Raw genomic sequence first — 57,671 nt, 5'->3', positions numbered from 1 at the left:
GGCATCATCAGCGCCATCATGCTCGGCCTGGGCCGCGCCCTCGGCGAAACCATGGCCGTTGCCCTGGTGCTGTCCTCCGGCGCACTGACCGCCAGCCTGATCCAGTCCGGCAACCAGACCATCGCCGCCGAAATCGCACTGAACTTTCCCGAAGCCAGCGGGCTCAAGGTCAGCACCCTCATCGCCGCAGGCCTGGTCCTGTTCGTGATCACCCTGGGCGTGAACATGATCGCCCGCTGGATCATTACCCGGCACAAAGAATTCTCGGGAGCCAACTAAATGACCTCCACCCTGACCCCGGTCCGCAAGCGCTCGGCCCTCACCAAAGGCCAGCTGCCCAAGTACGCACCGTACGTGGTCCTTGCGCTCGCCCTGATCGCCGGCGCCGCCATCCTCGCCCTGATCGGCTTCAACGCGTTCGGCTGGGGCATCGTCTCCGCCATCCTGTTCGCCGCCGGCCTGGTGGGCTGGAGCGCCGCCGTCGAAGGTTCCCGGAAAGCCAAGGACAAGCTGGCCACCTGCCTGGTGGTGGGCTCCTTCCTGATCGCGCTTCTTCCGCTGATCTCGGTCATCTGGACCGTCCTGGCCAACGGCATTCCCGGCATCATTACCCCCGGATTCCTGGGCAGCTCCATGAACGGCGTCACCGGCGTCTACGACAACAAGGCCGTGGAGGAAGGCGCCCCCGTACTGGGCGGCATCTACCACGCGCTGCTCGGCACTGTGCAGATCACCCTCCTGGCCACTGTCATCTCGGTGCCCGTGGGCCTGCTCACCGCCATCTACCTGGTGGAGTACGGCCACGATGGCCGCCTGGCACGGGCCATCACCTTCTTCGTGGACGTGATGACCGGCATCCCGTCCATCGTGGCCGGCCTGTTCGCCGCAGCCTTCTTCTTCGCCGTGGTGGGACCGGGCACCAAGACCGGTGCCGTGGCCGCCGTCGCGCTTTCCGTCCTCATGATTCCCGTGGTGGTGCGATCCAGCGAGGAAATGCTGAAGATCGTGCCCAATGAGCTGCGCGAGGCGGCCTACGCCCTGGGCGTGCGCAAGTGGCGCACCATCCTGAAGGTGGTCATCCCGACGGCGATCTCCGGCATCGCGTCCGGCGTCACCCTCGCGATTGCCCGGGTGATCGGCGAAACCGCGCCGATCCTGGTCACCGCAGGGTTTGCCACGAGCATCAACGGCAACGTCTTCGGCGGCTGGATGGCGTCCCTGCCCACGTTCATTTACACGCAGATCCTGAATCCGACGTCGCCGGCGAACCCGGACCCGTCCTCGCAACGGGCCTGGGGCGCTGCCCTGGTGCTGATCATCCTGGTGATGCTCCTGAACCTCGGCGCCCGGCTCATCGCCAGGCTGTTCGCCCCCAAGACCGGCCGCTAGGCCGCCTAAACTTAATCCGTACCCCAGCAAGTGAAGGAACATCATGTCTAAGCGCATCGACGTCAAAGACCTGAACGTCTACTACGGCAATTTCCTCGCCGTGGAAGACGTCAGCATCAACATCGAAGCCAAGTCCGTCACGGCGTTCATCGGCCCTTCCGGCTGTGGAAAGTCCACGTTCCTGCGGACACTGAACCGTATGCACGAGGTCCTCCCCGGCGCCCGGGTGGAGGGCGAAGTCCTGCTCGACGGGGACAATCTCTACGGCCCCGGAGTTGACCCCGTGACTGTCCGTTCGCAGATCGGCATGGTCTTCCAGCGGCCCAACCCGTTCCCCACCATGTCCATCCGCGACAACGTGCTGGCCGGCGTGAAGCTGAACAACCAGAAGATCTCCAAGGGCGAGGCCGATGCCCTGGTGGAGCGCTCGCTGCAGGGCGCCAACCTCTGGAACGAGGTCAAGGACCGGCTGGAGAAGCCCGGCTCCGGGCTCTCCGGCGGGCAGCAGCAGCGCCTCTGCATCGCACGTGCCATCGCCGTGGAACCGCAGGTGATCCTGATGGACGAGCCGTGCTCGGCCCTGGACCCCATCTCCACGCTGGCCGTCGAGGACCTCATCAATGAGCTCAAGGACCAGTACACCGTGGTGATCGTGACCCACAACATGCAGCAGGCCGCCCGCGTCTCGGACCGGACCGCGTTCTTCAACATCGCCGGCACGGGCAAGCCGGGCAAGCTGATTGAATTCGCGGACACCACCACCATCTTCAACAACCCGGGCCAGAAGGCCACGGAGGACTACGTTTCCGGCCGCTTCGGATAAATCCATGAGCTGTTTAGGGAAGCCCCGGACCTGGAGAATGGTCCGGGGCTTCCTGCTGGTCTGGGCCCAGCTGGCAGATTTCAAAGTCGACTGCGCAGAATGTCCAAAGCCGTCTGCACAGCCCGGCCCGTTGCTCCACAGGCTGTCTTGTATCGCTAGCGATATGGCACCTAGGTTATGAGACACGTCTGATTGGGCTTGTGGCGCGACTTTGGCCGGTCGCGTAAGGGGAACTTTGACCGGACAGCTCCAGACACTGCTGGAGCAAGGCCCAGCAGTTCTGCTGCCTGCGGGATTTGAGGACTTAGGGTGAGGCCATGGCTATGACGAGAATCGCTATCGATAGATCGACGATCGAACCTTGGGTGGCAGTGGCTCAGTCATCGCGATTGTTAGCCGACATGCTCTCCCAGATCGGTGAGCCCCTAAGCCCGTCCAACTTTGAAGTGATCAACGCCCACTACCCGCCCGAACGGTCCTCCGACTGGTGCCGAGAGTTTCTAACTGCAGGAATCGAGCACATGACGCTCTGGGCGGATCACGTGGCCCCTCTCCTGTTCCATGAAGAGGCACAGGTAACTCATACTTTTCGCCCCGTTCAAACCTTGTCACGTGCGGCAATCGAATCTGCATCGCAGGCTGTATGGATGATGAACGGTGACTCAGCACGTGAGTGCGCCCGCCGCCACGTTTGCCTTTTACTCGATGACCTCGACGAGCAGCGTAAAGCTGCAGTCGGTGACGAACGGAAGACACGTCTAAAACGCGCCCGCCAAGTTGTTCTGGACAGGCTTGAGCCATTCATCAGCGAACGGGACATCGGACGGTTCCCGGGATACATGAATATTGTGAAAGACGCAGCTGCGACAGTTGCAGCCAAGGGGTCTGGCGAGGCTGATCTGGTTGATCCTGAGGTGGTCGAACGCCTGTGGCGGGCTTCAGCGGGTTCGGCTCATGGCAAGAGGTGGCCAGCATTGGAGTTGCAAATCGTCAACCCCAGAAAGGAGATCTCACCTGGTCTTTTCGAAACTGATAGGGCTCCTGATCCCATAGCCATTACGAAGATCCTTAAACTGGCAGACGCAGTGCTTACCTACGGCGTCCTGCGATTCGCCGACTACTCAGGCTACGAACCGCAGCTGACGGAGATAATACGCGCAGCCCAGGAGAGACTGGCTTCAGTCATTCCACGACGCTCCGACTTGTAGTCCTCTTGCCTGGCCCTCACGGATGGGAACCTTTACCGAACGGACCCTCAACGGGACAGTCGTAGAGGGCCCTGTTTTAGGAGAACACCAGGTTCAAGGTCAGCAATAGAATCCCGGTGGAGAAGAGCAAAACGCGAAAACCAGTTCCGAGGGACTCCATGGCCTTTATCTGCCGTGGCGCTTCATTTACCTCGAAATCCTAGGGATTTGAGGCACACAGGTTATGAGACAAGCCAGGCCAAACGGGAGAAGGCATTGGCGGCCTGCAAGGGTGCGCCTGCTTCTTGCCGGCGTCGACTCCCAACTTTTGAGGTGTCCCGATAGACGTCAGAGGTCGGCCGTCCGTGGGGCCCGTTTTAGCGTGCTCCTTGTTCGAGGTCGGTTAGTTCTGCTTCCAGTTGCTGGGTCAGGTTCCGTAGGCGGCGGAGGTGCTCTTGGGACACGCGCCCGGGCTGGCTGGTGACTTGTGCGTCGACGTCAAAGACGGTGTTGGGGCTGTGCCAGACGTTGAACCATTCGAGTCCATGGCCGAGGGCGTCCCGGGTGACGCCTTGGAGCAGGAGCAGCGGTTCCCGGGTGTTGATGTTCAGTTTCCGTGCCAGGTCAGGATCTGAGGACACGGCCTGCACTTGGCGGGGTCCCCCGGCGGGGTGGTAACCGTGGTCGCGCATCAGGCTGAGGAGTGAGGCGTTTTCGAGCAGTTCCACGGTGAAGTGCGGGAAGAAGTCGCGCGGGACCCAGTTACGCATGAAGGCAACGGGAAGATCGTCGAGGTAGCGGACGCGCTCGATTTTCCAGGTGTTGGTGGTGCCGAGGGCCTCGATGCCCGTCTGGGGCGGCTCGGAAGGTTCCACGCTGAGGACATGGGTGCGCAGGCGCTGGCCGTGCGCGGCGGCTTGTTCATCCAGTCCGCCGGCGCGCTGGACGTGCCGGCGGAGGACAGGCGTTGCGGCCACTACGCTGCCGCGGCCGCGCTGGCGGCGGATCAGGCCGAGGTCGGCAAGGCCTGACAGGGCCTGGCGCACGACGCTGCGGGAGACCCCGAACTGCCTTTGCAGTTCCTCTTCCGTGGGCAGGGAAGAGCCTGGGGACAGTGCAAGGTCCACGATTTGCCGGTGCAGGATATCCCGGATTTGTGCATGAAGGGGGCCTCCTTCTTGCCGGTTCAGACCACCGCTGCGTTCGGCCGGCTCCGCGCCTGGTTCTGCTGGTTCCAAACTCATGCTAACTCCTCTGCCGCTGTGCAAATCTTAGCCCTCCCGCTGCTTCACTAGCGGTCGGAGTGTTCTAGTCCGATCTTGACGTGACCTACACCACCCATTATTGTACGTATCAAAGGTACGTACAACTTCGCACCAGTGGATCACAGAAGATGCCGTGGACCCAAGTGCGAGTCAGCTGCTTGAGCCCGCATCGGCGCGTGAGCGAAGTGAAAGTACCTACAGGTGACAGTCGGATACGTGAGTTTCACAACCCCTCGAATTGGAGAATCCATGCGCGACCCGCGCTCGGTGCGTTGCACCTACTACTTAGAGTCTGAGATTGAGCCTGAGAAGGCCGCCGCCATCATGGCGGGCGAGCAGTCCAGCGGCACGTTCCTGCCGGTCCCCGGCGAATCCGCCCGGATCCGGGAACGGCACGCCGCCCGGATATCGGATGTTCAGGAGCTCGGTTTTTGCCGGCCTTCCCTGCCCTCACGTACCAACCCGGAAAAAGTCCGCGCCGCCATCGTGACTGTCGATTTCCCGATGGAGAACGTCGGAACCGACTTGGCCACCCTGCAGACTGCCATCGCCGGCAATCTTTTCGAGCTGGGTGATCTGTATGCCTGCCGGCTCCAGGACATTCAGTTGCCCGGGGACTTTATCGCCGCCCACCCCGGGCCGGCCTTCGGCATCGACGGGACGCGCAAACTCATCAGCGACGTTCAGGGCGTGATGGTCGGCACCATCGTCAAGCCCAATGTCGGACTCTCGGAAGAAGAGTTCCGGCTCGTGGTCCGGGATCTGGCGATGGCGTCCATTGACCTGATCAAAGACGACGAGCTCATGACTGATCCGGCGTACCTGCCTCTGGAGCGCCGGATCGCGGTCGCCACCGAGGAAATCCGCGCCGCCGAGCAGGTCACAGGCCACTGCACCATGTATGCCTTCAACATCACCGGTGATCTCGCCGGACTGCGCAATCGCCATGACCTGGTCGTGAAGGCCGGCGGAACCTGCGTGATGCTGAACATCCCGGTGATGGGCCTGCCCGCCCTGGCCCTGCTGCGCAGCTTCGCCGAGGTCCCGATCCACGGCCACCGCGCCGGCCTCGCCGCCTCGATGCGGTCCAAGGCCCTGGGCATGGACTACCGGGTCTGGCAGCAGATGGCCCGCCTTGCCGGCGCCGACCACCTGCACGCTTCCGGGCTCGGCAGCAAGTTCTACGAACTCGATGAAGAAGTCGCGGCCAATATCCGCTGCCTCCTCGAACCCCTCGGACAGACCATCACGCCACTTCCGGTGTTGTCCTCCGGGCAGAACGTCACCACGCCCGGCCCCACCTTCGACGCGGTTGGTTCCACCGACCTGATGATGCTGGCCGGCGGCGGGGTTGCCGCCCACCCGGACGGTCCCGGGGCCGGGGTGCGGAGCCTGCGCCAGGCGTGGGAAGCGGCCGTGGACGGGGTGCCGCTGCAGACTGCAGCCACCACGCAGGCGGAAACTGGAGATGACGCCCTGTTGCATGCAGTCCAGACTTTCGGGAAAGGTGCCTGACATGCCAGCTTTTGGTTTCGTCGCGGACGACCTCACCGGAGCCGCCGACGTCCTGGCCCAGTCCCACCGCTACGGTCTGGAAGCTGCGCTGGTCATCGGGGACGCGCCCCTGCCCACGGACACCGACGTTGTCGGGTTCGCAGGACCGGCCCGCTCCCTGTCGGGAACAGCGTTCGACAACCTGGTGGCCCGTGACCTTGCCGGGATCGCTGCCCTGAATCTTGAGGTGCTGCTGTACAAGGTCTGCTCCACGTTCGACAGCTCCACCACTGTGGGAAGCATCGGCCGCGGGATCCAGTTGCTCCATGAGCAGTTTCCCCTGCACGGCCCCATTCCCGTGGTGCCGGCCCAGCCGGGGTTCGGCCGGTACACCTCCTTCAGCAACCACTACGCCACCCACGCCGGTAAAATTTACCGGCTGGACCGCCACCCGGTCATGTCCGGGCACCCGTCCACCCCCATGTCCGAGGCGGACCTCCGCGAGGTCCTGGCCGAACAGCTCGGCGGCACCCAAATGCCCGGAGCCATCCACCTGCCCGCCTACCAGGACGGCACCTTCAAGGACTCCTGGGCAGACCGGCGCCGGGACCCCGGGGAACAGGCCTTCGTCGTCGACGCCGTGGACGAACACCAGATGGACGCCATCGCAGAAGCCCTCACCCGGGAAGAACACGGCCACGGCCCATCCATCGTCGTCGGATCCGGCGGCATCATGGCAGCCCTGGCACGCTCCATCTCAGACCAGACTCCCCGCGTCCCCGGACCGCAGCGCCCGACCGGCCCGGTGCTGGCCGTCAGCGCATCAGCGTCCAGCACCACAGCGGAACAGATCAACGACGCCATCACCACTGGCTGGGAGGACGTTCCCGTGCCCGCCGAACTGCTGCAGCACGACGACGCCGCCCTCGTGGCCGCCCTCGACGAACGCGTTTCCGCTGCCCTCCGGGCAGGCAGGAACGTCGTCGTGCACACCACCCGCGGATCGACGGACCCCCGCTACGGCGCCGGCCAACCAGTGGACGCCGGCTACGTCGGCACGCTCATCGGAGGCATCGCCGCCCGCATGGCCACAGCCGGCCTCACCCGCGACATCGCCGTCTGCGGCGGAGACACCTCCAGCCACGCACTCATCGCCATGGGCGTACGCCAACTCCGGGTGTCCGACCAGTTCGTCACAGCCGGCCCGATTCTGCAGGCCGACGCCGCTTCCGCCGTCGGCGGGTGCAGGCTGCTGCTCAAGGGCGGACAGGTCGGCCCCACCGACATCCTGCGCCGCTTCGCCGGCCAAGTCCCCAGCTGATACCTCAACACAATCCTCCACGCTTCACCGGAACCAATGAAAGGCGGCCCCCATGCGGGCAGTAGTTAAGAACGCAGCAGAGCGAGGCGTTAAGTACGTAACCGACGCCGGCGACCCCAAGGCAACAGAAGGCGCAGTCGTCATCGAAGTAGGAGCCGCGTCCCTGTGCGGCACCGACCGGGAACTCTACGAATGGACCCCGTCGGCGCAGGCGTTCAACCTCAACCTCCCGGTCATTCTCGGCCACGAGGGCGCAGGCACCATCGTCGAGGTCGGCCCCGGCGTCACCGGGCTCAGCGTGGGCGACCAGGTGGCCCTCGAAAGCCACCTGACCTGCGGACAATGCTTCCCCTGCCGCACAGGCGACGCCCACACCTGCGAACGCACCGGAATCCTGGGCATGCACATCGACGGTGTCTTCGCCGAATACGCGGCCGTGCCGCAGGACATCTGCGTCAAGCTCCCCACCGGCCTGTCGCTCGAGTCCGGTGCCCTGCTCGAAGCCGCAGGCGTCGCGGTCCACGCCATCCAGCGCGCCAACTACTCGGTTGCAGGCCGGGCCGTACTCGTCAGCGGCGCAGGCCCAGTCGGCCTCGTCGTCGTGAACCTGGCACTGCTCATGGGCGCCTCCCACGTCATCGCTGTCGACCCCAACCCCTACCGGCGCGCCCAAGCCGAAAAGCTCGGAGCGACAGCCCTGCACCCCAACGACGGCATCATCGAACGCTGCCGCGAACTCACCGGCCGCCGCGGCGGCTTCGACGTCGCCTTCGAATGCTCAGGAGCGCCCGGCACGCTGGCAACACTCTTCGAAGCCGTCCGTCGCGAAGCCACCGTCATCACCGTCGGCCACCCCAGCCGCCCCGCCGAAGTCGACATCGCCGCCTACATCAACAAAAAAGGCATCACCCTGCGCGGCATCTTCGGCCGCCGGCTCTGGGAAACCTGGGAACAAAGCCTGCTGCTGCTCGACTCCGGAAAACTGGAACTCGACTGGCTCATCACCCACCGCAAAAAACTCAGCGAAATCGACGAAGCCGTCGAACTTCTCACCGGCGACGCCTGCAAAGTCCTGCTCATCCCCGGCCTCGGCTAACCCAACCCACCAACGGAACTGACGGCCCGACCCGTGCAGTTCTACACCACCCAGCTATCCACAGGAGAAATCAATGTCGATTCCCATCAAGAAAGCCCTGGAAAAAGTCCCCGGCGGCATGATGCTGGTGCCCCTTGGCATCGGCGCCGTCATCCACACCCTGGCCCCGGACGCCGGAAAATTCTTCGGCTCCTTCACCGGCGCCTTCTTCACGGGCCTGGCACCCCTCCTGGCCGTGTTCTTCGTCTGCCTCGGCGCAACACTCGAAATCAAATCAACGCCCTACATCCTCAAAAAGGGCGGCGTGCTGCTCGGCTCCAAAATCCTCTTCGCCGTCCTCATCGGCGTCATCGCCGGACGCTTCCTCGGCGAAGCCCCCATCGAAACCGGAATCCTCGCCGGCCTCTCAACCCTGGCACTCGTCGCCGCCCTGAACGACACCAACGGCGGGCTCTACATCTCCCTCATGGGACAGTTCGGCCGCAAACGCGACGCAGGAGCCTACTCCATCCTCTCCCTGGAATCCGGACCCTTCCTGACCATGGTCACCCTCGGCATCGCCGGCCTCGCCGCCTTCCCCTGGCAGGCACTCGTCGGCGCCATCCTCCCGCTGGCACTGGGCATGCTCCTCGGAAACCTGGACAAGAACATGCGGCATCTCCTGGCCCCACTGGTACCCGCGATGGTGCCATTCCTGGGCCTGGCCCTCGGCCTGACCATCAACCTCAACGCCGTCATCGAAGCAGGACTGCTCGGCATCGCCCTCGGCCTGTTCGTGGTCTTCGCCGGCGGCGCAGTGCTGCTGCTCGCCGACAAACTCACCGGCGGCGACGGCGTCGCCGGCCTCGCCGCAGCAACCACAGCCGGCAACGCCGCCCTCGTCCCCGCCATCATCGCCACAGCCAACCCCGTCTACGCCCCTGCCGCCGAACACGCCACAGTGCTCGTGGCAGCCTCGGTAGTCGTCTCCGCAGTGCTCTGCCCAATCGTCACCTCGGCATGGGCACGCCGGGTGCAGAACAAAGAGGAACCAGCGGACACACAAGACAACACCGCCGAGCAGGAGGCGCTAGCCCCCAAGCATGCGAGTAGTACCCCAGAACTGACCTAGCGGTACTAAAGGGAACGGGTGGGGCGTGCACATCGGTGCCCGCCCCACCCTTTCCTCATATACCCGAACGCGGAGGACGAACGCGTCGATAAACAGGAAGGAACACCATGAATGCAGACACTCAGCTAGTGAAAGTCCCATCCCCCGGCCCGCAAAGTCGCCTACTCAGCTATCACAACTGGATTCACCTGAACCCGGGCGACAGAGCGATAGTCAAACGAACCGGATGTGCACCCGAACTTGGCACGGTGGATCATGTCGGCGAAGACGCCTCATACTTTTGGGTCTGGATTGACGGCCAAGGCAGAACTCTGATCTTCCACGGAGACGGATCGGTCATTCACAAACTCCTCCACTAGCCTCAGCCGACATAACTAAAGAAGAGACATAGGCGTCTCGAAACCCTTGAGATACGAGACGCCTCGTCATCACGACTTTGGACCGGTTCGGGCGATCCACCCAAAGCATGCTTGCCTTCGCCGGCGAACTCCGCAGCAGGGGCGCCGGCCTGCGCGTCCTGAACTTGGGCGGAGGCGACGTCGATACAGCATCACCGATGGGCTCTAGGTTGTTCACGATCATGGCCGCCCTTGCGCAGATGGAACACGAGATCAAACGCGAACGCGTCACGGACTCCATTTAGCAAGCGACGAGAGGCTGGTCTGGACCTTCGCGGCGTGGGACCGTCGACTGTACCAGAACGGCCCTTTCGGGCCCTCTGAACGGCGCCCTTGCAGCAATAGATGCGGTGTTTAGGCGTTGCTAGGACCCCGCCAGCGGCGACAGGGCCAGCGCCAGGACAAACGCGCCGGCGGCCGTCGCGGCCGGTGTCAGCACCCAGAGGCCCAGGATCCGGATGACCAGCTTCCTGTTGGTCACTGAGAAGTGCTGGTTCTCGCCCGCGCCGAGCACGCCGGCGGTCACCGTGTGCGTGGTGGACACTGGCCAGTGCAGGCCGATGGCGCCGACAAAGAGCATCAGCGCGCTGAAGATCTGCGCCACGGACCCGCGCAGGGGGTCAATCCGGGTGATCTTGTAGCCGATGGTGTGCGAGATCCGCCAGCCGCCGAAGAGCGTTCCGGCGGTGAGCATCACGGCGGAGAGCAGCGCCACCCACGCGGGGATAGTGCCGCCGTCGGAATAGCCGCTGGCCAGCAGGGCGAGCAGCAGCACCGCGCTGACGCGCTGGCCGTCCTGCAGGCCGTGGCCGAACGCAACGGCGCCGGCGGCGATGGACTGGCTGCGGCGGAAGCGTGTGTTGATGACGTTGGGCTGGGCATAGCGTGCCGCCCAGGTGGCCGGGTAGACCAGGAGGAAGGCTCCGCTGTAGGCAACAAGCGGAGAGAGCAGCAGGGGCAGGACCACCTGGAAAAGGAGCGACTGGTCCACGCCCCCCACCCCGCCGCCGCCCACGGCGAGGCTTGCCAGTCCGGCGCCGGCCAGGCCGCCCACGAGCGCATGAGTGGAGGAGGACGGGATGCCGCGCCACCACATCAGGATGCCCCAGGCGCAGGCGCTCGCGAGCCCAGCCACCAGGATGCCAAGGCCATTGGCCCCGCCGGGCAGGGTGATCCAGTGCTGGCTCACAGCCACAGCCAGGCTGGCGCTGAGCAGGGCGCCGAGAAAGTTGAAGAAGGCGGCCAGCAGGACGGCGACACTGGGCGTGAGCGCACGCGTGCGGACCGCCAGGGCAACCGAGGTGGAGACGTCACGGAAACCGTTGAGGAAGGCAAACGCCGCAGTCAGCAGGACCACCGCGGCGAAGATGGCTGCCGTCACCTCAGGATTCCTTGACGATGATGCTGCCCACCTGGGTGGCGATGCGCCGCATGTCCTTGGTGACTTCCACGAGCTGGTTGGCGATGTCCCGGTTGCGGGAGTACTGCGCCCACTTCATGTCGGAGATCATGTCCGCCACCCAGACGCGGTGTGTGCGTTCGGCCCGCTTGGCCAGCCGCAGGATCTCGATCCAGTAGTCCTCAAGGTCATCAAGGTTGTTCAGCCGGCGCATGGCGTCCACCGTCAGCTCGGCCTGCCGGCTGATGATCTCCAGCTGGTCCGCCGCGCGCTTCGGCAGTCGCTCCAGCTTGTACAGGGCCACCAGTTCCGCAGCGGCGTCGAGCTTCTCGATGGCCTCGTTGAGGTAGCGGGACAGCGCGTACATGTCCTCGCGGGGGAGCGGGTTCACAAAGCTGGTGCGCATGTGGGTGAGCAGGGCGAAGTGCAGCTCGGCGGACTTGGCCTCGTGGTTGTGCATGTCCTCCACGAGCTTGCCGTGCTCGGCGGCGGGGACGCCCAGGATCTCCGCAAGGGTGGCGCTGGCCAGGACAATCTGGCGTGCCATCTCTGAAAGGAGGTTCAGCCCGGCGGGCTCCTGGGGAAAAAGGCGCAGCTTCACGTGGTTACCGGTCTCCGGAAAAATGTACTGGGATGGGCAGCCGGCTTTGTGACTTGACCGCAGCCCGCAACTGACCATTACTCTACCGGGCGGGCGAGGGCGCCTGAAAAAGGGCAGAAAAATGGTGCCGAACCGGATACGCCTCTCGGCGGTAGGCCGCTCTAGGCGGCTAAATGTTGAAGCCCGGGGGTTTCGCGGTTCGACACCAGTTTCAGTGTTCTACGTTGGCTGGCCCAAGTCAACATTGACAGATCGGGCCTGCTGGGTCAGTCCAGCTCGCCCAGGCGCCACGCATTGGCCGCATGCTCGAGGTCCTCGGCGGTCTTGACCAGCTGGTGGGAGTTGCGCGTGAGCTTGCTCGCGTGGGCCTCGTTGCCGAGTTCGGCACCGTCGGCGATGGTCGCCTGGCCAAGCGCCACCACGCGGCAGAACGCGGCAGAACGTTCCAGCGCGACGTCGAACTCGCCGTCGAACGCCCCCGAAAGGATGGCATCCGCCATGGTCCGCATCTCGTCTGCTCCCGGCGGTTCTGCGGCGCCGGCCACCACGTGGGAAACCTGCGCGGTGTCCTTTCCGGCGCGGAAGTAGACCGAAATCCGCTCGGGGTCCTGGACGGTGGCGGCGCGCAGCGCGTACAGCCGCCAGAGGGCGCCGGGCAGGGAACGCGCCGGGCTCTCGGCCCACATCTCAGCGATGGCTTCCAGGCCCTGTTCGTCCGCCAGCTTGACCAGCCGTTCGGTGATGACGGGGTCGTCGCTGTCGCGCCCGTGCCGCACCAGTGCCTGGGCGGCGAGGTGCGCGGCTTCGGAGACGCGCGCGGGGTCGGCGCCACCTGCAAACGGCTCAAAGTCGATGGGGGCGAAAGGCTTGGGCTTGTGATGCCGGTTGGCTCCGCCGTAGTGACTGGGTCCTGTTTGCTCGCTCATGCCCCCACGCTACTCCTGTGCCCAAAGGGAATCGAGTGCGTTGCACATGGCCTCCGGGCCGTCGGCGGACCGGAAAGCCGGGGCCGGAAGCGGCGTCGTCGGCGTACGACGGCGGCGCGCGGCAGTGTGCCGGAGCAGCCCCAGGTCTGGGGTACAGTATTAACGTTCAGAAATGGACTGGGCTGATCGGCTCTTTTGACGGTCAGCTGGGGCCTTTAGCTCAGTTGGTAGAGCATCGGACTTTTAATCCGTGGGTCGTGGGTTCGATCCCCACAGGGCCCACTCTTCCACCGAAGAGTGGCAGTCCCCGGCATCCTGGAAACAGGGTGCCGGGGACTTTTCTTTGCCAGCCTGAATCAGGCTTCGTGCTCCGCCCGGAACACGGCCACGAGGGCATTTGCGTGGCCATGGCCCATCCCGTGCTCGCGCTTCAGCCAGTTCACCTGCTCCAGGTGCTTCATGCCCCTGACCTCGCCCAGGGCGGACATCCAGTGCTCGATCGGCTGCCCGTACTTGGCTTCGATGGACGGGAAGTAGGATCTCGGGCCTTTCACCGGTTCGCTCATGGGGACATTCCAGCATCGAAGTCCCGGGGCTGGCAGCGGGCACAATGGGTACATGTCAAAAAGCAGCAACGGGCGGCTGCCGCGCCTTGAGGACGTGGCCGAGCTCGCAGGCGTCTCGCACCAGACGGTCTCCCGCGTCATCAACAACCACCCGAACGTCAGCAAGGCCACGCGGGAAAAGGTTGAGGCTGCCATCGCCGAACTGGGGTACCGGCGTAACACTGCGGCCCGCAGCCTGGTGACCCGGCGCTCGCAGACCATCGGCGTGCTGGGCAGCGAACTGTCGCAGTACGGCCCGGCCAACACGCTGCTGGGTGTGGAGCAGGCCGCCCGGGATGCCGGCTATTTCGTCAGCATCGCCGCCCTCCGTTCCGTCAGCCGCGACGCCATCTTCGACGCGCTGAGGCACTTCACGGACCAGTCGGTGGACGGCATCGCCGTGCTGGTTCCGCACTCCGAGACCCTGCGGATCCTCGAGGAATTCAACCCCGGGGTCCCCGTTGTTGCCGTCGGATCCCTGGGTGACGAGGCCGTGAGCGGCGCCATGGTGGACCAGAAGCGCGGCGCCGAGCTCGCCGTCGGGCATCTCATCGAACTGGGTCACCGCCGGATTGGACACGTGGCGGGCCCCTCCGACTGGATTGACGGCACCCTCCGTGCCGAGGGGTGGCGCACCGCCCTGGAAGATGCCGGTCTGCCGCAGGATCTGCTGCTCGAGGGCGACTGGAGCGCCGGCAGCGGCTACGAGATTGGCCGCCGGCTCGCCGCCGAGCGCACGGCCACGGCGCTCTTCGTGGGCAACGACCAGATGGCGCTGGGCATCCTGCGGGCCTTCAACGAGGCCGGGGTCCGCGTTCCCGACGACGTCTCCGTGGTGGGTTTCGACGACCAGCCGGAATCGGGGTACTTCACGCCGCCGCTCACCACCGTGCGCCAGGACTTCGAGGAACTCGGCCGCCGCTGCATGGACATCATGCTCAAGGAGATTGAGGCCGGGGCGGCGGTCAGTTCGACCGTGGTCACCCCGGAGTTGGTCCGCCGAGAGAGCGTAGCCGCCCCGCCGGCCGGCTAGCTGCTTCATCCCGTAGGTCCCGCGAAGGGTAGGCCAAGGCTTACGTCCACAATCCACTATTTGGCAAGCTTCCCTGTAACCCGTCGGGCGGCTGCGTCCGGCGAAAAGCTTGTGGCGCGGGTGCCATGGCTTCGCTCGCTGACCTGCGCCAGCTGCTCTCCGACGTGTTGGGCCGGGAGGATGTCCCTTCCGTGAGTTCGTCCGTCTACGCCGAGACCTTCAAGCGAAGCACAGTGCTGTACCGGGATGGAGTTCCGGAGGAACCCCTGAACGCAGCCCCGTCCCCCGACGACTAATCAGCTGCTCCTGCGCCTGGATGGCGAACCGCCCACTCTTGACTTCCATGTTGTTAGCGCTCACAATTGTCAACAGGCCGCGAAGTGGCGGCAGCTAATTGGAGGAACTTCTTATGGACGTCACAGTGGACGGCAGCGAGCAGTACGTCATCGGCGTGGACTACGGGACGCTTTCCGGCCGGGCCGTGGTGGTTCGGGTGCGGGACGGCAAGGAACTCGGAAGCGGCGTCTTTGACTACCCGCACGCCGTGGTCACCGATGCGCTGCCGGCAGACACGGCGGGCGACGGCGCCGCCCGGCTTCCTGGCGAATGGGCGCTCCAGGTGCCCAACGACTACCGCGACGTCCTCCGCAACGCAGTCCCCGCCGCAATCGCGGACGCCGGGATCGACCCGGCGGCCGTCGTCGGCATTGCCACCGACTTCACCGCCTGCACCATGGTGCCGGTCAAGGCGGACGGAACCCCGCTGAACGAGCTGGACGGCTTCGCCAACCGGCCGCACGCCTACGTGAAGCTGTGGCGCCACCACGCCGCGCAGCCGCAGGCGGACCGGATCAACGAGCTCGCCGCCGAACGCGGCGAGGCCTGGCTGCCGCGCTACGGCGGCCTGATCTCCTCCGAATGGGAGTTCGCCAAGGGCCTGCAGCTCCTGGAAGAGGACCCGGACGCCTACGCCGCGATGGACCACTGGGTCGAAGCCGCCGACTGGATCGTCTGGCAGCTCTGCGGGCAGTACGTCCGCAATGCCTGCACCGCCGGCTACAAGGGCATCTACCAGGACGGCCGCTACCCGTCCGAGGACTTCCTGGCCGCGCTGAACCCTGACTTCAAGGACTTCGTCAGCGCCAAACTGGAACACACTATCGGCCGGCTCGGCGACGCCGCCGGTTACCTCACCGCCGAGGCCGCCGAATGGACCGGCCTGCCGGAGGGCATCGCCGTCGCCGTGGGCAACGTGGACGCCCACGTCACCGCGCCCGCCGCCCGCGCAGTGGAACCCGGCCAGCTCGTCGCCATCATGGGCACCTCCACCTGCCACGTGATGAACGGCACCGAACTCCACGAAGTCCCCGGCATGTGCGGCGTGGTGGACGGCGGCATCGTCGACGGCCTGTGGGGCTATGAGGCCGGACAGTCCGGCGTGGGCGACATCTTCGGCTGGTTCACCAAGAACGGCGTCCCGCCGGAATACCACCAGGCCGCTGCCGCAAAGGGCCTGGGCATCCACGAATACCTCACCGAACTCGCCTCCCGCCAAGCCATTGGCGAGCACGGGCTCATTGCACTGGACTGGCACTCCGGCAACCGCTCGGTGCTGGTGGACCACGAACTTTCCGGCGTGGTGGTGGGCCAGACACTCGCCACGAAGCCCGAAGACACCTACAGGGCGTTGCTGGAAGCCACGGCCTTCGGCACCCGCACCATCGTGGACGCCTTCCGCGATTCGGGCGTCCCGGTGAAGGAGTTCATCGTGGCCGGCGGGCTCCTGAAGAACAAGCTCCTGATGCAGATCTACTCGGACATCACAGGCCTGCAGCTCTCCACTATCGGTTCCACCCAGGGCCCGGCGCTGGGCTCAGCCATCCACGCCGCGGTCGCCGCCGGCAAATACGCGGACATCCGTGAGGCCGCGGCCGCCATGGGGTCCGAGCCCGGCGACGTCTACGCGCCCATCCCGGAAAACGTTGCCGCCTACGAGGAACTGTTCCAGGAATACCGCACCCTGCACGACTACTTCGGCCGCGGCGCCAACGACGTGATGCACCGGCTCAAGGCCATCCAGCGCCGGTCCGCCGGAGTGCAGCCCGCAGCGTCCAGCGCCGCAGCAGCGCCCGCCGCCCCCGCAACCGTTGGAGCCTCCGCATGAGCACCGCCACCGTAAATACTCTGGAAACCATCGCCCGGATCCGCGCTGAGGTCTGCGCCCTGCACGCCGAACTGACCCGCTACCAGCTCGTGGTGTGGACCGCCGGCAACGTCTCCGCCCGCGTTCCCGGCCGCGACCTGCTGGTCATCAAACCGTCCGGCATCTCCTATGACGACCTGACGCCTGAACAGATGGTGGTCACAGACCTCTACGGGGTGCCCGTGGACGGTGACGCGGACGGTGAGTGGGGCAACCCGCCGCTGTCGCCGTCGTCGGACACCGCCGCGCACGCCTATGTCTACCGGAACATGCCCGACGTCGGCGGGGTGGTGCACACGCACTCCACCTACGCCACGGCCTGGGCTGCCCGGGGCGAGTCCATTCCGTGCGTCCTGACCATGATGGGCGACGAATTCGGCGGCTCCATCCCGGTGGGCCCGTTCGCCCTGATCGGCGACGACTCGATCGGGCAGGGGATCGTGGAGACGCTGAAGAACTCCAACTCGCCCGCGGTCCTGATGCAGAACCACGGCCCGTTCACCATCGGCAAGGACGCCCGGTCCGCGGTGAAGGCCGCCGTGATGTGCGAGGAAGTGGCGCGCACCGTCCACATTTCGCGCCAGCTGGGCGAACCGATCGCCATCGACCAGGGCCACATCGACTCCCTCTACAACCGCTACCAGAACGTCTACGGCCAGTAACATCCGGCCGAACCCGCCGCCGTCGTCCCGTCCCGAAAACTTTCCCAGGAGATTCCATGAGCACCGCAGCAAACACTTCCCTCGACGGCTACGAGGTCTGGTTCCTCACCGGCAGCCAGCACCTCTACGGCGAGGACGTCCTCAAGCAGGTCGCAGCCCAGTCCCAGGAGATCGCCAACCAGCTCAACGCCTCCTCGGCCGTCCCGGTCAAGATTGTCTGGAAGCCGGTCCTGACCGACTCCGACGCCATCCGCCGCACCGCGCTGGAAGCGAACTCGGACGACTCCGTCATCGGCGTCACCGCCTGGATGCACACGTTCTCCCCGGCCAAGATGTGGATCAACGGGCTGGACCTGCTCCGCAAGCCGCTCCTGCACCTGCACACCCAGGCCCACCGGGACCTGCCGTGGGCCGACATCGACTTCGACTTCATGAACCTGAACCAGGCCGCCCACGGCGACCGCGAGTTCGGCTACATCCAGTCCCGCCTGGGCATTGCCCGCAAGACCGTTGTGGGGCATGTTTCCAACCCTGAGGTGGCCCGCCAGGTGGGCGTCTGGCAGCGCGCCGCCGCCGGCTGGGCCGCCGTCCGCACCCTGAAGCTGACCCGCTTCGGCGACAACATGCGCAACGTCGCCGTCACCGAGGGCGACAAGACCGAGGCCGAGCTCCGCTTCGGCGTCTCCGTCAACACCTGGTCGGTCAACGAACTCGCCGAGGCCGTGCACGGCGCCGCGGAGGCCGACGTCGACACCCTGGTTGCCGAGTACGAGGACCTTTACGACGTGGTTCCGGAGCTCCGCGCAGGCGCGGCCCGCCACGACTCCCTCCGCTACGGCGCCCGCATCGAACTGGGACTGCGCAGCTTCCTCGAAGCCAACGGTTCCGCCGCGTTCACCACCTCCTTCGAGGACCTTGGCGCGCTCCGCCAGCTCCCCGGACTGGCGGTCCAGCGGCTCATGGCCGACGGCTACGGCTTCGGTGCCGAGGGCGACTGGAAGACCGCCATCCTGGTCCGCGCCGCCAAAGTCATGGGCGCAGGACTGCCCGGCGGTGCCTCCCTGATGGAGGACTACACCTACCACCTGGAGCCCGGTTCGGAGAAGATCCTGGGCGCGCACATGCTGGAGGTCTGCCCGTCCCTGACGGCCGGAAAGCCGAGCCTGGAGATCCACCCGCTGGGCATCGGCGGCAGGGAAGACCCGGTCCGCCTGGTGTTCGACGCCGACGCCTCCGCAGGCGTGGTGGTGGCCCTTTCGGACATGCGGGACCGCTTCCGCCTGGTGGCCAACGCCGTGGACGTCGTCCCGCTGGACCAGCCGCTGCCCAACCTCCCCGTGGCCCGCGCCCTGTGGCAGCCGAAGCCCGACTTCGCCACCTCGGCCGCCGCGTGGCTCACCGCCGGCGCCGCGCACCACACTGTGCTCAGCACCGCCGTCGGCATGGACGTGTTCGAGGACTTTGCCGAGATCGCCAAGACCGAGCTGCTGACCATCGACGAAGGCACCACCATCCGCCAGTTCAAGAAAGACCTGAACTGGAACGCCGCCTACTACAAGCTCGCCGGAGGGCTGTAAGCAGCCGGATTCCGGCCCATGGATCCGGGCGGTGTCGCGGGGCGAAGAGCGCCTGCGACGCCGTCCGGATTCCTGTTTTGCTCCCTTGCTGAAACGACTCATTACGGCGTGTCGCAAGAGACGGTCAACTATGAGTTAGTCGAAGGTCTTGACTTAAAAAATCCAGCGGGCGTAATGTGCCGCTTGGGACCGAAAGCTGGTCCCAGCAAACTGTGGCCAGGCTCCCTGCGACGGGACGCCGGCAGAACGGATTTCGCGTAGTTGCCGTTTCAAGGCGGCGGCTAGCGTCACCACACAACGCACGGGGGCGCGCGTTCGTGACGCATCTGGGGAGTTACGAGTCCATGGGGTCTCAGCGCCATGCAACTGACCATGCTTCAGCTTGTGCTGCACCGGATAGTATCCGCTGCACTCGCTCTGTGCATGGTGGTCGCGTTTAATCTCCCCACGGCAAATCCCGCGGTCGCCTTCACTCTTTCCGGGCAGGCTCCGGCCGCCTCCAGCCAGCCGCAGGGGCTCCGGTCCGTGCTGTTCGCCGGCGAACACCAGGATGCCGCCTACACCGCCGGTACCCAGGCCGGGATCACCATCACCGCTGCGGAACTTGCCCAGGTGGCCGGTTTTGCCGCCGCGCAGTGGCCCGGCTGGTCCGTAGCCGGAGCCGCTGTTTTTGTGCAGGACCTCCCGGGCGACGCACTCGCCATCACCGCCGGCAACAGCATCGCAGTGGACCCCACGGCCGCCGGCTGGGGCTGGTCCGCCACAATGGGCGCACCGGCGCCCGGCACCATGGATCTGTTCACGGTGCTGGCCCACGAGTACGGGCACATCGCCGGGTTCGCGGACATCGAGGGCGGCTCCGACCTGATGACCCGGACACTCAGCCCGGGGGAGCGGCGCTTCAACAGCGAGGACCGGCTGTTCCCGGCGGCCGCGGCTGAAGCCGCCGAGGCTGAGCCTGCTGTGACGGAGGCTCCCGCCCCTGACGCAGCGGCCGCAGGGGAACCCGCCGCCGAGCTCACGGCCCCGGAAGATTCCGCAGCAGTGCCCGCTCCGGCAACGGCACCGGTGCCCGTTCCCGCACCGGCAGCACCGGCAGCTCCGGCAGCTGAAGTCCCGGCCGCTGAGGCTCCCGCAACCGGCGTTCCCGCAACGGAAGATGCGCCCGCAACGGAAGCTCCCGCCGTCGGCCTTCCCGCAGCGGACGCCCCGGCGCCCGCAACGGAAGCTCCCGCCGCAGCTCCGGGCCCCTGGAATATTGCCATGACCGCCACGTCGGCAACCCTCGCGTTCAACGCGGACGGCACCGTGATGTTCGGCGGCGAAACCAGGGAACTGGCCGCCGTCACCGCCATCACTGTCACGGGCACCGCCGGCGACGACACCTTCACCGTTGACCGCGGCACCTCGGATCCGGCCATCACCGTCACCTTCGACGGCGCCGCCGGCTTCGACACCCTCGTCACGGCGGGCAGCACCGCCAGCAGCAGCGCGGTTGCCACGGACCCGCACTCGGGAACCATCCGGCTCGACGCCACCGTGATCCACTACCTGAACATCGAACCGATCGTCTCGGGCGACGCCACCAACGCCGTGTACGAGCTGACCGGCGGCGATGACGTGGCCACGCTGACCCTCAACGGCGGCGGGCTCCTGGAACTCAGCGGGGCCACCTTCGAAACGGTCGCCTTTGCAGCTCCCACCGTTTCCCTGACCATCAAGGGCGGCACGGGCAAGGACAAGATCACCCTCTCCGGAACCATCGCACTGATGGCCGCGTGGCTGCTGGTCCAGATGGAACTCATCGAGGTGGCCGACGACGCCGCCATCACCACCACCGGCGACGTCACCCTGGAGGCCGCCGACTCGGTGACCGGCGGACCGGACCTGGACTGCGTCCTGGCCCTCACCACGCACTGCACCGACGTCGCCGTCACCATCAACGGCGGCAACATCAGCGCCAACAACCTCAACCTCACGGCCACCTCCACCGTGGTCCCGGACGCCAGCCACTTCTCGGCCTACGCCGTCAACGTCGACTCCAACGCCGCCGTCGAGGTCACGGGCAACGCGGTACTGGCAGCGCTTGGCGCCGTGGTCATGGGCGCCACCTCCACTGTTGGGCCGGTGACCCTCAACAAGGACTACGGCGACCTCGCCATCATCTCCTCCGACGCAACCGTCACAGTGGGCGGCAGCGCAATAGTCACCGCGGGCTCCAACGTCACCATGACATCCACCTCAACGGTCGACGCCGGCGCGACGCCCGGTGCTGCCGGCAAGGACGAGGGCGAGGCCGACTCCTCCGGAAACAGCAGCTTCGACGCCGCCGTGGCCATCCTCACCGTGACGGCCAAGTCCATCACAAAGGTCACCGGCACCGCCCACCTGGAGGTGCTCGGAGACCTCGCCCTCGCAGCCGTCAACCACGCAACCCTCACCGCCACCGGGGACGCCAGCGACGCGAACTCCGGTGCCGGCATCGCGGTGGCGAACCTGTTCCAGACCACCACGGCCTACATCGACTCCAGCAGCACGGCCCCCACGACGGCAGCCAAGCTGGACATCACCGCCGACTCGGAAGCCACCAACACCGCGGGCTCCAAGGCCGGCGTCGAAGGTTCCAGCCAGAACGACAAGGACCCCAACGACGCCGAACGCGGCAACGGCCAGGCCAACACTGCCGATGGCAGCATCGGCATCGCGGGCGCCCTGTCCGTCAACGTGCTGGACAGCACCACCGGCGCCTACATCAGCGGCGCAAGGGTCAACACCACCGGTGCCCAGAAGATCCACGCAGGCTCAAAGAACAACGCCACCGCCAATGCCGACGGCAGCACCACCTCCGGCAGCGGCCTGGGCGTGGGCGTGGCGGTCGGCATCAACGTGGTCACGCTGCTCACCGAGGCCTACCTGGCCGGCGGCGCCATCCTTAACGCCGGCGGCGTGGTCCTGGAAGCCTTCGGACCGGCCACCGGCAAGAACGCCTTCACCGCCAACGCCACGTCCGGCGCCGGCGGTGACGCCACCGTGGGCGTGGCCGGCTCCCTGGCCCTGAACCTGGTCACCGCCACCACCCTGGCGAACGTCCGCGGAGCAGGCGCCAACCTCAACGGCTCGGACCTCACCCAGACCGCCAAGGTGAACCACGAAAACAAGGCCAAGGCCCAGGCCAAGCAGGACGGCGGCGGTTCGGTGGGCATCGGCGCCTCCGTGGCCATCAGCGTCATCAACAACATCGTGGAAGCAGGCCTGGCCGCCAACGGCGTCCTCACCGCGGCCAGGAAACTGGCCATGAACGCCACCACCACGGACGCCACCACCACGGAGGCGACCGGCGGCGCGGCCGGGGGCAGCACCGCAGTCCTCACCGGCGTCGTCGGCATCACCATCTCCAACGTCAGGTCCAGCGCCTCCGTCAACCGCGGGGCCGCCCTCACCACCACCGGCGACATCACCGGCAAGGCGGACCAGACGGCCACCGTGGAAACCAAGGCCCTGGGCTCCACCACGGCGGGAGCCGGGGCCACGCTCGGCGCCGCCATCTCCTTCGCACTCACCTCCGCCGAGCACCTGGCGGACTCCTCGCTCTACCGGACCACCACCTCCGGCGGACTGATCAGCATGGAAGCGGACGGCACCTCCACCACCGCCACCACGGCCACAGCCAGCGCTGCCGGCGCCAAGGGCGGGGAAAGTGCCGGCGGCAAGGACTCCTCCAACAAGGACAGCAAGGAAAAGTCCGACGCCCAGCTCGGCTTCGCCGATTCCAAGTCGACCTCCACAAACTCCAACGGCACCAGCACCCCCGCCGCCAAGAACGAGGACGGCACCACTGTGACGGTCGCTGCCGCGATCGCGCTCAACCTGGTGACGTCGACGACGACGGCGCTCGCCGTTGCGGCTTCCGGCCAGCCGGCCATTGTGGTCACCGCAGCCGGACCGGTGCAGTTCAAGACGCTCAACAACACGGACGCCAAGGCCGTGGCCGACGGTTCGGCCAGCAACGGCAGCTCGGTGACCATCGGCGCAGGCCTGGCCATCAACAAGGTGATCCTGCGGAACGAGGCAAGCATCGGCGTCGGGACCTCGGTCACCGCCGCCGGGCTGGGCCTCACCGCCAACATGCGGCCCCTGGGCGGCGGCACCGACACCGTCCACGCGTTCGAAGCAGACGCCAAGGCGGGCGCCTCCGGCAGCAGCGGCAACCTTGGAGTGGCCGGCGCCTTCGCCCTGAACATCGTTGACCAGACCACGCTGGCCACCATCCACGGCGACCCCACCCCGGCCCCGCAGGCTCCGGCCGCCCCGGGCGTTGCGATCCTCGGTGCAGGCGCCGTGGGCATGACGGCCAACTCGAACTCCACCTCCAACGCCAAGGCGAAGGCCAGCCAGTCCGGCAGCGGCACGGTGGGGATCGGCGCAGCCTTCGCCCTGAACCTCGTCAACGACACGGTGTACTCGGGAATCGACCAGGTAGGGGACCCGACGCGCGGACCCCCACTGACGGGAGCCGGAACAGTCACCATCGCAGCAACCACCGCGCACACCCTGGCCACTACAGCCGAAAGCGGATCAGCGGGCGGCACCGTCAGCATCACCCCGGCAATCGCGATCACCATCGCCAACATTCTCAGCAGCGCCTCCCTCGGCGCCAGCGCCACGGCCCTCACCGCCAGCGGCGCCGTGGACGCCCAGGCCACCCAGACCGTCACGGCCGCCACCACCGCCAAGGGCGACACCAAGGTAGGCAGCACCGCCGGCATCGGCGTTTCCCTCGCACTGGCCATCATCGACCACGACGTCGACTCCGGCAGCGCACGCGGCATCACCGCCGGGGGAGCGGTCAGCTTCAAGGCCACCGGAACCTCCGACACCACCACCACCGCGGAAGCCTCCGCGAAGGGGGCCTCGCCCAGCGAGGGCAGCGGCGGAGGCGGCAAGGACGTCAACCAGAAGGCCGACGACAACCTTGGCCAGGCCAAGGGCACCCAGTCCGCCGAAACCGGCAAAACCTCCAGCACCGGCTCCACCCCCAAGGCGGCCAGCAACGAGGACGGCGGCAGCTCCGTCTCGATCGCCGGCGCCATCGCCATCAACGTGGTGGACACCAGCTCCCGGGCCTGGTTCGCCAACGGAGTGGTCATCAGCTCCGGCGGCATCGTCACCCTCAAGAGCCTCGCCAACACCGACGTCCTGGCCAACGCCAAGGGTGACAGCGCCGCGGACGCCAGCGTGGGCATCGGCGCCGGCGTGGCCGTAAACAAGGTGGACATCCTCAACCGGGCCCTCACGGGCACCGCCACCATCACCGGCACCGGCCTGGTCCTCACCGCGGCCCTGACCGGCGGCGACAGCAACGACGTGGTGCGGCGCTGGACCGGCACGGAATGGAAGACCATCGAAAGCGGCGCGGAACTGCCCGGCCCGTCCAAGGACGACCTCGCCTACGTCAGGACCAACGACGGCACCGGCGGCAACGACGGCATCTACAAGTTCGGCGGCAGCGACTGGACCATGGACCAGGACGTCACCATTGCCAGCGGCGCAGCGCTCCCGGGATCACCGGCCAGCGGCGACTACTTCCTGCTCACCACCGCCCACGACGGCCACCCGCGCAACAGCGTGTACAAGTACAACGGCACCACCTGGGACTTCATCACCGCCGACACCTACGGGCAGAAGTCGGAACTCCCCAAGAATGACATCGAGGAGAACGACTGGTTCCAGCTCACCGCCCAGGACGGCAGCAACGCCCCCGGCTTCTACAAGCGCAACGGCTCCCAGCAATGGGTGGCCCAGTCCGTGACCCTGACCGACGGCGACCACTTCCCGGCCAGCCCGTCCGTGGACCAGGTCTTCCGGCTTTGGGAGCACGAGGTGTCCGCCACCGCCCGAGCCGGCGCCAGCGAGGCCTCAAGCGTCGGAATCGCCGGGGCCCTGGCCCTGAACATCCTCAGCTCCACGACGGAAGCAGTCCTGCAGGCCGGCGCCTCGGCAACGCTCAGCAGCGCCGCCGTCGTGATCTCCGCCCTGGCCAACGAATACGACCTCGCCAAGGCCAGCGGCAAGGCCGAGGTGGGCAGCGCCACCGGTGTGGGCGCCTCCGTGGCCCTGCAGGTCATTCACAACAATGTGGTCCGCGCGGAGGCCGCCAACAGCTCGGCGCTGACTGGCGGCACATCGGTCACCGTGGATGCGCTGGGCTTCCGCGAGGTGGTCACCAAAGCCGAGGGCGGCACCACCGGCGGCACCGCAGTCACCCCCGTGGTGGCACTGCTGGTCAGCGTCAACGACGACGTCACGGCGCGGCTCGGCACCTCGGGCACCGCACTCACCGCCACGGGCGCCGTCAAGGTCACCGCCACCCACGTGAACGTGATCTACACCGAAGGCAACGCCGAAGCGGCCGGCAAGGACACCGCCGTCGGGATCGATATCGCCGTCAACGCCGTGGTGGACTGGGACACGCTCGCCGAAATCGCCAGGGACGCCACAGGCACCAGCGTGGATGTGCTCGCAGTCTCCGTCATCCGCAGCGAGTCGAAGTCCGTGGCCAGCGCCTCGGGATCCGAGGACAGTGGGGCCAGCGGCGACTCCAAGGCCAACGGCCAGGCCAACGGCGACAACCCCAACACACAGGGCACCAAATCGTCCACGTCCGGCATGCCAAGCTCCAGCGGCGGCACGAACGGCAGCAACGGTGCCAACGGCGCCAACGGACAGCAGAGCGGCCAGTCGGGATCCTCCGGCAGCAGCACCGGAGTCGCGGCCGCCATCGCCGTCAACTGGGTGGTTGCCACCTCCGCGGCCCGGATTGCCGCCAACCGCACCGTCACCGCCGCCTCTGGCGCCGTCACCGTCCGGACCACGTTCCTGCTGCGGGCCAACGCCTTCGGAATGGGCTCGGCGATCGACCTCGACACCGACGGAACCCGGGTGGGCGCAACCATCGGCCTGAACGTCCAGGACGTCACCAACGAGGCATCCATCGGCGCCGGCGCCCACGTGACCGGCCAGGCGGGCATCACCGTGGAAGCCACCGTCCCCGTGCCGGACGCGGACGACGACCCCTTCAACGCCGGCACGCCCAGCTACAACGACTTCATCGTCTGGTCCTTCGCGGCAGCCGGCGGCAAGAGCACCTCGGTGGCCGGAAGCGCCGCCGTCCAGATCCTGCTCCTCACCTCCAAGGCCTGGGTCGGTGCCGGAGCCCAACTCGACGCACCCGCCGGCGGCATCACCATCGGCGCCTACCTGCCCATCCGCTTCCAGAACCTCGCGATCGCCGGCGCACTGTCCACCAGCAGCGGCACCGCCGTCGGGGCCTCCTTCTCCGTGAACTGGATCGAACTGCAGACCAAGGCCTGGATCGACTCCACCGCCGTGACGCGCACCAAGGTGGACGCCGCCGGTGCCACCTCGGTGACCGCACGCACCAGCCTCAACCCGCTCATCCCGGACCTGCCGGAGCCGCTCAAGGGCAAGGTGGACTGGCTGAAGCTCAACAGCGTGGCCATCGCCGGCGGCGCCAGCTCCGGCGGCGCGGCCGTCACCGGCGGCTTCGTGGTGGAGATCATCAGCCTGGACACCCAGGCGTGGATCGCAAACGGCGCACTCGTCAACCAGGAAGGCACCATCGGCGGTGCGGGACAGTCCATCACCGTGCGGGCCGCGGACCACATCAGGATCGTGGACGTCGGCGGCGCGCTCGCACTGAGCCAGGACTCCGCAGGCGTGGGCCTCACCGTGGTGGTCATCATCGTCAATTCCAACGTCCGCGCCTGGATCGGCGACTCCGCCGAACTCCGTGCCGGCGGCAGTGTCACGGTGGAGGCCAAGGCCACCGAGGACTGGTTCGTCCTGGCCGTGGCCGGCGCGGTCTCCGCGAACTCCGCGGGCGTCTCCGGCTCCGTGCTGGTGTTCGTCTTCAACCAGGGCGGCAGCAGCCCCATGGTCCAGGCCAGCGTCGGCAACAGCGACGTCCACGCCCTCGGCGCCGTCCAGGTCAAGGCGTCCCGGAGCACCAGCGGGGCCTTCTCCTCCGGCAACCTCTCGATCGGCGGCGGCTCGGCCGGCGTCGGCGCATCGGCCGTGGTGATCGTCCGCGGCTCGAACGTCGAAGCCCGCGTGCTCACCGCCGCCGACGTCCGGTCCGGCGGCACAGGCCTCCTGGTCTCCGCCGTCCAGGACGGCAACTTCACCCTGGTCGCCGTGGCCGGCGCCGGAGGCAACTCGGCAGGCGTGGCCGGTGCGGTGGTGGTCAACGTCCTGAGCAACACCACCAAGGCCCACCTCGACGGCGCCACCAGCGCCCCCACCACCCACATCGCGGTCCTTGCCCAGGACACGACGACGATCCTCGCCCTGGCAGGGCAGCTCACCATCGGCGGCACGGCAGGCATCGGCGCCGGCGTGGACGTGGAGGTCATCACCAAGGACACCCAGGCCTGGCTCGCGAAGACCGCGGCCGTGGCGGGCACCGGAAACCTGGCCGTGGACGCGGTCTCCAGCGAGGACATCACCTCCATCTCGCTCGGCGGCGGATTCGCCGGCACCGCCGCGGTGAACATCAACGCAGCCGTGGCCGCCGTCAACATCACCACCAAGGCGTTCATCGCCGACGGAACCAGCGCCCTGGATGCTGCCAGCGTGGCCGTGGACGGCAGCGTCCGCATCGCCGCCACCGAAACCCTGGACCTCAACGTGATCGGCGGCAACATCTCCGGCGGCGGCACCGCCGCAGTGGGCGCCTCCGTCGCGGTCCCCGTGACCACCAAGGAAACGCACGCATGGATCGGCAACTGGGCCTCCGTGGCAGCCAAGGGCGGCACGCCGCTGGCCGCCAGCTCGGGCACTTACACCGTGACCACTAAGGACATGCGCTTCACGCCCGCGGACATCAACACCGGCACGGACACCATCACCCTGGCCAACCACGGCTTCCAGGACGGCGACGTGGTGTTCTACGACGCCGGCTGCGCCACCCTTCCCGCCTGCGGCGCCGCCGGACTCACGCACCGCCAGCAGGCCTACTTCATCGTCGGAGCCACCGCCAACACCTTCCAGGTTTCCCTGAGCAAGGGCGGCGCCGCGGTGAACATCACGGGACAGGGCAGCAGCGGGAACCAGCGCTTCTACAAGGCCGACGAAGCCAACGTCACCGCCGACTCCACCCCCCGCTTCAACCCGGTCAGCACCGTCAACTCCGGCACGGACCAGATCACCTTCGACCTGGGCGGCGTGGCCAACGACGACGCTGTGGTCTACAGCTCCGGCGGCGGCGCGGCCATCGGCGGACTGGTCGACGGCGGCACGTACTTCATCTCGGACGTCGCCGGCAACACCTTCAAGCTCCGCAACAAGAAGAGCACCGAGGCCGGTTCCGCGGTCATCGACATCAGCATCGTCGGGATGACCGCCCTGCAGCTCGGCCGGGCACACAGCCTCGCCAAGTCGGGCACCGCGCCGTCGGGCGATCCGAGTTCCTTCGGCCCGCGCGCCATCCTGGCCGGCACGGACGCAGGCTTTCGGGGCGTCGCCGTCACGGCCAACAACTCGGACAACATCGGCGCCTTCGGCATCGGCTTCGCGATCGGCGGGACGGCCGGCGTGGCCGTGACAGGCTCCGTCACCGTCAACACTGTCCACACCTCCGCCCACATCGGTGCAAACGCCAGGATCAACTGCGGCGCCACCTGCGCCACCACCGTGACCGGCTCCAACGGCGGGCAGTCCGTACGGGTGGCCGCCGCGAACCAGTACTACTCGCTGGGCATTGCGGCTGCGCTCGCCATTGGGGGGACCGCAGGCGTCGCCGTGCCGGTGGCGGTGCGGGTGGCCACCATCGATACCTACGCGTACATCGGCACCGGCACCACGGTCCGCGCGCTGAACAACATCGAGGTCACCGCCCAAGGCAAGGGCACCGTGGTTTCGGTGGCCGCCGGCGCGGGCGGCGGCACGGTGGGCGTCGCTGGTACCGTGGGCGTCACCGTGCTGAACGTCAACACCTTTGCCTGCACCGGCACCCCGGGCGGAACTGACGCCTTCGAATGCACCGGCAACGGCGCCACGCTCCGGGCCGGCAACAACGTGGTGGTCTCCGCGCAGGACGATACCAAGGCCGTTCTCCTGACCATCGCCATGGCCGGCGGCCTGGTGGGCGTGGGCGCGGCAGTGGGCGTCGCCGTCATGAATAAGAAAGTCCAGGCGTACCTCGGCGGAAACGGCGCCGTCACCGCCCTCGCCACCGGGGCTGCGATCGGCGGAGTCTCAGACGGCACCGTCAGCGGCAGCGGTTTCGGCCGCCAGGGCTTCTCCGGAGTCATCGTCCGCGCCGACTCCTCCGAGGACATCTTCGGCCTCGCCCCGGCGATCGGCGGCGGCTTCGTGGGTGTTGCAGGCGGCGTCCAGGTGACCCTGCTGACCGTGCTGGTGAAGGCCTTCATCAAGGACGGCGGCACGGTGGACAGCAGCGCCGGAGTGAACGTCTCCGCCACGGACCGCTTCAAGTCCCTCACCATCGCCGGTGGCATTGCCGGCGGCTTCGTGGGCGTTGCCGGCGGCGTGGACATCGGCGTGGCGAACAACTCGGTGGTGGCCGAACTCGGGGCCGGACTGACCGTCACGGCCGGCGGCAACGTGGAGGTCTACGCGGTCTCCAAGAAGGACGTCAGCACCTTCGCAGTCAGTGCCGCGGGCGGTTTTGTGGGCGTGGCCGCCGCAGTGTCGGTCTGGACCATCGGCACCACCGCCACGGGCGGCTACCACGCGGCCGACGGCGGCGACGACCGCGGCGCCTGGGACTCGGGCACCAGCTACCGCAAGGGCGATGTGGTCAGCTACAACGGCAAGCGCTACTCCGCCAAGGTGGACAACACGCTGACCGGCGCCGGCAACAACCCCGAAGCCAACCCCGTCCAGTGGCTGGGTGCGCAGAGCGCCCTGGGCCGCGGCGACTACAGCGCCTCCGCCGTCTACAACAAGGGCGACGAGGTCCACCTGGCCGGCCGCTACTACACGGCAACGGAAGACGGCGTCCAGGGCATCGACCCGTTCACGGACACCTCGAGCTACACCGCCGACGGCAGCTACTGGAAGCGCGGCGGTTCCCTCGGCTCGGCCACCCAGGGCGGCGAGGCAGCCCAGGGCGGCAGCGGCGGCTACAAGGACAACACGCTCACCGGCAGCACCGCCTCCGCAGCGGCACCGGCCCCGTGGAGCAACGCCACCTCCTACGACGAAGGCGAGCGCGTCAGCTTCGGCGGCCGCACCTTCGCGGCACGGCACAACGTGGCGTCCGGCGGATCCGACCCCACCGTCGCTTCCACCGACTGGCGCGAGATCTCCAGCTCGGAGACCAAGACCAACCAACGCCTCGCCGGGCACCTCGGCGGCGTCAGCGGAACCATCTCCGGGGCCGCTCCGGCGCAGAACCCCACCACCCAGGCACTCGCAGCCCCGGCAACCGGCGGCACCACCGCGCGGGTGGGCGCCACCATCGTGGCCGGCGGACACATCCACGTGAAGGCCAACGACCGGCTCCTGGTCCTGGGCGTCGCCGGTGCCGCCGCAGTGGGTGCCGTGGGCATCGGCATCTCCGTCCTGGTCCTTAACATCAAGAGCAAGACCGAAGCTGCGGTCCTCGCCACCGCCAGGCTGTCCGCCGGCAACGAAATCGTGGTCTCGGCCTCGATGGACGAAGACTCGGTGGCCATCGGCTTCGCCGGCGGTGGCGGACTTGTCGGCATCTCCGGCCAGGTAGTGGTGGTCAACGATTCCGGCGTCCAGAACGCACACATCGACGGCGGCGCCCAGATCCGCAAGGCCGGTTCCGGCGTCACGCTGGCCTCCACCGCCGACCGCAACCTCGAAACGTACACGATCGCGGCAGCCATCGGAGCGATCGGCGCCGGCATCTCCGTTTCCGTGATCAACATTTCCGGTGACAACACGGCAACCACCGGCTCCGTGGCCGTCGCGGCCGATGGCCCCGTGTCCGGCTTCAACTCCACCCTTACAGACACCATCACCGCCAACGCCCTCGCGGTCAGCGTTGCCGGCGGCATCGGCGCCATCGGCGGCGTCGTGGCCTTTGTCAGCCTGGCCGGCACCGCCACCGCCAGCGCCTCGCCCGTAGGGACCATCGGCGCCGGCGGCGTGCACGTCACGGCCACCGGGACGCGCACCGTGACATCGAGGGTGCTCAACGTGACCTTCGGCGCCGTGGCGATCGGGCTCACCGTGGCACGCGTGAACTCCAGCCGCCACCTCGAGGCAATCGTCGGCGGCAACATCACGACGGCAGGCGCCGTCGAATCCCGGGCCACAGCCACCAACTCGGCGGTCCTGCGGGCCCCGGGCGTCGCCGTCGGACTCGCCACCATCGGCATCACCGTGGTGTTCGCGGAACTCTCCGGGCACACCTCCGCGAAGGCCACCGGCACCGTCAGCGGGGCCTCGGCCATCGACGTCATCGCCACGGCGGCGAACACCTCGGACGCCAGGGTGGAACTTTACAGCGGCTCCCTCCTGGGCCTCTCGGGAGCGTGGGCGAGCTCCAGGATCACCTCCGGCGCCTACATCCTGGCCATCGCGGAAGCCGGTTCAAGCCTCGGCTCCGTGGGCGCCATCATGATCAAGGCGGGCACGCAGGGCCAAGGAAACCTGGCCACGAGCACCATCGACTCCGCCTCGGTCGCGGGCCTGGCGGACCTGAAGGCCTTCGTGGCCATCGGCGCCGTGCGGAACGAGACAAGGGCAACGCTCGACGGCGCCGTCACCGGAGCCGGCAGCGTCACCGTCCTTGCGGACTCGCACAACACCGCCTTCGCGGACATCCTCACCGGGTCCGTGGCGCTGGCTTCCCTCGCCATCGGCCTCGCAGACGCGTCCGTCACCGGCGGCACCGTGGCCAGCGGTGCGGGCTCCATCGCGGCTGCCGGCGCCAATATCAGCTTCACGGCCACCAGCGTCAACCAGTCCACCGCCAAGTCCAACGTCATGACGGGCGGCATCCTGCTCGGCGTGGCCGTCGGCGCGCCGGCCGCGGACATCTCGGCACCCACGCGGGCACAGTGGGACGGCACGGTCACCGCCGGCGCCAACATGACGGTCGAAGCCGACGCCACCAACACAGCCAAATCCACCCTCAAGGTCCTCTCCACAGGGCTCGGATCCGTCACCGGCGGCGCCGCGAACGCCACCATCGCCGCAGCCACGGTGACGTCCGCGATCGTGGGCGGCACGGCAAGGATCTCCGGCCTCACCGCCAAGCTCCTCGTGTACGCGCACGCAGTGAACCGGGCCATCGCAGTGGCCGGCGGCAAGGGATTCGGCGGCATCAGCATCGGCGTCATCTACCCGTACGCGCTTGACCGGGCCGTCACCAAGGCCGAACTGAACGGCGACGTCGGCTCCACCCACGTGGACCCCGCCGTCGGCACAGTGGGCGACGCCGGTGCCGCCGAGGTGGAGGTCAAGGCAGTGGCCGACGACGCCACCAAGTCCAGCGTCGACAGCCTGGCCGTGGGACTCGTGGCCGTCTCCGCATCGACCGCCGAAGCCCGCACCGAAACCGTGGTGGCGGCCACGTTCGGCGGCGGCAAGGTCACCGCAGCCGGCAACGTGACGCTGTTCGCCCAGTCAAAGACAGATGCGGACTCCTTCGCCAGCGCGGTCTCCGGCGGCCTCATCGACATCCAGGCCGGGTTCACCGCAGAATCGCACGACAACCCCGACATCCTGGCCACGGTCACGGGCGGCTTCGTCCAGGCAGGTGGCATCCTGTCCATCACGGCCCTGCACGGCATCATCCCCGGCAGCGTGTCCGACGGAACCATCACGGGCATCAACTGCAACGGCGCGGACACCATCTGCTTCTCCGCCGCCCACGGCATCGACACCGGCTCGATCGTCACCTACAGCGCCCCGGCCACCGGGAACCCGCTGGTGGACAACGGCACCATCCCCAACCCGTTCGCGATCGGCGGCCTGGGCGACGGCCGCACCTACGGGGTCATCTCGGTGGACGGCAGCACGCTCCGCCTCGGCGAGCAGTTCGACGCCGCCAACCCCAACGACCCCGACATCCCCTACGACGGCCAGCTCATCCAGCTCGACACAGGAAGCCTGTACTTCGCCAACGGCCACAACTTCCTCACCGGCGACCGCGTGGTCTATAACTGCGGAGCAGGCGGCACGGCCCTGGGCACCACGCCGGCCGGCGGACTGGTGTGCGGCGCCTCGTACTACATCTTCGTGGTGGACAGCTACCGGATCCGGCTCTCCACGAGCCTGCTCGACGCCGACGGCTTCATTGTCCGCTCCTTCACCCCGGACGGCTCCACGCTTACGGGCGGAAACACCATCAACGTCGGCAGCCACTCCGGCCTCGTGGAAGGCCAGGGCGTGGTGTACTACGCGCCGGCCGTGGTGGACTTCAAGAGCACGCTGATCGACATCAACACCGACGGTGCAGGCCAGCTTGAGGTGGACGGGGACGGCAAGATCGTCCGCAGCGGCGGCTGGAACACCATCTACGCCCCGTTCCACGGCTGGAGCAACGGCGACGCCGTGGTCTACACCGTGACGGACCCGTCACTGGCCATCGGCGGCCTGGTCAACGGCGCCACATACTACGTCCTCACCGCGGACCCCGACGGCGGATGCCCGTTCTTCTGCCCCCTCGGAGCCAGCGGATCGCACATGATCCGGCTTGCCACGTCCCTCTGCCACACCGGGCTGGGCACGAAGGACGTCGACCCGGGCCCGGGCGTGGACCTGCAGCCCTGCGGCGCCGGGGACATCCAGGCGATTTCGATCTCCACGATCACCAACCCCCTGGACGCCAACTTCTTCAAGGCCATCATCGCCAACCACACGCTGCGCCGTGTGGGCTACGAAACGGTCGGCCTCGTTGAAGGCAACATGTACTACGTCCACCTCATCGACGACGCCGACGACGACAAGATCCAGCTGCGCGACGCCGCCGGCAACACGGTGGGCGGCCTGGCGACCAAACTGGGATCGCACGTCCTGCGGAACCAGGGCATCGCCGTCACAGGGCCGGGCACCGGCATCCAGCAGCTCTACATCGACCTGGCCCCGGGCACCACGATGAGCGGATCACCGCACCAGATGATGGGCGTGGGCGGACCCGGCTCGCCGAGCGCCACGGGCGTCAACGGCGTGGTGGAAGCGACGTCCACGGGAATCGGCGGCGGGCTGTTCCGCTTCAGCGACGTGTTCTCCGAGACGAACGTGCAGATCGACCTCACGGTGGACGTCCAGGGCGGCACCCTCCGCGGCGGAGCAGTGGTCATCGACGGGCGCTCGTACCTGCGCACCGCCACCTCCTCGATCGGCAAGGGCGGCGGCTTCCTGGGCTTCGGCGCCTCCAACGCCTTCATCGACGCCGTCAACAACGTCACAACCAAGGTCCGGGACGGCGCCTCGGTGTTCTCCTCCACCGACGCCCAGGTGACCTCCTTCGCGATGACCAGTGCCAACGGCCACGCAGTGAACCGGACGGGCGGGCTCATCGCCGGCGCGGACACCGACGTGGACGCCGAGATCGGCTACGCGGTCCGCACCGAAATCGGCGGCGACATCGTGGCTAACCGCTCGGTCCTCATCGCAGCCTCCGCCGGCTACAACGGAGTGGCGATCGCCTCCTCCGGATCCGGCGGCCTTGGCACCAACTCCGACGCCAACGACGACAGCAGCCAGGGCGTGGGCATCGGGCGCGAACACGCCGCCACCGTTGACACGGTGCTGCTGGGAACAGCCAGCCTCCGCGGTGCGGCCGTGCAGGTGGGCGCCGGGTCCGGTGTCCGCTGGAACATCGACCTTTCCGACGGTTCGATCGTCACCGTCAACGAGACCGTGCGGGCGCTGGCCACCTCCACCGCCGATGCCTACGCCCTGGGCGCCGACTCCGACGCCAGCGCCTACGTGAGCGTCAACGACAACGTCACCGTGACCCTCTCCGCCGCCTCCTACGTGGAGGGCGATGCCGTGACCATCCGGGCTCAGCACGCAAACCTCAACCTCACGGCCGACGCCAGCGCCAACTGCGGCTGCGGCGGCGGCGACACGGACGCGTACGCCGAGGTGAAGTTCACCGGGGATTCCCAGGTCAACGGCGTGGACGAATCCGTCATCCGCACGGCTGAGCTGGTGGTCTCGGCGCTGACGTCCTTTGACCGGCTGTACGTCCGGGCGCACCGCTCCGGCGGCTTCTTCGACGTCGGATCTTCCGACTCGGACATCCAGTACAAGCCCAAGCGGGACATCCTCTGGGAGTCCACCGTGTACCTGCTGGGCGAGCCCAACCCGGTGCTGATCATCGACGCCAGCGGCAAGATCGTCGCCAAGACCTACAACGTGACCGTCCGCGCCAGCGAGTTCGGCCCCGCCCTGAACATCGGCGACACCATCGCCGGCGGCACCATCTGGGTCGACCCCATCATCTACGACGAACTGCCCGCCGCCCTCTTTGAGGCCAACGCCGCCGGAAGCGGCTGCGACGATGACTGCAACGGCCTCATCCACGGCGGCCTGGGCATCTTCTACCTGCAGGAAACCTGGAACTCCGTGCTGATCCGCAACAGCTCGGACAAGGCGATCGTCCTCAAGGGCACCACGGACCCGCAGAGCGTGTCCATCAACACCCTCAACTCGCACCTGTCCACCACGCCGGAGGCCGTCATCAGCGTCTCCGTGGACAACGGCCCCCATGCGCCCCCGGCAACGCAATGGTTCTGGCACGTGCACCACATCTTCCCCTCCACCGACGTGTTGGTGGAGAGCCTCCGGGCTACGGCGGCCACCGGCTTCAACCTCACCATCGACGGCGACATCCGCAACAACATCGGCAACACCCACCTGACGAACCAGCGCGGCTCCATCCTGCGGGGTACCGACGGCGGCTCCGAAACGTTCTACAGCAACACCATCACCCTGGACTCGGAGCTCGGCTCCCTCGGCACCGTCCCGAACCCGCTCACCCTGGTCCTCTTCCAGATCTTCCACACGGGCGAGGTGGGCGTCCCTGCAGTCCTGAAGCCCGTGGCCCTCGACGCCGAGGCAGGCCAGGACCTCTACCTGGACCTTACGGTTGTCCGCCGCGATGCGCTCACCGCCAACACGGCCGCGATCAACCCCGTGATCGGGCCCATCAAGGCCGGGCACGACGCCGTCGTGATCCTGCGGGACAGCGCGGAAGGCATCAACGGCCCCGCCATCGGCGACATCAGCGTGGACATCTACGCGCCCAACAACAAGCCGGCACCGTACGGCTCGGGCAGCACCATCGAGTCCGTCCCCACCAACTGCTACTTCCGTCCGGACGGCGCGCCGTGCACCGGCGGCGCGGACGCCCCCGTGATTGTGGGCGGCGCCGTAGTGGCCGTGGCCTTCGGCACCGACCTCAACACCATCAACGCGAACTACACCTTCAGCGACCTCCGGGCCGGCCACAACATCGGGATCTTCCACCCGTCCCCGGCCACCGCCATCACCGTCAAGGCCTTCACCGACGTCGACGGCCAGTGGACCGACGACGAGACCGGCGCAGCGCACGGCGTGATTGACGGCTCCGGCAAGATCGACGTCCTCACCAACGGCAACATCTGGGTGATCGAACAAAGCGGCAAGGGCGACCTGCGGGTGGGCCACATCCACTCCACCGGCCTCTGCACCGGCGCCGCGGCGCTCTGCGCCACCCCCATCGCCGCCGACGTCCGGCTCGATTCACCGGGCAGGATCCTCGACGCCGAACTGGACAACGGCGTCCTCGACACCGACGACGACGGCATCCTGGTGGACGCCTACGACCTCGACATCTCCGGCGTCCGGAACGGCGTGGACGTCACCGGCCGCAACATCACCCTCACCGCCGGCGACAACGGCCTGGGCGAGGCCGGCAGCGTCTCCGGCACCGGCGGCATCGGCCTCCCGGACAACTTCCTGGAAATCCAGGTGGACGCCGTGGGCGGCTTCCCGGCCGTGGCCAGGGGCCTCCTGAACGCCCACGACCTCGCCGCCGACGACGACAAGACCCTGGGCATCCACCTCGACCAGGTGACCGGTGACCTGCGCATCGGCGTCGTGGAAACCGCCGGGGACAACAACCTCAGCACCGGCAACGTGTCCCTGCGCAGCCGGGCCGGGTCCATCATCGACGGCGCGGCCAACGGCGCCGGCGACGCCGCCGCGGACGTGCTGGGCCAGACCATCGACATCGACGCCCACGGCGGGTCCATCGGCACCGCTGCCAAGGACCTGGACATCGATTCGCTCCGCGGCTCGCCGTTCGCCTGCACCAACGCGAACTGCGCCAACAACGCCGGGCTGCTGAACAACGGGACCTCCGACGCCGGCCTCGCCGCCACCGCGGACGACGTCGCCCTGGAAGCCGGCACCGGCATCTACCTGACGGAAACCGACGCCTACCTGCGGCTGCTCCTGGCCCACGCGGTCACCGGCAACATCCGCATCACCGTCCGCGAAAGCGCCGACCTGGACGAGGACCTGTTCCTGATCCGCAACGGCAGCGCCAACTTCGCCGAGGACAACACCACCGTCCCCGGCAACGACGCCGACCACCTCCGCAGCGTCCCGGTGGGCACCGTCTTCGCCGAGACCGGCAGCGTGGAGCTCCGCGTCGGCGACGACCTCACCTTCCACCAGAACACCCAGGTCCTCGCGAACCTCGGCATCGACATCCGCGGCGACTTCGGCAACGCGGACACCGGCGGCACCCTGGCCGTCCCGGACCCCGAATACGGCAGCAGCATGATCCTGCGCGGCCGCATCATCGCCGACTGCAACGTCACCGCCGGCGACTCCACCGGCGACCCCATGGGCAGCTGCGCCCCCAGCGCCGCCAACCCCGTGGCGGACCGCCAGACGCATGTGTGGGGCGGCTCCGACGTCGACCTCATCCAGCTCGGCGACCCCTCCGGCCTGGACCTGGCACAGACCTCCAACCCCGCACTGAACAAGGAACAGCCCGGCGACGCCGGCTACATCTTCCTCGGCGCCAAGACCACCGTCCACGGCAACGCCACCGCCGCCTCGAACACCGCCGACGGCGAGGACCGCATCACCGTCTGGTACCTGCAGTCCATGGACGTCGTCACCAGCCCCACCGGTATCCAGACGGGCACCGGCGCCGGGCACACCCTCACCCTGGACGGCCAGGGCGAGTCCGACCACTACTTCGTCTACACCAACGGCAGCCACGGCAACATCCGCAACTACGTCATCAACGTCCTGGACACGGGCGCCCCGGATGCCGGCGTGGACGAGCTCGCCATCTACGGCTACAACAACACCGCGGCCGCCTACAACGGCTACCTGCCGGGCACCACCACGAATGCGGCCACGGACGACATCTTCCTGCTGCGGGCCCTGAAGTGCATCGACAACGAGAGCCCGTTCGCGCTCAGCGCCGGCGTCCCCAGCGGCTGCCTCAGCCCCACGGAGGCGGCCGACCACCCGGCCTTCGTGGCCCTGCTGGCCGGCAGCCTCGCCGCGGACGGCGGCATCGGCTCCTATCGCGACCGGATCGCCGGCAACGAGCCCAGCGCCCTGGTCCAGCGGATCAACTACGACACCGCGCTCAACGGCCGCATCACGGTGTTCGGCGAGGGCGGCAACGACGCCTTCTATGTGGACGACACCTCCGCCACCATCACCCTGGACGGCGGCGCCGGCAACGACGTCTTCCAGATCGGCCAGATCTTCGGCACCCAGCGGGACGGGCAGAACGCGCCCGACGGCGGCGCCCTCCTTCCGGCGGACACCTTCCCGGCGCTGGTGCCCACCACGCGCGGCTGGCTCAGCCCCGGCGCCCACGCCCCGCTGCTGGCCACCGGCGGCACCGGCAACGACCAGTTCACCGTGTACTCGAACCAGGCCGAGATCCAGCTCAACGGCGACGACAACAACGACATCTTCATCGTCCGCGCCTTCGCCATCGCCGCGGTCTGCGACACAGACGCGGACAGCGTCGCCGGCTGCGGCCTCAGCGACGTCACCTTCGTGCCGGCCGGCGGCACCTTCCCCACTACGGTGGCGTTCGGATCCTGCGTCATCAGCGGCAGCTACACCCGCTACGACCGCAACGGCGACGGCGTCTGCAACAACGCCGACGCCCACACCACGTTCAACCACCTGGCCGGCTCCAACATCGACCTCGACAACACGATGTGGGAAGACGACATCATCCCGCTGGACGCCAACGGCGTGGCCGTGCCCGTGATCGGCCTGGGCTTCTCCACCTCCCGGCCGCTGGACATCCGGGCCGGCGGCGGCGAGGACGAGGTCCAGTACAACGTCAACGCCCCCGTCAACGTGGACGGCGGCACCGGCTTCGACAAGCTGGTCATCCTGGGCACCGAGTTCGCGGACGACTTCGCCATCACGGACAAGGGCATCTTCGGGGCCGGCCTGAACGTCAAATACACCACCATCGAAGTGATGGAAGTGGACGGCCTGGAAGGCGATGACCAGTTCTTCGTCCAGTCCACCGCCTACGGGGTGGCGTACCGGATCATCGGCGGCCTGGGCTCGGACATGATCAGCGTGACCGGCGACGTCACGGCGGACATCGTCACCCGTGAACTCGAGGGCCTCAGCGGCGCCGTGGACCACATCGTCACCTCGCCCACCGACCCCGGCTACGACGGCCTCACCGCCGACGGCGTCCCGTACAACCTGGCCACCCAGGACCGCGGCATCGTGGTGATCCGCGAAGGCACGGGCGGCACCCGGGTCCGCGAAGGCGCGGCCGGTACTGACACCATCAAGAGCTACGCGTACTACACGGTGGAGCTCGCGGTGGTACCGACGTCGAACGTTTACGTCACCGTTTCCGCCGCCTTCCCGCCGTCGCAGGAAGCGGACGGCAGCCTCATCAACCCGTCCCCGCTGCCCAACGGCCTGGGCGACACCGTGTGGCTGTGCGTCGGCACCGCGGACACGCAATGCGACGAGTTCGCCGAGTTCCAGCGCCACTACGTGGTCAACGGCACCGTGGTGGACGAGAACGGCCGCGCCGTCACCCTGACCTTCACGAACGGCACCTGGAACGTGCCGCAGCGCGTCTACCTGTGGGCGGTGGACGATCCCCGCGCCGAGGGCGACCGCACCGTGGTCCTCCAGCACAGCGTGATCAGCCAGGACGCGCGTTTCCACCGGGCCGCCGTCCGCCAGGTCAACGCCCTGGTCTATGACAACGACACCCCCGGCGTGTACGTCGCCGAGGTGGAACCCGGCGGCACCGCCCTGGACGGCCGCACCCTGGTCATCGAAGGCAGCGCGCTCACGCAGCGCACCGACGATCTCCTGCTCACCCTCGCCAAGGCACCCGCCGCCGGTCACACCATCTGGGTGAAAATCTGGATGGACGCGGACAGCCAGCGCCTCATCCAGCTCGACTTCAGCCTGGTCCCGGCCGGCCGCTGGCTCGCTTTCTCCGACGGCAACGGCGGCACCTACTACTCGGTCAGCTTCACCGCCGGCAACTGGAACGTCCCGCTGCGGATCGTGGTCAACGCCCGCCCCAACAGCGACCCCGGCGACCCCCTGACGGCGGTCATCAACTACGAACTCGACACCCTGCTCACCGCCGCCGCGGCAGCCGCCGCGTACCCGTTCCCCAACCTGCGCAGCGGGCTGCAGCGCACCGACGTGCTGGTGTACGACGACGAGACCCCCAATGTGGTCAGCATCCCCACCGGCACGGACACCGTGGTGATCCAGTGCGGCAATACCGCCTGCACCATCCCCGGCGGGACCGACGGCTACACGATCAGGCTCACCAAGGCCCCCAACGGGGACGTGCGGATCGCGCTGATCCCGGACGGCCTGGTGGACGTGGTGTCCGTGGGCGGCGTGGCAGTGACCCCGGCCGACTACCAGGTGATCGGCGGGGACATCCCGGCCCGGGCCTTCCTTGGAGCCCTCACCATCGCAGGGTCCACCATCAGCCGGGCCAACGGCAGCGACCTTGGCAGCTTCAGCGACGAAGGCTTCGCTGCCGGGCAGCGGATCACCATCTCAGGCTGCGGCGCCACCATCTTCACCATCCTGTCCGTCGCACTGGACGGCAAGAGCATGGTCCTGTCCTCCGCCCCGGCCTGCGCCGGCGGCGCGGGCATCAGCATCAACCGGCTGACACGTTCGGGCGTGTGGGACGGCACCGCCACCACGGAGTTCGTGGACGGCGCCTGGCGCCTGGTCCGGCCCATCGCCGGCCCCACGGGCGGCAGCTGGCTCGCCGACGGCTTCAGCGAAGGCCAGTGGGTGGAGATCTGCCAGGCCGGCACTTGCATCCGGGCCAAGATCGCCGTCATCCGCGGCGACAACGCCGGGCACGACGAGAAACTGGAACTGCGCGACGTCCTGCTCAGCGGCGACTCCCTGGCCGGTTTCGGCGCCGGCGCGTTCACCGTGGTACGGATCGCCGCCGTCGCCACCTTCAACGCCGCCAATTGGTACCAGGAACGGTTCGTCGAACTCGAGGCGGACATCGCCTACGAGCAGCCGCTCCAGCGGCAGGGCGTGAAGATCTTCCCGGTCAGCCAGCACCTGGTGTCCCGGCTCCGCGGCCCGCTCGCTGTGGAAGGCGGCGTCACCGGCGCCGACCGCTCGCTCCAGCTGGGCCTCAAGCTCCCCGGCGAGCAGGACGGCCCGCTCTTCGCGATCGCCACCCAGGCGCCGGAGAGCAAGCAGATCGACATCCTGAACATCTACAACGACTCCTCCCAGGCCAACGGCCGCGGCGTCATGAACAGCACCTCCCTCAAGGGCTTCAACATGGCCAAGGACCTGGACTTCGGCGCCGCATACGGCGGAGCCGAGGGACAGACCTTCGGCGAACCGCAGGTGTTCCCGGGCGGCATCAGCTACGGCACCGTGCAGTTCGTGGACGGCCAGTTCGTCACTAACGGTGCCAAGTCCACCATCGAGATCTTCAACCTGATGCTCGGCTACGGCAACGACCGCCTGGACATCCAGGGCACCCTGCAGCCGGACGACGCCGTCAAGCTCACCGGCACCGTGGTGCTGGCCGCCTCCGGAAGCCAGTTCGGTTCCACGCACCGGCTCAGCCGCCCCGCCCCCTTCGACTGGAAGGCCCAGGGCTTCCTGATCGGCCAGCCGGTCACCATCAGCGGGCTCACCGGTACCTGGAAGGTGGTGGGCTTCGGCGACGACGATCCCATGGACACCACGGACAACACGGTGATGTACCTGCTGCAGCTCTCCGGACCTGCCGCGGCAGCCTCTACCGCGCTGCGGACGGTCATCGCCGCTGATGTGCCGGTCACCTTCACCGGCGCCGTCACCACCGTCCCCAACGCCCAGAACGACGGCGGCACGCTCACCCGGGCGGGCGGCAGCTGGATCGCCGACGGCTTCGTGGCAGGCCAGCTGGTCATGATCCAGGGCGTCACGGGAGCCTGGCGGCTCACCGAAGTCACTGCCCTGACCCTGACCCTGCGCCGCGGGGATGCACTGCCGGCCCTCAACGGAAGCTACAACGTCTTCGTCCCCGGACCCCACGGCGGCCTCACCACCGTCCACGGCGGCGGCAACTCGTTTATGCAGAACGTGTTCGACATGGAACGCTCCGCGCCGGGTGTTGGCAACGGTATTGGCGCCCCGGCGGGCACTGGCCTGGTCCTGACCCGCCTCGACGGCCTGCCCTGGGGCCTGACGGCCTACCTGCCCGGCAGCGGCTACTTCGCCCTGGACCCCTACGGCCACGGCCCGCAGCACATCCAGCTGGCTGGGGAGTCCTTCACCCGGATGATCCTGGGCTTCGGAAACGCGGCCTGCCCGTTCGATGACCCGTTCCCGCACTGCGGCGAAGGCTCGGTCATGTACCTCTCCGGCCCCGTCCACGGCGGCCCGACGGCCGTGCTCCCCACGGATGTGCACGTGGCCAAGCCCGTGGCGCTGACCTCCAGCGGCACCATGCAGCTGCACACCGACTACCTGCTCCGCACTGACGGCGGCTCGTTCCTGGCCGACGGCTTCAAGGTGGGCATGCAGGTCCGCGTCAGCGGCCTGGCCGGCCCGTTCACCATCAAGGCCCTCACCGCCAGCACTATGACCTTCTGGAACGCCGCGCTGCAGCCCACCGTCCATCTCAATGCGGCCGGCGTGGCCGTCTGGGACGCCCCGGTGTTCACCGTCACCGGCCACGACGCCACCCGCGACGGCGGACTGCTGATCGGCGGCGACGTCATCACCGTCTGCAACCTCGTGAACCCGATCGACGGCGTGCCCTGCGACCTGAACGCCACGGCCGGCCCGGGCTCGCCGCTGGTGGTCTACGGCGACACCAGCCAGGACGGCGTCTGGTACTCCGGCCGCCCCTACGACGTCCTCGGCATGGAGTTCGGCCCCAAGCCCTTCGACCCCTTCGTCCACATCCCCGATGCGCAGAACGAGGACGACGAGTGGATGCTGGGCCTGGCCAACTGGTACGACTACGCCGGCAACGACGTCATCGACGCCTCCGGCCTGTTCGCCCACCTCGCCGCTGCCCAGCTGCCCACGGTCGGCTACGTTGCCTTCGGCGGACTCGGCGACGACCTGGTCATCGGCAGCCAGGCCGGCGACCACCTGGCCGGCGGCTCCGGCGACGACGAAATCCGGGGCCTGCGCGGAGTGGACCACATCTACGGTGATTCGGGCGTCAACGTAAACGTCTTCACCCGGGCGCTGGACATCGCCGTCGTCGACCAAAGCCCCCGCCCCTCGGTGACCGGTGCGGGCTTCCTGAACAACGGCAGCACCATCCAGCCGTACCCGTCGCCGGTGCGCGACGACCTCCTGGTAGCCGGCCGCGACCTGCTCTTCGGCGAGGGTGCCGGCACCGTCGGCTCCGCCCCGGAGAGTGCCTACGACGACATCATCTTCGGCGACCACGGCGCCGTCCTCCAGAACGTCGCCGACCCGAACGAACCCGACGCCCGCCTGCAGAAGATCCAGACGACGGCGCTCGCCACCGTCCTGGCCGTCGCGTCCCGCAACCTGCAGCGCGGCGCCGACGACATCATCTTCGGCAACCTCGGCCGCGACCTGGTCATCGGCGGCGCCGGACACGACATGGCCGACGGCGACGAAGCCGACGACCTCGTCCTGGGCGACAACGCCTACCTGCTGCGGACCGACTTCCTCAGCTACCACTTCCAGACCCTCTGCGGCACCCTCCTGTACAGCCGCTCGGACCAGGCCAACGCCTGCGGCGGGGCGGTCAACCAGGACAACAGCGGGCTCCTCCTGGCGGACGGCACACCGCGTGCCTACCGCGATCCCGACGGGGCGCCCTGGTGGGCCGAGTACGACGTCACCAACCTCTTCCACGACTTCGCCTCGGACCAGGGCAGCAAGTGGGCAGGCAGCTTTGGCAACGACTACCTGGCCGGCAGCCAGGGCCATGACGTGATCCTGGGCCAGCTCGGCAACGACGTCATCCAGGGCGACGGCGGCATTGAGCAGGCCTTCGCACGCATGGTGGACGACGCCACCCCCAGCTACCACGTGGGAGCCTCGCGGACCCCGCTGGGCTGCACCGGAACCCTCGGCAACGTGGTCTGCGACTTCACCGGGGTGCTCACCGTCATCGCCTCCTTCGAGGCAGCCACCGACGGCGAGGACTACCTCGAGGGCAACGCCGGCAACGATGTAGTCTTCGGCGGACTTGGCCAGGACGACATCGTGGGCGGCAGCAGCGACTTCTACTCCCTCACGACCCCGGAGCTCCGGCCCGACGGCCTGCCGTTCCCGTCCCTGGCCTACCTGCCCGGCGACGACCGCGGCGCGGACCTCCTGTTCGGCGGCGCCGGCACGCAGACCGCCATCAACAACCAGGTGAGCGGCATCGCCGGAACCCCCGGCCTGGCCGGCGGCATCCTGGCGGACAACACCCTCCCGGCCAACATGCACGCTCGCGACGCGGACACCATCGTGGCGGACAACGGCCGGATCATCCGGATTGTGGGCGTCAACAACACGGACATCAACCCGGCAGGCGCCGCTGGCGCCGCAAACTACGTCACCTTCAACTACGACAACTACGGAACCCAGAAGATCGTGGTCCGCGGCGTCCACCTGCTCGACTACACGCCCGGCGGACCGGACTTCGTGCCCGCCAACTTCGGCCAGGGCGCCGGCTCGGACTGCAACGGCTCGCCCACGCAGCCCACCTGCTCGCTGATCCTGGACACCGCCACCGGCACCTGGAAGTACACCCAGATCGGCGGCCGCGACGAGGTTCACGGCGAATCCGGCGACGACACCGTGTACACAGGAGCCGACCACGACGCCCTCTACGGCGACGCGCAGGACGACGACCTGATCGGCGGCTGGGGCAACGACTGGATCTCCGGCGGCACCGGCACCGACGGCATCCTGGGCGACGACGGCCGCATCTTCACCAGCCGCAACACCGGGTGCTCCACCGCCTCCAGCGCAGTGTGCACGCAGCTGAGCGAACCGCTCTCCGGCGTCTACAAGTTCCGCACCGTGGACCCGGACACCCGCACCAGCGAAGGGGACGTGCTCAACGAGTTCATCTACACCCCGGGCCAGGTGCAGACGGCCACCATCAACGTGGCCGGCCAGCTGGCCAAGGCCGTGGACCTCACCCCGTACAACCTGGGCGACAACGTCAACGCCAGCCAGCACCACGTGGCGGACCAGCCGCTGTTCGACGCGAACAACTCGGATGACATCATCTTCGGCGGCTGGGGCGGCGACTTCATCCACGGCGGCGCCGGCGACGACGCCATCTCCGGAGCGGAAGCCCTCGGCACGTCCTACGCCCAGCACTTCGACGCCAACGGCAACCCGGTGGGCCTGGAACTCATCGACTTCCGGCACCCCTACAACCCGGGCGACGTACTGCACTTCGGCGCCGACACAAACGCCTGGCACAGCAACAACCACAACATGGGCCGCCTGGGCGAGTTCCTCCTCTACGACGAATACGATCCGCGCCGGGTAATCCTGTTCAACGCGGACGGCAGCGTCTGGAAGGGCGCCGTCCCTCCATGGACCCGCCAGTTCTTCCTGAACAACGACGCCGCCTCCGGCAACTGGGTGACGGCATGCATCGCCGTCGACAACCAGGGCAACTGCACCGGAACCATCGCCAACCAGCCCTCCGACGGCGACGACGTGATCTTCGGTGACCTCGGCAACGACTGGTCAGTGGGCGGCACCGGCAAGGACACCATCTGGGCCGGCTGGGGCAACGACCTCTCCAACGCCGACGACCTGCTGACCAGCAACAACGGCCTCAACGACGTCCCCGACGGCGTGAACTCCAGCTACCAGGACCGCGTCTACGGCGGCGCCGGCCTGGACATCCTGATCGGCAACACCGGCGGCGACCGGCTGATCGACTGGGTGGGCGAATTCAACAGCTACCTCGTCCCGTTCTCCCCGTTCGGCATCGCCACGGTCAGCCGCCAGGTGGAACCGCAGCTGCCCATGTTCCTGTACGCGCTGTCCCGCAGCCAGGGTGCTGACCCCACCCGCGCCGCCGATACGGGCAACGATGCGGTCCGCAACGGCGAACCCGACGGCGAGCTGGGCCTCATCACCCAGCACGACCACGGGCAGTGGCAGACCCAGACCGGCGGCCCCACAGATCCCCAGGCCGGCAACATCCCCGGCGGTCGGCGTGACACCCTGCGCGGGGCGGACTTCAACGACGGCACCCTCCAGGGCTTTGCCACCGACTCCGGCGCGTTCACCGTCCAGAACGGCCTGCTCAAGGTGACGGCGGCATCCGCCTCCGGAGACGCCGTCGCGGTCTGGTACTCGGACGCGTACAAGTCCGTGTACTACGAGCTCGCAGCGAAGATCTCCATGGACAAGGCGACCGGCGGCTGGAAGGCCAACGCGTTCATCGTCTTCGACTACTTCGGCCCGGAGGACTTCAAGTTCGCAGGGGTGGACCAGTCCATCAACAAGATGGTGATCGGCCACCGCACCTCCTCCGGCTGGTGGTACGACGCCCAGGGCGTGGTGCCCGGGTCGGTGAGCTCAGGCAAGTACTACAACCTGAACGTGGTGGTGAACGGACTGGTGGTCACGGTGACCCTGGACGGCAAGAACGCGTTCAGCCACCAGTTCCCGGTGCGCTACGTGGACGGCGACGCCGTGGCCCTGAACAAGGGCCTGGTGGGCTTCGGTTCGCAGCAGGCCCGCGGCTGGTTCGACAACATCTCGTTGATTGTCATCTCGCCGGAAATCTCGCTGGACCGCACCGAATACTTCGACGACGGCGTAGCCGAGGCATTCACGCCGGTGGCCGGATCCTGGAACACCGGCACCGGACGGTACGTGGGCACCGCCACCGCCGGAACGGTGGCCCTCGCCGCCGCCCAGTTTGGCAGCGCTGGCATCGACAGCCTCTCCTACGTGGAGGTGGAGGCCACGTTCCGGGCCCTCGGCGTCACCGGCATCGTCTTCGACTACTACGCCGCCAACGACTACAAGTTCGTGGTCCTGGATGTTCCCGGCCAGCGGATCCTGGTTGGCCACGTCAGCCCGCGCAGCGGCTGGGTGGTGGACCAAACGATCGCCCGGACCATCGCCGCCGGCAGCGAGCAAACGCTCAACCTGGTCCTCAAGGCCACCGTGGTCACGCTGACGCTGAACGGCCAGGTCATCACCAGCCGGGTCTTCAATTCCTCTGTGGCGGACGGCCGCACCGGCGTCCTCGGAAGGGACGCAACCGCCTCCTTCGACCGCTTCCGGTTCCGCACGGACGACGATCAGTTCACCCCGCCCGCCGTCATCCAGCGCGAGGTGCGGATCGGCGACGCCACCGTGGCCGAGGGCACCAGCGGCAGCCGGACGGTGACGCTCACCCTGAGCCTCGACCAGCCGCAGGGCACCCCGCTCACTCTCAGCTGGAGGACGGTGGCCGGTCCCGCCGGCGCGGCCGGCGCGACGGCGGGAACGGACTACCTGGCGGTCACTTCCGGCACAGTGACTTTCGCGGCCAACAGCACCACGGCCACCATCACGCTGACCATCTACGGCGACACGATCTCTGAACCGAACGAGCAGTTCATGGTCCAGCTGTTGCCGGGCCCGGACTTCAACCTTGCCGACGGCTATGGTCTGGTGACCATCACCGACGGCGGGGCACAGCCGTCCGTGGTGGCAGCGCCGGGGGCTGCCACCACGGAATCCCCACAGCAGACGTCCCGGGCCCGGAAGCAGACAGGTGCCTGAGACTCCTGGCTCAGTGGTCGAAGTGGGTGCGGGGCGCGCCCTCCGGGAGGTTGTCCAGGATGTCCTCTGCCACTTTGCGGAGCTTGATGTTCCGGTGGCTGGAGGCTTTGGAGATGATGCCGAACGCCTCCCGGTAGGAGCACCTGTTCTGCGCCATGACCACCCCGCAGGCGATGTCGATGGAGGTCCGGCTCTCCAGTGCCGAGCGGAGATCGGCCGCGGACGTCCGGGCTTCCCGGAGCTCCAGGACCAGCCTGAGGCTACGCGATGCGAGGTCCGCAAAGACGAGGGCGGCGGCGACCACGGCCTGCGGAAATGCCGCCGTCCTTGCGGCAAAAAACGCCAAGGCCGACTGCGCGCCGTCGTCCAGCTGCAGCGGCACCGCCAGGACGCTCCTATAGCCGGCGGGCCTCACGAGGCGCCTGTATTGGGGCCAGCGGAAATCCGTGGCCAGGTGGTTTGCCGCCACGGGAAGTCCGGTGGCCAGGGCATCAGTCAGCGGGCCCTCGCCCAGTTCCAGTTCCCTCGAGGCCAGCGCGTGTGGGTGGCCGGCCGTCCCCGCCACGGTGGTGTGCTTGCCGGCGGACACCACTACGGCGCAGTCGGCGGTGGCGCCCGCGGCCTGGCTGAGCGTTGCCCCGGCCATCCGGGCCAGCGTGTCCAGTGACTCCTCGAGGTTCTGGCTGCCCGTCACGAGGTCGAGCAAAATCCCGTCCCGGAGGTCGTCCGTTCCCGGGAGGTCGACGGCGCCGCGGGGTATTTCCGCCCCATCGATCGGGGCCGGGGACGGCGTGCACTGGCTGTTCATGGCCAGGTCAGCAGCTTCCGGGCGGAGTGGTGTACGGAGGAGCGGACGGCGCGAAGAAAGGGCCGGCGACGGCTGGGGGAGAGGCCTTGGTCTCAAAGACCTCCTCGTCGCCGGCCCCGCTTACTGCCCCGGTCCTGGAGGCCGGGAAGCCGCAATATTCGGGTCCTGCTCGCATTCCCTTCCTCACACCCCCAAGTGAGCAAATTACCTTCGTTCTCTCAGTTGAAGGTAGTTCCCGGCGGCACCGGAGAGAACGGGTAATCAGTACTCGTTTTTCAGATTAGGTAGTACTTGGTTTTGGTGTGGAGTACTCAGGTTTTGGCCGTGCCGCGTAGTACAGCAGGCTGGCTGACCGTATGCTCGGGAGCGTTCGACCAGTCCTGACGCGTTGAAAGGCACCCCATGGCACACGCCGAAAATGAGATCACCATCGACCGGTCCGCGGCTGAGGTTTATGCCTTCCTCGCGGATGGCCTGAACAACACAAAATGGCGCCCGGGGGTCAAGGACATCGCTTTGGCCAGTGGTGCCGCGGGCGCGGAAGGCGCCGTATACAGCCAGACGCTGACAGGCCCTCGCGGCCGGCCCATCCAGGGCGACTACCGGATCACCACCGCGGACCCCGGAAAAACGCTCGCCTTCCAGGTCATTGCCGGCCCGGCCCGGCCGGAAGGAAGCTACCGGCTCACCGAGGACAATGGCCGGACCACAGTCCATTTCACCCTGGACCTCAAGCCGGCTGGACTCATGAAGGTGCTTGACGGCCTCATCACCAAGACGATGCAGTCCGAGGTTGCCCAGCTTTCCAGCCTGAAATCGGCAGTGGAAGCCGGCTAGGTCCCCACGGCCGCGGCCTTCACCGCAGCGGCCGGAACCACCACCCGAACAGTCCTTGACTCACCGTGCTGTCAACGCTAACAATTGATTTCTATAACGTTGTACAAAACTAGAAACGAGGAAGTTTTCGTGGGCACATCAGAGTCAGCCGCCGCCAAGGTCACCATCGACCCGTCCTTCACCGTGGGGCCGGTCCGCCGCCGGACCTTCGGCGCATTCGTCGAACACCTGGGCCGCTGCGTGTACACCGGGATCTTCGAGCCGGAGCATGCGACGGCGGACGAGGACGGTTTCCGGACGGACGTGCTGGAGCTGACCCGCGAGCTTGGCGTCTCCACGGTCCGGTACCCGGGTGGAAACTTCGTCTCCGGCTACCGGTGGGAAGACGGCGTGGGCCCGGTGGAGCAGCGCCCCGCCCGCCTGGATCTGGCCTGGCACTCCACGGACCCCAACCTGGTGGGCGTGGACGAGTTCGCCAAGTGGTCCGCCAAGGCCGGCGTCGAAACCATGATGGCCGTCAACCTGGGCACCCGCGGCGCGCAGGAGGCCCTGGACCTGCTGGAATACTGCAATGTCGACGGCGGCACCGCCTTCTCCGATCAGCGCAAGGCCAACGGCGCCGACAGTGGATACGGGATCAAAATGTGGTGCCTGGGCAACGAGATGGACGGCCCGTGGCAGATCGGCCACAAGAACGCCCTCGAATACGGCCGGCTCGCCGCTGACACCGCCCGCGGCATGCGGATGATCGATCCGGACCTGGAACTGGTGGCCTGCGGCAGTTCCGGACCCACCATGCCCACGTTCGGCGAGTGGGAGCGCGTGGTCCTGACGGAGACTTACGACCTCGTGGACCTCGTCTCGGCGCACCAGTACTTCGAGGACTTCGGCGACCTGCAGGAACACCTCGCCGCCGGACACAAGATGGACTCCTTCATCCGCGACATCGTGTCCCACATCGACCACGTGAAGTCGGTGAAGAAGTCCGACAAGCAGGTCAACATCTCCTTCGACGAGTGGAATGTGTGGCACATGAGCCGCGGCGAGTCCAAGGCACCCAGTGGCCAGGACTGGCCCGTGGCCCCCGTCCTGCTGGAGGACATCTACACGGTGGCCGACGCCGTCGTCGTCGGTGATCTGCTCATCACGCTGCTGCGCAACACGGACCGGGTGCACTCCGCGAGCCTGGCGCAGCTCGTCAACGTCATCGCGCCCATCATGACCGAACCCGGCGGCCGGGCCTGGAAGCAGACCACCTTCCACCCGTTCGCGCTGACGTCCCGGCACGCCGCCGGAACCGTGCTGCAGCTCGCCGTCGAATCCCCGCTGGTCAGCGGCGGCAAGACCGCCGACTTCACCGCGCTGTCCGCCGTGGCAACCCTCGACGCCGACAACGGCGAGGCAGTGGTCTTCGCCGTCAACCGCTCGGCGACTGACGCACTCACGCTGGACGCCGCCGTCGCCGGGCTGGGCAACGTCAAGGTCATCGAAGCAATCACCTACGCCAACAAGGATCCGTACTGGCAGGCAACCGCCGATGACTCAACGTCCGTCCTGCCCGCGCAGAACGTCAGCGTCAAGGCCGACGGCGGCCGGCTCACCGCGGAACTGCCGGCGGTGTCCTGGTCCATGATCCGCCTGGCACTGGAGTCCTAGGCCGGACGCGATCCCCCGGCCATGACGCGGGCGGCCGGTTGGTGGAAAGATAAGGGCCATGGAACTGCACATCACCGGTGACCCGGCTGCCGACAAACTCCTCAGCGATGACGCGTTCGCGCTCCTGACCGGCATGCTGCTGGACCAGCAGGTGACCATGGAATCCGCCTTTGCGGGCCCGGAGAAAATCCGGGCCCGCATCGGGTCGATCACGCCCGCCGCCGTGGCCGAGTACGAACCGCAGGCCTTCGTGGAGGTCTTCAAGGAACGGCCCGCAGTGCACCGCTTCCCCGGCTCCATGGCCGGCCGCGTCCAGGCGCTTGCTGAGACGGTCCAGAACGACTGGGACGGCGACGCGACGCTGATCTGGACCAAGGGGGAACCCGACGGCAAGGAAGTGCTGCGCCGCCTGCAGCAGCTCCCGGGCTTCGGGGAACAGAAGGCAAAAATCTTCCTGGCACTCCTCGGCAAGCAGCGCGGGCTGGAGGCGCCGGGCTGGCGCGAGGCCGCAGGCCACTACGGTGATCAGGATGCCTTCCTTTCAGTGGCGGACATCGTAAGCCCGGAGTCCCTCGTCAAGGTCCGGGCGTCGAAGCAGGCGGCCAAGGCTGCCGCCAAAGCCGCGAAAGGCTGATCCGGCGGGGCCGGCCACGGGGCTGTTACGACGGCGGGTTGTTCCGGTTGCGGCATTATCTGCAACGATGTACGGAAACGGATTCGCAAGGAGAATGAAGCACCGATGGCAGTGACCATGAACGACGTTGCGCGCGCCGCGGGTGTATCGCTGAAAACGGTCTCGAATGTGCTCAACGACTATGAGTTCATCCGGCCGGCCACCAAGCAGCGCGTCCACGACGCCATCGCGGAACTGGGCTATGAAGCGAACCTGACCGCGCGGAGCCTGCGTTCCGGGAAAACGCGCATGCTGGGCCTGGTCCTGTCCGATCTGTCCGCGCCGTACTACGCGGAACTGGCGTCCCGGCTGATGACCGTGGCCTCCCGGCGCGGCTACCGCGTCCTCGTGGAGCAGTCCGGGGCCGTCGCCGACACCGAACTCACCGCCCTGCAGGGCCCGTTCCGGCAGCTGACCGACGGCCTGCTGTTCACGCCCATCGCCATGGAGGCCGACGCCGTCGCCGCCCGCCGCGGCACCAAGCCCGTTGTGCTGCTCGGCGAGCACATCGTGGACCCGCGGTTCGACCTGGTCACCATGAAAAACGAGGAAGCCGCCACCGCGGTCACCGCCCACCTGCTGGCGGCAGGCCGCCGTCGGATCGCCGTGGTGGGTGCCTATCCGGGGGAGTCCGCCGGCACAGCCGGGTTGCGGCTCAACGGCTACCGGAAGGCCCTCGACGACGCCGGGGTGGCCTTTGACCCTGCCCTTGTGGCCCCCGGAGAGTGGCGGCGCGACTCAGGGGCTGCCGCCGTCGCGGGCCTGTTGGATGCCGGCATCCCGTTCGATGCCGTGTTTGGCCTCAACGATGCCCTGGCCCTGGGCGCGATGCACGAACTGCTGGTCCGCGGCGTGAAAGTCCCGCAGGACGTGGCCGTCGCAGGTTTTGACGACATCGACGAGGCACGGTTCGCGTCGCCGTCGCTGACCACCGTGTCGCCGGGAATGGATGAGATTGCCGAGCGGTCCATCGGGCTGCTGATCGACCGGATCGAGGGGCTGGAATCGGCTGACGACGGTGTGCATGTCGAAGCCGGATTTGTGCTGAAGGTCCGCGAGTCGGCACCGTAGGTCTCGAAAGCCGGTTTACGCGCCGAGCTCCGTCATCGGCACCGCCTCAGGCCGTTCGCACCGGCTCGCCACCTTCACGGACTGCCCCAGCGCCGCCGATTCCAGCACGGATTCCATCACTTCCAGCACGTGGAAGGCCAGCTGCCCTCCGGCCCTCGGTTCGGCTCCGGGAGGGGTGACGGCGATGTCATGCAGCCCGAACCCCCGCGCGGCATCCACATAACCGGCCGACACGGGAAGCACCTCCCAGGTCTCGCCGCCGAGCGTCCGGAGCTTCACGTCGCCGTCGAAACGGTTGGGATCGGGGACGACCAGCGAGCCGGCGTCACCATGGATTTCCAGGTTTGCGGACTGGGTGGCCACGGCGTCGAAGCTCATCACCAGCGTGGACAGCGCACCTGACTCGTGCACCAGCACCCCGGTGACGTGGGTGTCGGTGCTGACGGGAACCGTCCCGCCCGCGCGCGGCCCCTTGCCGATGGTCCGGCTGGAGCGCGTGTGGCTGGCTGCGCCGATAACCGAAACCACCGGCCCCAGCAGCGTAACCAGGGCGGAGACGTAATACGGACCCATGTCCAGCAGCGGGCCGCCGCCGGGCTGGTAGTAGAAATCCGGATTGGGATGCCAGCGTTCGTGGCCCGGGGTCATCATGGTGGCGGTGGCCGAGATGGGCGTGCCGATCAGGCCGTCGTCGATCGCCTTCCGGGCCGTCTGGATGCCGGTCCCCAGTACCGTGTCCGGAGCGCAGCCGACGACGGCGCCCGCCGCCGCTGCTGCCTCCAGCACCTTGCGTGCCTCTTCAGTGGTCGCCGCGAGCGGCTTCTCGCCATAGACCGCCTTGCCGGCGGCGATGGCCCGCAGCGCGATGTCCGCGTGGGCGGCCGGGATGGTCAGGTTCAGGACCAGGTCCACCTCAGGGTCCGCGAGCAGGTCATCAACGGTCAGCGCCCGCACGCCTGGCTGGTCCGCGGCGACGGCTTCGGCCCGGGCGAAATCGAGGTCCGCGACGGCCGCCAGCCGGACTGATGCCAGCCGCGGGAACGTGGCCAGGTACTGGGTGATGATGTTGCCGCAACCGATCACGCCGATGTTCAACGGCTTGCCCACAGCATGCCCCTTTCGATGATGGTGCGGACGTTGTTGTCCTTGAGGATGTCCACGCTGTGGCCCGGGGTGGCGACGAAGATCCGGCCCTCACCCCACGACCGCGTCCAGATCGCCGGCGAGACCACGTCCCGGTGCCAGGCGTCTTTTTCCCGGGCCGGCAGGGTGGTGGTGGCCAGGACATCGATGTAGTCGTCGGACAGCACCCAGTACTGCTCCGTGAAAAGCTCGAAATCGCCGATGCCGGCGGTGATGGGATGCTCGGCCGCCGCCGGCAGCATGTTTACCGTGTACGTCCGGAAATTATCCGAGGCGTCCCCGTGCGGCTCGCCCTGGTCCTTGGACGGATGGCAGGCGAACTGGCCCCCGATCAGGTGCAGGTAATCAGAGCTGTTACGGTACGAATCGGCGATGCCCCCGTGCCAGCCGGCCATGCCCGTTCCGGCCGCGATGGCGGAGCGGAGTCCTTCGAACTCGGCCCTCTCGATAGTGTTCATCGTGTTGCACTGCACGATCAGGTCCACGCCGGCGAGGTAGGCGGCATCGGCGTACACCGCCGTCGACTCCTCCACCCGCACTGTGTAGCCCTGCTCGCGCAGGAACGGGATGAACAGCTCGGTGGCCTCGACCGGCTGGTGGCCGTCCCAGCCGCCGCGGACCACAAGGGCGTTTTTGGTGGTTGTCATGCTGTGTGTCCTTCTCGTTTGTCCACTGGGGTCCAGCGGGAATCCTGGCCTGCGCTCTGTTCCACGGCGGCCAGCACCCGCTGCACCTGGAGGGCGTCGGAGAACGACGGCGTGGGCTGGGTTCCGGCGCCGATGGCGGTCACGAGGTCCACCACCTGGTGCGTGAAGCCGTGTTCGTAGCCCAGCCCGTGGCCAACCGGCCACCAGTTGCCGGTGTACGGGTGGTGCGCCTCCGTGACGTTGATCCGCCGGAAGCCGAGCGAATCCGGGTCGGCGCCGCTGCCGCCGTCGTAATAGTTCAGGTAGTTCATGTCCTCGAAGTCGAACGCGATGGACCCCTCGGAACCGTTCACTTCCAGCCGCATGGCGTTCTTGCGGCCCAGCGCCACCCGGCTGGCCTCAAAGACGCCGATCGGGCCGCCGTCGAACCGCGCACTGAAGACCACCGCATCGTCCACCGTCACCGGTCCGCGCTCGACGCCGGCACCCACCTCGCCGCTGCCGCCGAGGCCCACAAAGTCACCGCCGACGGGGCGTTCCTTCGTGAAGGTCTCCATGATGGCGGATACGCCGGTGATGCTCTGGCCGGTGACGAACTGGGCGGCGTCGATGCTGTGGGCGCCGATGTCGCCGAGGGCGCCGGAGCCGGACTTCGCCTTGTCCATCCGCCACGTCAGGGGCGCGTTCTCGTCCGAAAGCCAGTCCTGCAGGTACTGCGCGCGAACCTGGCGGATGGTTCCCAGCCTGCCGTCCCGGACCATGTTCCGCGCAAGCGTCAGGGCAGGGGTGCGCCGGTAGGAGTAGCCGCACATGGCGTAGACGCCGCGGGCGGCTGCCTCTTTGGCAACCTGCGCCATTTCTTCCGCCTCGGCCACGCTGTTGGCCAGCGGCTTTTCGCACAGCACATGCTTCCCGGCCTTCAGGGCGGCGATGGCGATCTCCGCGTGCGTGTCGCCGGGCGTGCAGATATCCACGAGGTCGACGTCGTCCCGCTCCACGAGTGCCCGCCAGTCAGTTTCGGTGCTGGCCCAGCCCAGGCGGCCGGCGGCCTCGGTGACGCGCGCCCTGTCCCTGCCTGCAAGGACGCTCAGTTCGGGGGTCAACGGGAGGTCGAAGAAGCGCGGTGCGGTGCGCCAGGCGTGCGAGTGGGCGGCGCCCATAAAGGCGTGGCCCACCATTCCCACACGCAGCAGAGGGGCGGTGTAAGGCGTGGTCATAGCTGTGGTGTTCTCCATCGATCCCGTTTTCGAAATATTTCGCAAGTAATTCGTGAGCTGTGATAAAAAGTAGTTGCACGGCATGGCCAGCGTCAAGGATTGTCCAGGGATTGTTTGACTTGGAACTTCGTTGCTGTGCATGCTGGTTCGTCCGAAATTTTTCGAGAAAGTCTGCACAGATGCCTGCAAAGAGCGCCGCCAAAGTGAACCTCGCGGACGTTGCCGCGCTCGCCGGCGTCTCCGCGCCCACGGTGTCCAAAGTGATCAACGGCCGCGATGACGTGGCGGATGCCACCCGCGCCCGCGTCCAGGATGCGCTTGGCAAGCTCGGCTACGAATCACCGGCGCAGCGCCGTTCCAAGTCGTCCGGGCCGGCACTTGTGGACCTGGTCTTCCACGGCCTGCACAGTTCGTACTCGCTGGAAGTGATGTCCGGGATTGTGGAATGCGCCGCGGAGGAGGGTGTGGAGATCGTGCTCAGCGGCGTCAAGCCTGCCAAGCTCCGCAGCGTCGACCATGAGCAGTGGTCCCAGCGCCTCGCCGAATCGGGCCGCAAAGGACTGATCTTCGTGACGTCCGTGGTCACTGCCGGCCAGCTCGAATCGTTCCGGCGCCGCAACATTCCGGTGGTGGTGATTGACCCGCTGAGCCCTCCCGGCTCCGGGTACGTCAGCATCGGGGCCACCAACTGGGCGGGAGGCAAGGCCGCCACGGAGCACCTGCTCGGCCTGGGGCACCGGAAAATCGCCTTCCTGGGCGGGCCCGAGGCCGTCGAATGCAGCGTGGCCCGGCTGCACGGCTACCTGGCTGCCCTTCGTGCCAACAACCTTCCGGCGAACCCGGACTACATCCTGCCCGGCCGGTTCAACCGTGACAGCGGAGTCGCCGGCGCACGCCAGCTCCTGGCTTTGGAGGATCCGCCCACCGCAATCTTCGCCGCGAACGACGTCATCGCGTTGGGTGTCCTGGACGAGGCCCGGCGGCAGGGCATCCGCGTCCCCGAACAGCTGAGCGTGGTGGGCTTCGACGGGACGGACCTTACCGAGCAGTCCGTCCCCCGCCTGACGTCGGTGGCCCAGCCGCTCCAGGAAATGGGCTGGGCGGCCCTCCGGACGGTGCTGCGGCTGGCGAAGGGCGAAACCCTGGAATCAAACCACGTCGAACTGGCCACCCGGCTGGTGGTCCGGGATTCAACGGCGCCGCCTGAGGGCTGAGCCCTATCGGTGGCGGCAGGCCTATGGGCGTTGTCGCT

Annotated in this window: 28 protein-coding genes, 1 tRNA gene and 1 pseudogene (1 of these 30 cut by a window edge); 21 read left to right on the top strand and 9 right to left on the bottom strand. The window is 67.7% G+C overall.

Features of this window, described 5'->3' with window-relative positions; all coding sequences use genetic code 11:
* From pstC to J2X42_RS04265, 4 genes are all read left to right on the top strand, one after another.
* A protein-coding gene (gene pstC / locus J2X42_RS04280) for a phosphate ABC transporter permease subunit PstC (RefSeq protein ID WP_310162542.1) crosses the window boundary here: on the top strand, positions 1–279 show its 3' portion. Its footprint begins 654 nt before the window's first position; only the last 279 of its 933 coding nucleotides appear in the window; its start codon lies beyond the left edge, outside the window; it ends in the stop codon at positions 277–279.
* A complete protein-coding gene (pstA, locus tag J2X42_RS04275; RefSeq protein ID WP_310162540.1) occupies positions 280–1,389 on the top strand; it encodes a phosphate ABC transporter permease PstA in 1,110 nt (369 codons plus the stop codon).
* A gap of 43 nt (positions 1,390–1,432) precedes the next feature.
* The gene (gene pstB / locus J2X42_RS04270; protein WP_131134851.1) at positions 1,433–2,212 is read left to right on the top strand and encodes a phosphate ABC transporter ATP-binding protein PstB; all 780 of its coding nucleotides are present in this window, start codon (positions 1,433–1,435) and stop codon (positions 2,210–2,212) included.
* Between the two features lie 317 nt (positions 2,213–2,529).
* Positions 2,530–3,420: a hypothetical protein gene (locus tag J2X42_RS04265; RefSeq protein ID WP_310162539.1), complete on the top strand. Its 891-nt coding sequence runs from the start codon at positions 2,530–2,532 to the stop codon at positions 3,418–3,420.
* Between the two features lie 356 nt (positions 3,421–3,776).
* On the opposite strand, the gene J2X42_RS04260 is transcribed toward J2X42_RS04265, so the two are convergent.
* Entirely contained in the window at positions 3,777–4,526 is a 750-nt protein-coding gene (locus J2X42_RS04260; RefSeq protein ID WP_396134015.1) for a GntR family transcriptional regulator, read from the bottom strand.
* A gap of 387 nt (positions 4,527–4,913) precedes the next feature.
* Between J2X42_RS04260 and J2X42_RS04255 the strand changes: the two genes are divergently transcribed.
* From J2X42_RS04255 to J2X42_RS04235, 5 genes and pseudogenes are all read left to right on the top strand, one after another.
* Entirely contained in the window at positions 4,914–6,179 is a 1,266-nt protein-coding gene (locus tag J2X42_RS04255) for a RuBisCO large subunit C-terminal-like domain-containing protein (protein WP_310162536.1), read from the top strand.
* Position 6,180: 1 nt separating this feature from the next.
* Positions 6,181–7,479: a four-carbon acid sugar kinase family protein gene (locus tag J2X42_RS04250; RefSeq protein WP_310162534.1), complete on the top strand. Its 1,299-nt coding sequence runs from the start codon at positions 6,181–6,183 to the stop codon at positions 7,477–7,479.
* Between the two features lie 52 nt (positions 7,480–7,531).
* Positions 7,532–8,575, top strand: a complete 1,044-nt coding sequence (locus J2X42_RS04245; RefSeq protein ID WP_310162533.1) for an alcohol dehydrogenase catalytic domain-containing protein — start codon at positions 7,532–7,534, stop codon at positions 8,573–8,575.
* A 73-nt stretch (positions 8,576–8,648) separates the two neighbouring features.
* The gene (locus J2X42_RS04240) at positions 8,649–9,686 is read left to right on the top strand and encodes a 2-keto-3-deoxygluconate permease (protein WP_310162532.1); all 1,038 of its coding nucleotides are present in this window, start codon (positions 8,649–8,651) and stop codon (positions 9,684–9,686) included.
* A gap of 421 nt (positions 9,687–10,107) precedes the next feature.
* A pseudogene (locus J2X42_RS04235) lies at positions 10,108–10,363 on the top strand (recombinase family protein); the annotation flags it as partial.
* 85 nt (positions 10,364–10,448) lie between these two features.
* On the opposite strand, the gene J2X42_RS04230 reads toward J2X42_RS04235, so the two are convergent.
* The 3 genes from J2X42_RS04230 to J2X42_RS04220 form a co-directional block, all read right to left on the bottom strand.
* Positions 10,449–11,465 carry an inorganic phosphate transporter gene (locus J2X42_RS04230; RefSeq protein ID WP_310162531.1) on the bottom strand — a complete coding sequence of 339 codons (1,017 nt, stop codon included), beginning with the start codon at positions 11,463–11,465 and terminating at the stop codon, positions 10,449–10,451.
* Between the two features lies 1 nt (position 11,466).
* The gene (locus tag J2X42_RS04225) at positions 11,467–12,084 is read right to left on the bottom strand and encodes a DUF47 domain-containing protein (protein WP_131134849.1); all 618 of its coding nucleotides are present in this window, start codon (positions 12,082–12,084) and stop codon (positions 11,467–11,469) included.
* 266 nt (positions 12,085–12,350) lie between these two features.
* Positions 12,351–13,010, bottom strand: a complete 660-nt coding sequence (locus tag J2X42_RS04220; protein WP_310162527.1) for a hypothetical protein — start codon at positions 13,008–13,010, stop codon at positions 12,351–12,353.
* A gap of 209 nt (positions 13,011–13,219) precedes the next feature.
* Here J2X42_RS04220 and J2X42_RS04215 point away from each other — a divergent pair.
* Positions 13,220–13,292, top strand: a tRNA-Lys gene (locus J2X42_RS04215).
* A gap of 74 nt (positions 13,293–13,366) precedes the next feature.
* Here the strand turns inward: J2X42_RS04215 and J2X42_RS04210 are convergent.
* Positions 13,367–13,576: a DUF4287 domain-containing protein gene (locus tag J2X42_RS04210; RefSeq protein ID WP_310162525.1), complete on the bottom strand. Its 210-nt coding sequence runs from the start codon at positions 13,574–13,576 to the stop codon at positions 13,367–13,369.
* 52 nt (positions 13,577–13,628) lie between these two features.
* On the opposite strand from J2X42_RS04210, the gene J2X42_RS04205 reads away from it, so the two are divergent.
* From J2X42_RS04205 to J2X42_RS04180, 6 genes are all read left to right on the top strand, one after another.
* Positions 13,629–14,648 carry a LacI family DNA-binding transcriptional regulator gene (locus J2X42_RS04205; RefSeq protein WP_310162523.1) on the top strand — a complete coding sequence of 340 codons (1,020 nt, stop codon included), beginning with the start codon at positions 13,629–13,631 and terminating at the stop codon, positions 14,646–14,648.
* A 125-nt stretch (positions 14,649–14,773) separates the two neighbouring features.
* Positions 14,774–14,944, top strand: coding sequence for a hypothetical protein (locus tag J2X42_RS04200; RefSeq protein WP_310162521.1), 171 nt, complete (start codon positions 14,774–14,776; stop codon positions 14,942–14,944).
* Between the two features lie 113 nt (positions 14,945–15,057).
* The gene (gene araB, locus J2X42_RS04195; RefSeq protein WP_310162518.1) at positions 15,058–16,812 is read left to right on the top strand and encodes a ribulokinase; all 1,755 of its coding nucleotides are present in this window, start codon (positions 15,058–15,060) and stop codon (positions 16,810–16,812) included.
* On the top strand, positions 16,809–17,513 hold the full coding sequence (locus J2X42_RS04190; protein WP_310162516.1) for an L-ribulose-5-phosphate 4-epimerase: 705 nt from the start codon (positions 16,809–16,811) through the stop codon (positions 17,511–17,513). The genes araB and J2X42_RS04190 overlap by 4 nt, the downstream gene beginning before the upstream one ends.
* Before the next feature lie 56 nt (positions 17,514–17,569).
* Complete coding sequence (araA, locus tag J2X42_RS04185) at positions 17,570–19,090, top strand: L-arabinose isomerase (protein ID WP_310162513.1); 1,521 nt, start codon at positions 17,570–17,572, stop codon at positions 19,088–19,090.
* Between the two features lie 372 nt (positions 19,091–19,462).
* Positions 19,463–48,367, top strand: a complete 28,905-nt coding sequence (locus tag J2X42_RS04180; protein ID WP_310162510.1) for a carbohydrate-binding protein — start codon at positions 19,463–19,465, stop codon at positions 48,365–48,367.
* A gap of 10 nt (positions 48,368–48,377) precedes the next feature.
* On the opposite strand, the gene J2X42_RS04175 is transcribed toward J2X42_RS04180, so the two are convergent.
* A complete protein-coding gene (locus J2X42_RS04175; protein ID WP_310162509.1) occupies positions 48,378–49,175 on the bottom strand; it encodes a GAF and ANTAR domain-containing protein in 798 nt (265 codons plus the stop codon).
* A gap of 402 nt (positions 49,176–49,577) precedes the next feature.
* On the opposite strand from J2X42_RS04175, the gene J2X42_RS04170 reads away from it, so the two are divergent.
* From J2X42_RS04170 to J2X42_RS04155, 4 genes are all read left to right on the top strand, one after another.
* Positions 49,578–50,012: an SRPBCC family protein gene (locus tag J2X42_RS04170; protein ID WP_310162507.1), complete on the top strand. Its 435-nt coding sequence runs from the start codon at positions 49,578–49,580 to the stop codon at positions 50,010–50,012.
* Between the two features lie 129 nt (positions 50,013–50,141).
* A complete protein-coding gene (locus tag J2X42_RS04165) occupies positions 50,142–51,668 on the top strand; it encodes an alpha-N-arabinofuranosidase (RefSeq protein WP_310162506.1) in 1,527 nt (508 codons plus the stop codon).
* A gap of 58 nt (positions 51,669–51,726) precedes the next feature.
* On the top strand, positions 51,727–52,302 hold the full coding sequence (locus J2X42_RS04160) for an HhH-GPD-type base excision DNA repair protein (protein WP_310162504.1): 576 nt from the start codon (positions 51,727–51,729) through the stop codon (positions 52,300–52,302).
* Positions 52,303–52,407: 105 nt separating this feature from the next.
* Positions 52,408–53,412, top strand: coding sequence for a LacI family DNA-binding transcriptional regulator (locus tag J2X42_RS04155; protein WP_310162502.1), 1,005 nt, complete (start codon positions 52,408–52,410; stop codon positions 53,410–53,412).
* 15 nt (positions 53,413–53,427) lie between these two features.
* Here the strand turns inward: J2X42_RS04155 and J2X42_RS04150 are convergent, their stop codons facing one another.
* Genes J2X42_RS04150 through J2X42_RS04140 form a run of 3 tightly spaced genes read right to left on the bottom strand, consistent with a single transcriptional unit; the run spans position 53,428 to position 56,419 of the window.
* Complete coding sequence (locus J2X42_RS04150) at positions 53,428–54,519, bottom strand: Gfo/Idh/MocA family oxidoreductase (protein WP_310162499.1); 1,092 nt, start codon at positions 54,517–54,519, stop codon at positions 53,428–53,430.
* Complete coding sequence (locus J2X42_RS04145) at positions 54,504–55,202, bottom strand: ThuA domain-containing protein (RefSeq protein WP_310162497.1); 699 nt, start codon at positions 55,200–55,202, stop codon at positions 54,504–54,506. Before J2X42_RS04145 ends, J2X42_RS04150 begins: the two co-directional genes overlap by 16 nt.
* The gene (locus J2X42_RS04140) at positions 55,199–56,419 is read right to left on the bottom strand and encodes a Gfo/Idh/MocA family oxidoreductase (protein ID WP_310162495.1); all 1,221 of its coding nucleotides are present in this window, start codon (positions 56,417–56,419) and stop codon (positions 55,199–55,201) included. Before J2X42_RS04140 ends, J2X42_RS04145 begins: the two co-directional genes overlap by 4 nt.
* 179 nt (positions 56,420–56,598) lie before the next feature.
* On the opposite strand from J2X42_RS04140, the gene J2X42_RS04135 reads away from it, so the two are divergent.
* Positions 56,599–57,633 (top strand): LacI family DNA-binding transcriptional regulator, encoded by a 1,035-nt coding sequence (locus J2X42_RS04135; protein ID WP_310162494.1) that lies wholly within the window; start codon positions 56,599–56,601, stop codon positions 57,631–57,633.
* The last annotated feature ends 38 nt before the right edge of the window (positions 57,634–57,671 follow it).

Source organism: Arthrobacter sp. BE255, assembly GCF_031457335.1.
Classification (GTDB): Bacteria; Actinomycetota; Actinomycetes; order Actinomycetales; family Micrococcaceae; genus Arthrobacter.
This window is presented reverse-complemented; position numbering and strand designations above follow the sequence as displayed.

What these genes read in the sequence shown, in the direction of transcription:
- J2X42_RS04255 (WP_310162536.1), top strand. Translation starts at nt 4,914, where the DNA reads ATGCGCGACCCGCGCTCGGTGCGTTGCACCTACTACTTAGAGTCTGAG.
- J2X42_RS04160 (WP_310162504.1), top strand. Translation starts at nt 51,727, where the DNA reads ATGGAACTGCACATCACCGGTGACCCGGCTGCCGACAAACTCCTCAGC.
- J2X42_RS04190 (WP_310162516.1), top strand. Translation starts at nt 16,809, where the DNA reads ATGAGCACCGCCACCGTAAATACTCTGGAAACCATCGCCCGGATCCGC.
- J2X42_RS04140 (WP_310162495.1), bottom strand. Translation starts at nt 56,419, where the DNA reads ATGACCACGCCTTACACCGCCCCTCTGCTGCGTGTGGGAATGGTGGGC.
- J2X42_RS04200 (WP_310162521.1), top strand. Translation starts at nt 14,774, where the DNA reads ATGGCTTCGCTCGCTGACCTGCGCCAGCTGCTCTCCGACGTGTTGGGC.
- J2X42_RS04175 (WP_310162509.1), bottom strand. Translation starts at nt 49,175, where the DNA reads ATGAACAGCCAGTGCACGCCGTCCCCGGCCCCGATCGATGGGGCGGAA.
- J2X42_RS04155 (WP_310162502.1), top strand. Translation starts at nt 52,408, where the DNA reads ATGGCAGTGACCATGAACGACGTTGCGCGCGCCGCGGGTGTATCGCTG.
- J2X42_RS04210 (WP_310162525.1), bottom strand. Translation starts at nt 13,576, where the DNA reads ATGAGCGAACCGGTGAAAGGCCCGAGATCCTACTTCCCGTCCATCGAA.
- araB (WP_310162518.1), top strand. Translation starts at nt 15,058, where the DNA reads ATGGACGTCACAGTGGACGGCAGCGAGCAGTACGTCATCGGCGTGGAC.
- J2X42_RS04265 (WP_310162539.1), top strand. Translation starts at nt 2,530, where the DNA reads ATGGCTATGACGAGAATCGCTATCGATAGATCGACGATCGAACCTTGG.
- pstA (WP_310162540.1), top strand. Translation starts at nt 280, where the DNA reads ATGACCTCCACCCTGACCCCGGTCCGCAAGCGCTCGGCCCTCACCAAA.
- araA (WP_310162513.1), top strand. Translation starts at nt 17,570, where the DNA reads ATGAGCACCGCAGCAAACACTTCCCTCGACGGCTACGAGGTCTGGTTC.
- J2X42_RS04220 (WP_310162527.1), bottom strand. Translation starts at nt 13,010, where the DNA reads ATGAGCGAGCAAACAGGACCCAGTCACTACGGCGGAGCCAACCGGCAT.
- J2X42_RS04250 (WP_310162534.1), top strand. Translation starts at nt 6,181, where the DNA reads ATGCCAGCTTTTGGTTTCGTCGCGGACGACCTCACCGGAGCCGCCGAC.
- pstB (WP_131134851.1), top strand. Translation starts at nt 1,433, where the DNA reads ATGTCTAAGCGCATCGACGTCAAAGACCTGAACGTCTACTACGGCAAT.
- J2X42_RS04135 (WP_310162494.1), top strand. Translation starts at nt 56,599, where the DNA reads ATGCCTGCAAAGAGCGCCGCCAAAGTGAACCTCGCGGACGTTGCCGCG.
- J2X42_RS04180 (WP_310162510.1), top strand. Translation starts at nt 19,463, where the DNA reads ATGCTTCAGCTTGTGCTGCACCGGATAGTATCCGCTGCACTCGCTCTG.
- J2X42_RS04170 (WP_310162507.1), top strand. Translation starts at nt 49,578, where the DNA reads ATGGCACACGCCGAAAATGAGATCACCATCGACCGGTCCGCGGCTGAG.
- J2X42_RS04145 (WP_310162497.1), bottom strand. Translation starts at nt 55,202, where the DNA reads ATGACAACCACCAAAAACGCCCTTGTGGTCCGCGGCGGCTGGGACGGC.
- J2X42_RS04245 (WP_310162533.1), top strand. Translation starts at nt 7,532, where the DNA reads ATGCGGGCAGTAGTTAAGAACGCAGCAGAGCGAGGCGTTAAGTACGTA.
- J2X42_RS04240 (WP_310162532.1), top strand. Translation starts at nt 8,649, where the DNA reads ATGTCGATTCCCATCAAGAAAGCCCTGGAAAAAGTCCCCGGCGGCATG.
- J2X42_RS04205 (WP_310162523.1), top strand. Translation starts at nt 13,629, where the DNA reads ATGTCAAAAAGCAGCAACGGGCGGCTGCCGCGCCTTGAGGACGTGGCC.